This is a genomic window from Streptomyces siamensis (assembly GCF_039543605.1).
GTDB lineage: Bacteria > Actinomycetota > Actinomycetes > Streptomycetales > Streptomycetaceae > Streptomyces > Streptomyces siamensis.
Genome location: NZ_BAABKB010000042.1, coordinates 1 through 57671, shown reverse-complemented (window position 1 = coordinate 57671; position 57671 = coordinate 1). Strand labels below are relative to the sequence as shown.

Sequence of the window (57671 nt, the reverse complement as noted above, 5' to 3'; positions counted from 1 at the left end):
CTCCTCGAAGCAGACCGCGGGCGACCGCTGGTTCCTGCTCTCGCACGCCGCCGGATTCCTCGACCCGCTCTTCTCACGCGGTCTGTCCAACACGACCGAGGCCCTGAACGTGCTGGCCTGGCGACTGCTGCGGGCCGTCCGGGACGACGACCTCTCCGGCGAGCGGTTCGCCGCGGTCGACCGGCTCCAGCAGTCGCTGTTCGACTACAACGACTCGCTCGTGAACTCGGCCTTCATCTCCTGGTGCGACTACGACCTGTGGAGCGCGGTCTTCAGGATCTGGGCGTGGGGCGCCAACGCGGGCGTGTACCGGATGCAGAGCGCGCTCACCAAGTTCCGCAAGGACGGCCGGGACCGGCACTTCGTGGACCTGGAGGACGTCCCGTACCCCGGGCTGTACTGGCCCGACCACGACGGCTTCGCCGAGTTGTACGAGACGATGGTGAAGCAGTGCGAGGCCGTGGAGGCCGGCTCCGTGACCGCCGAGGACGCCGCCGACCTCCTGTACGAGCGACTGCTGGCCGCCGACTTCGTGCCCAAGCACTTCGGGTACGCCGAGCGCGAGGTGCGCTTCCTGAACCCGCGGCCCAAGACCCTGCTGAAGATGCTGCGCTGGGCGGCCACCGACGCCGACCCCGTCGTCCGCCGGCTGGTCATGGAGAACGGTCGCGAGGCCGTCAAGGCGAGGCTGAAGGGGAGCAAGCTGTTCTGACGCCGCACAGGTGCCGACGAGCCGTCAGGGTCCGTTGTGGCGCGAGGGTTTGCCGTCGAAGTCAACGTGTGTAGAATTCAATGCGTACGGAATTGGCGTGCCCCACAGGGAACCCGTTCCGGAACCCATCGTTGGCAATGGCGCTGAACGAGAGGTGCGCGGTGATGTCGGAGATCCTGACGTGGCGTGGACGGCACGGGACGGTGCGACCGTGACGGGCCGGATCCTCCCGCCGCGCGGCCCCGCCCGCACCCTCACCGCAATCACCCTGGTGCACACCATGGGCCAGGGTCTGTGGATGGCGCTCAACGCCGTCTACGCGACAGCCGTACTCGGGCTGTCCCCGGGCCGGTTCGGGCTCGGCGCCGGGGCCGCCGCCGCGGTGGCCCTGGCGCTGAGCACCCCCACCGGACATCTCGCCGACCGGGTCGGACCGCGCACCGTGCAGATCTGGTCCTTCCTGGCCCTCGGGCCGCTGACCGCCGCCCTCCTGTTCGTCGACGGGTTCGGCGCCTACGTGACCGTGCTGTCCGTGCAGGCGGTGGCCTACAGCGCCAGCCGGAGCGCCCGCATGGCCATGATGGCCGGGCTGGTGCCGGCCGCGGAACGGGTCACCCTCCGCGCGCAATTACGCGCCGCCGCCAACATCAGCGTCTCCGTCGGTGCGGGAATCGCGGGCGCCCTGCTCGCCGTCGGCACCCCGACGGCGTACCGCGGAGCGGTCGTCCTCAACGCCCTCACCTACTTCGGTACCGGCCTGCTCACCCTGCTCCTGCCGACCGTGCCGCCGCAGCCCGCGCGGCCGGGACCGGCACTCGTCGTCCTGCGCGATGGCCCCTACCTGGCGTTCGTCGTCCTCGACGGCCTGCTCTCCATGCACAACCTCCTCCTGGACGTCGTCCTCCCGCTCTGGGTCCTGCACCACACCCACGCGCCGCGCTGGATGATCGCGGTCGTCCTGCTCACCAACACGATCTCCGTGGTGCTGCTCCAGGTCAGAGCCGCCCGCGGCACCGACGACCCGGCGGGCGCCGCACGTGCCTCGCGCGCCGGGTCCTGGTGCCTGGGAGCCGCCTGTCTGGTCTTCGCGCTGACCGAGGGCGCCCCCGCACTCCTCGCCTCGGCCCTGCTGGTCCTCGGCGCGCTCGTCCACGTCCTCGGCGAGGTCAGGCAGTCGGCGGGCAGCTGGGGCATCTCCTTCGGGCTCGCCCCGGACGACGCCCAGGGCCAGTACCAGGGCACCTACGCGATGGGCGCCGACATCGGCAAGATGGCCGCGCCCGCCCTGCTGACCTGGCTCGCCGTCGAGCACGGCACCGTGGGCTGGGTGGCGATGGCGGCCGGCTTCGCCGCGCTCGGCTCCGTCATGCCGGCAGTGGTGGCGCTGGCCCGGCGGCGCAGCAAGGAGCGCCCCGCCCCGGCCATGGCGTGAACGCCCCCCGTCGTACGCCCCGCCGGGCGCCCGGAGCCCCGGGCCGTGCGCCACGCCACGCCCGGCTCCCCTCCACTGAAGTCTTTCCCCCCCGGACGATCGTTCGAGCCGGTCGCCGCCCGTTCCGTGCCGGTACGTGCCCCGGTGCCGAGTGCGCGCCGCGCCCTGCACCGGAGGCGGTACGCGCGAGCGCAGGGGGCGGTGCGACACGCGGCCCGGCGCCCCGCGGCGCGCGTGCCGGCCGCTCCCGGAAGCCGTCCCCACCCCACAAGTCCCGCAAGAAGACGAGGAGTTCAGCCCGTGGATGACATGACCGTCGCAACCGGGCGCCCGGCTCGGCGGCCGGAGTCCGCCGCCGACGCCGCACCGCCCGCCCTCCGGCTGCCCGTCGCCCGCGGCGACCGGGGCACCGGCGCCCCCCGAGCCGCGCACTCCTGGTCCTCGGCCGCCCGTACGCCCTCGGACGCCGGCACGGGCGCCGCCGCACTGCCCCTGGCCGCGTTCGCGGCCCTGCTGCACCGCTACAGCGGGCAGGGCGACCTCGCACTCGGCCTGGCGGGGGCACCCGGCCGTGTCGTGACACTGCGGTCGAGGGCCGGGGCGGACACCGGCCTCGCGGACCTGGCGGCGTCGCTCGCGCAGCAGTGCCACGCGGCGCCCCCGACGGCCCGGCCGGCGCACGGCACCTCCGGACGCGGAGACGAGGGTCCGCGCACGGCCGCCGCGGGGCGACCGGCTCCCCACCGCGTCGACAGCCTCGGCGGCGGGCTGCGCGCCGGCATCCTCGACGGCACGGCGGACGACACGGGTGACAGTCGACAACACCGTCTGCCCGAGGCCGAGTTCGACCTGCTGCTCGAACTCGGCACGGACGGCAGCCGCACCCTGCACTACGACACCGCACTCTTCACGCCCGCGGTCGTGGCGCGCGTCGCCGCCAACCACGAGGCACTGCTGCTCGACGGCGTCCGCCGCCCCCGTACCCCGGTCCACGCACTGCGCCTGTCCGAGCGGGAGACCCGCTTCCTGCTGGACGAGGTCAACGCCACCGCCCGCCCCTACCCCGACGACAGCCCCCTGCACACCCACGTCGAGGCGCAGGCGGCCCGCACCCCCGACGCGCCCGCCGTCGAGTGGCGCGGCACCGTCCTCACGTACCGCGAACTCGACACCACGGCCAACCGGATCGCCCGCGCCCTGCTCGCCCACGGCCTCGCCCCCGGCGCGCGCGTCGGCGTCTCGACCGCCCGCTCCCACCGCACCGTGTGTCTGCTGCTGGCCCTGCACAAGGCCGGCTGCGCGTACGTGCCGCTCGACCCCGCGTATCCCGCGGACCGGCTCGCCGCCATCGCCGGCACCGCCGGGATGGCCGCCGTGATCCACGACGACCCCGCGGCAGGGGAGCGGATCGGCGCGGTCGTCGCCACCGTCCTGCCGTGGGACGAGCTGTGGGAGAAGTCCCGGGGCGAGCGCCCCGACCCCCCGGACGTCGCCGTGGTCGCCGCTGCCGCGACCCATCTGATCCACACCTCCGGATCGACCGGCCGGCCCAAGGGCGTGGTCATCAGCCACCGCAACGTGATGGCCCTGCTGGCCTGGGCGTGGGACACGTACACACGGCAGGACGTCGACCGCGTGCTCTTCGCGACCTCGCTCAACTTCGACCTGTCGGTGTTCGAACTGTGGTGCCCGCTCACCATGGGCGGCTGTGTGGTGGTCGCCGACAACGTGCTCGCGCTGACCGAGGACGACACCCTGCGGCCCACCCTCGTCAACACCGTGCCCAGCGCCCTCAACGTGCTCCTCCAGCGGGCCGCCGTCCCGCCGTGCACCACCGTCCTCAACGTCGCGGGCGAACCACTCTCCAGGGAACTCGTCGACGCCGCCTTCGAGCACACCTCCGTGCGACGGCTGCTCAACCTGTACGGGCCCTCCGAGGACACCACGTACTCGACATGGAAGTCCTTCACCGGCCCGGTCCGCGAACAGCCCACCATCGGTGTGCCGCTGCCCAACACCGTCGCGTACGTGCTCGACCCGGAGGGCGGCCTCGTGCCCCGCGGCGCCATCGGCGAACTCCACCTGGGCGGCGCCGGGTTGTCCTCCGGATACCTCGACGACCCGGAACGCACCGCGGCGGCCTTCGTGCCCACCCCCGCCCACCTGGCCGGAGCACCCGTCCGCACCCTGTACCGCACCGGCGACCTGGTCCGCTGGACCGAGGCCGGCGAACTGCGCTTCATGGGCCGCGCGGACACCCAGGTCAAGGTGCGCGGCTTCCGCATCGAACTCGGCGAGATCGAAGCCGTACTGCGCCAGGCCGTCGGCCTGCGCGACGTGGCCGCCCTCGCGGTCCGGCGCGGCGACGACACCCTCCTCGTCTGCTACGCCGGCGTTGAGGGCGATCCCGTCACCGTCGACGACATGTCCGCCCTGCTGCGCCGGAAGCTGCCGCACTACATGCAGCCCGCGAAGATCGTGGTCGAGGACCGGCTGCCCCGGCTGCCCAACGGCAAGGTCGACCGCAAGGCCCTCGCCGCCCGCACCGTCGACTGGGGCCCCGCGCGCGACACCGCGCACACGGGCGACGGCGACACGGCCCGCGACCCCGAGGAGGCCGCCGTCGCCCGGGTGTGGGGCGACCTGCTCGGCCTCTCCACGCTCGCCCCGGACCTCGACTTCTTCACCGTCGGCGGGCACTCCCTGCTCGCCACGCTCCTCGCCGCCCGCCTGAGCGACGAGAGCACGGCCGTGATCCGTGTCGCCGACATCCACGAGAACCGCACCCTCGGGGCCCAGGCCGAACTGCTGCGCCGGGCCCGGGTACGCACCCCCGAGGCGCCTACCGCCACCGGCACCGCCGAGCGCCTGCGCGCCGTCGCCCACACCCTGCACGAATCCGCCCGGGGCCACGGCATCCCCGCCGCCGCGGCGGCCGTCTACGCCGACGGGGCACTTCAGTTCACCTACCACGGCACGGACGACACCGAGAGCGGACCCGCCCGCACGGCCGCCTCCCGCCAGCGCGTCACCTGCGTCACCAAGGCACTCCTCGCCTTCGTCGCACTCCGCCTCGTCGACCGGGGACTCGTCGGCCTCGACGAACCGCTCGACGGACGGCTGCCCCGCGCCTGCGCCCGCCGCGACGGCCGCACCGTGCCACTGACACTCCGTCATCTGCTGTCCCACACCAGCGGGATCGACGACTCCTACGAGGTCTGGCACGACACCCGGCTGCCGGACCTCGACACCTACCTGGCCGGCTTCCGCGCCTACGGGCAGCTCTTCGAACCCGGCAGCGTCTTCGCGTACTCCGCCTGCGGCACCTCCATCGTCGCCGGTCTCATCGAGAACCTCCTCGGCATCCCCTGGCGACGCGCCCTCAACGACCTCCTGCTCACCCCCCTCGGCATCACACCGGTCCCGGAGAGCGGGACGGCCGAGTCCCACTACGGCACCGTGGCCACCGGATACCTGTGGAACGAGACGGACCGGCGCTACGTACGACACGAACCGGGGCCGCAGACCATCGCCGACGACGCCGCCGGATCCTTCTCGGTCTGCCTCACCCTCCCCGAACTCGCACGCATCGCCCTGCTCGCGCTGCGCGACGGCGTCACCGAGAGCGGCGAGCGCCTGCTGTCCGCCGAACTCGCCACCCAGATGCGCACCCCGCAGGTCGACGTGCCCGGCCACCACTTCATGCACGCCTGGGGCCTCGGCTGGCTGATGTTCGGGCCCAGCGCCTTCGGCTTCAACTCCAACGGCAGCGGCCACCACAACTTCATCCAGATCTTCCCCGAGAACCAGTCCTTCCTCCTGCTCCTCACCAACGCCTACCCCGCCTTCGGACTGTACGAGGACCTCCTGCGCGCCTTCACCGGCGAGGGACTCGTCCGCACCGGACGCACCTTCGCAACACCCCTCGACGACTGCGTCGGCGTCTACTCCTCCGACGGCTACCGGCTCGACGTCCTGCCCGGCCCCGAACGCCTCCGTTACGCCTACTCCGAGCGCCGGCGCGACGGCGACTGGCAACTCCTCGACGAGGGCGACCTCGTCTCCTCCGGCGCCGGCGGCTTCACCTCCATGTCCGAGCGGAACATCCTCGCCGGCTCCATCTCCTTCGTCCCCACGCCCGGAACGGACACCCCGGGCTACGTACGCATAGGCCAGCGATTCACAAGGAAGGTCCGATGACAGACCCAGCCAGTGGGCACCCGGCCGTCGCGCACCCCACCGGTGCGCGCACCGCGCGCGGAGCCCGACACGTGGTGTTCGTGACGTGGAAGACCGGCAACGCCCCCGCCTTCCGGGCGGCCGCGCGGCTCGGCCACGAGGTGACGCTCGTCCGGTCGCTGCGCATGGAACGCGCCCAGCACATCGACTTCACCACCTCGACCTACCGGCGGGACGTCGACACGGTGCACGTCCTCGACGACGCGACCGACGAGGCGTCCCTGCGGGCCTGCCTCCACGCCATCCACCGGCAGCGGCCGATCGACGCCTTCGTGGCCACCGTCGACGCCCTCGTCGTGCCGGTCGCCCGCATCGCCGAGGAGCTCGGCGTCCCGTTCACCAGCGCGGACGGCGCCGCCACGGCCAAGCTCAAGCACCGCTGCCGCGAGGTCCTCGCCGCGGCCGGCGTCGACGACACCCGGCACGCCGTCGTCACCGACCACGCCACGGCCGCCGCGTTCGCCGCCGGGACCGGCTATCCCGTCGTCCTCAAACCGGCGAGGGGCTCGGCCAGCGAAGGAGCGCACATCGTCCCCGACGCGGACCGCATGCGGGAACTGTGGCGGACCATACGGCCGGGCCGAGCGCCCTACCAGGACGGCGTGCTCGTCGAGCAGTACCTGACCGGACGGTTCCTGTCCGCCGAACTGGGCCTGTCCCACGGACGTTTCCTGCGGCTCGCCGTCAGCGAGCGCAAGACCTGGCACCGGCACGAGGCGCTGGAGGTCGGCACCACGATCCCCGCCGCCATCGACGCCGACACGTACGAGCGGGTCATGGCCTTCGCGGAGTCCGTGGTCTCGGCCGTGGGGCTGCGCCTCGGCATCTTCCACGTGGAGATCATGCTGGCGGACGACGGACGGCCCCGGCTCATCGAACTCAACCCCCGCCTGATGGGCTCCTGTCTGCCGAACCTGTTCCAGCTGGCGGGCGGCGGCGACCCGTTCGAGCTCCTGGTGCGCGTCCACCTCGACGAGGAGGTGGAGACCGGCGACATCTCCTTCGACCGCTACGCGACGGTCCGCTGGTTCGGCGCCGCCGACCCCGTGCCCAGGCCCGCCGACCCGCCGACCCTCGACTGGGCCGCCGAGTACGGCGACGCCCTGCACGCGCTGACCGTGAACCTCCCGGACGCCGAGGTCCTCGCACCCTGCCGGGGCAACCTCGGCAACTTCGGCGAGGTGCAGGTCGTGCATCCCGACCACGCGACCTCCATCGGGGTCGCCGAGGAGATCGTCGCCAGGGCGGCGGCCCAGCTCGGCATCGAGGTGACGCGATGAACGCCACGAACGTCCTGTTCGCCCAGACCCGCGCCCAGCTCGACCGGCTGGGCCTGCCCGACCGCGACACCACGCCCGCCGAGGAGTCGGCCCGCACCTTCGAGGACGGGTGCCACTTCCGGATCGAGGTCCCCACCGTCAACTCCGTGCAGGCGGCCGAGACCCTCCTCGCGGAGAGCCGCCGACGGGGCCTGACCGTCAACCGCGTCACCGAGACCCGCGGCATGTACCGGCACACCGCCGGCGAACTGCGCGCCTACGCACAACTGGGGGAGGAGTACGGCGCCCAGATCCTGATGTCGGTCGGCCCCCGGGCCCCGTACGACATCGGAGCGGGCGTCCAGACGCCCGAGGGCGCCCGCATCGGCTACCGGCTGCGCGGCCAGGAGCAGGTCGTGCGCGCCGTCGAGGACGTGAAACGGGGCATCGAGGCCGGGATCCGCGGCTTCGTCGTCTACGACGAGGGCCTGCTGTGGGTGCTGCACCGGCTGCGCACCGCGGGCGAACTGCCGGCCGGGATCCATCTGAAGGTCTCCGCGCACTGCGGACACGGCAACCCCGGTTCCGCGCAGATGCTGGAGATGCTCGGCGCCAACAGCTTCAACCCGGTGCGCGACCTTCCGCTGCCGATGATCGCCGCGATCCGCGCGGCCGTGTCGATCCCGCTGGACTGCCACGTCGACAATCCGCGCCTGTCCGGCGGCTTCGTCCGCACCTACGAGGCACCCGAGTTCGTGCGCGTCGCCGCGCCCGTCCACCTCAAGACCGGCAACAGCGCGCTGGAGGGACACGGCGTCACCCCCACGCCCTGCCAGCTGGAGGACATCCTGCGGCAGATCGAGATCGTCACCGAGTTCCTGGACCGTCATCTGCCGACGGCCCGCCAGACACCGGCCGGGCGCCGTCACGCACCCGTCGCCGGCTGACCCGGGGGAACCTCACATGTGCCGCATCCACGGCTGCTTCGGCGGCGAGCCCGTCGCCCGCGAGATCCTGCACGCGGTCGCCCGCGCCCAGCGCCACGGCGGCCCCGACGCGACCACCCTGCACTCCGGCGACGGCTGGGCGCTCGGCAACAACCGTCTCGCCGTCCAGGGTGTCGCCGACGGCCGACAGCCCTACGAACTCGGCGACCTCACCTGCGTCTTCAACGGCGAGATCTACAACCACCGGGAACTGCGCACCGAACTCGCCGCCCTGGGCTACGCGTTCCGCGGAGACTGCGACGGCGACGTACTCCTGCCGCTGTACGAACGGCACGGCGACGCCTTCGTACGGCGGCTGGAGGGCATGTTCGCCGTGGCCGTCGTGGACCGCCGGGCCGAACCCTGCCTCAAGCTCTTCACCGACCACGCCGGGATGAAGTCCCTCTACTACCACCTGTCCGCCGACGGCCGCCGGCTCAGCTTCGCCTCCGAACTCGGGGCCCTGTCCCGTTTCCCCGACTTCCCCGGCACGGTCGACCCGCTGACCGTCGACCGCTACTTCGGCGGCAGGGCCGTCTGGGGCCCGGACACCGTGTACACAGGCGTCCGCACCCTGCCGCCGGGCGGCGTCCTGCGCTTCGACGGCACCCGGCCGGAGGTGACACAGTGGCAGCCGGAGCCGCCGGAACCCGCCGAGTGCGACGGTTCGGCCGCCGAGCTCCTCGACGCGACCCTGCGCCACGAACTCGGCCGGATGGTCCGGGCCGACGTGCCCGTCTGCGTCATCACCAGCGGCGGACTCGACTCCAGCTATCTCACCGCGCTGGCCGCCGACGCCGTACCCGAGACGCACTCCTTCACCATCGCCTACCGAGGTGACTGGCCCGGCGACGAACGGCACTTCGCCCGCGAGGTCGCCGCGCACTGCGGCACCCGCCACCACGAGGTCGAACTCGACCCGGCGGACTTCCCCGACCTGGTCGACCGGTTCGTCCGCCACCTCGACCAGCCCAACAACGCCCCGCACGGCCTGAGCACCTTCGCCCTGTTCGAGGCGGTGCACGACGCGGGATTCAAGGTCGCCCTCACCGGCGACGGAGCCGACGAACTGTTCTGCGGCTACGCCCGCTTCGTGAAGGCGGCCCGCGACGACGGTGCCAACTGGCAGCGCACGTACCAGGACACGATGGCCGCGGCCGGCACCGCCACCCTCGCCCGCCTCTTCACCCCCGACTACCTGCGCCGAATCCGTGCCGGGGGCGGCCACTTCGCGGACCGCAACGGCGACGCCCTCGACCGCCGGGTGCGCACCGGCCCGCACGGCAAACTGGAGACGCTGCTCCGCCACGACCAGGAGCGGCGCTTCCCCTCCTACATCCTGCGGCGCGTCGACCATCTCAGCATGGCCCACGCCGTCGAGGCGCGGATCCCGTTCCTCCAGCCGTCCGTGACACGGCTCGCGCACGCCCTGCCGGCCGCGCACAAGGTCGTCGGCGAGACCGTCAAGGCGCCGGTCGCCGAGGCCGCCCGCCGCTGGATCCCCCGCAGCGTCGTCGACCGGCCCAAACAGCCCTTCACCCTGCCCGTCACGGCGATGATCAAGCCCGGCGAGGCGCTGTACGACCTCGTGGGCGACACCCTGCTCGGCCCCCGCACCCGCTGTGCGGCCTACGTCCGCCGCGACACCGTGCGCGAACTGTTCCGGATGCAGACCGAGCGGCCCGACGCGCACACGGCCGGGGTCCTGTGGTCGCTGCTCGTCCTCGAAACCTGGTTCGCCACCAGAAACCTCCACCCCTGACCCGAAGGAGCACCTCAGATGCCGCACACCCCGACGACCACCCTCGCCGTCGAGTCACTCCTCGGCAGGGCGACGAAGGCCGACATCCGCCGCGACCCGTTCCCGCACGTCGTCCTGCGCGACCCGCTGAGCCCCGCCCTCTACGAGGCCCTCGCCACGACCATGCCGACCGCCGAGTACATCGGCACCCGCATCGGCAAGCCGATCACCTCGAACGAGCGCTACAACTACATGTCCGAGCACATCCTGCGCGACGACGACATGCCGCAGGTGTGGAAGGACTTCGTGACGTACCACGCCTCGCCCGCGTTCTACCGGGAGTTCCTCGACCTGTTCCGCGACGACCTGATCGCCGCACTGCCCGACACCGAGAACCGGTGCGGCCCGCTGCGCTCGCTGCGCGTCGGCCGCCGCAACCACGACACGTTCGACACCCACGACATCCTCATGGACTGCACCGCCGTCATCAACTCGGCGGTCACCGGACGCCCCTCCTCCTACCGCGGCCCGCACGTCGACAAGCCGTACAAGCTCTTCGGCGGCCTCTTCTACATGAAGCGGCCCGACGACGACGCCACCGGCGGTCACCTGGAGCTCTACAAGTACCGTGACGGCGCGCACCGGTTCACCACGAGCCCGTCCGAGTACGGCGACAACCGCTTCGACATCGACCCGAAGTACGTCGAAGAGGTCGGCACCATCACCTACGACAGCAATGTCCTGGTGATGTACCCGATCAACCCGCTCGCCCTGCACGGGGTCTCGGTGCGCAGCGTCACCCCGCACGAGCGCCGCTTCGTCGCCCTCGTAGGCGACCTCCAGCACCCGCTCTTCGACCTGGCGCTCTGAGGAGACCCGTTGATTCCCTTCGACCGGCGCACCGGCGAGATCTGGCTCGACGGCAGGCACGTCCCCTGGGCGCAGGCCCGCCTGCACGTGCTCAGCCACGGACTCCACTACGCCAGCAGCGTGTTCGAGGGAGTGCGCGTGTACGGCGGCGCCCCGTTCCTGCTGCGCGAGCACGTCGCGCGGCTGCGCGCCTCGGCACGGCTGCTCGACTTCGACCTGGAGCACGACGACGACGCCCTGCACGCGGCGACCCTCGACGTCGTCGCCCGTGCGGGCATCCGCGACGGATACGTCAGGATGAACGCCTGGCGCGGCTCGGAGGTCATCCAGACCGCGGCACTGCACACCTCCGTGCACACATCGGTCGCCGCGTGGGAGATCCCGGCCGGCTACTACGCGGCGGCCGACGCCCTGGACCAGGGCATCGCCCTGCGGACCGCCGAGTACCGCAGGCCCTCCCCGCAGTTCGCGCCGGTCAAGAGCAAGGCCGCCGGGAACTACATGATCGGCACGGTCAGCAAGAACCAGGCGCTGCGCGCCGGCTACGACGACGCGCTGCTGCTGGACGACGCCGGACTGATCGCCGAGGCCACCGGCGCGCACCTCTTCTTCACCCGCGCGGGCGTCCTGCACACCCCGACCACCCGGTGCACGATCGACGGCATCACCCGCGCCCAGATCCTGGAGCTGGCGCGCCGCGCCAACATCCCCTGCACCGTGGAGGACCTGAGCCCCGACTTCGTACGGGAGGCGGACGGCGCCTTCGTCTGCGGCACGGCCTGCGAGGTGCTGCCCGTGTCACGGATCGACGACCACACCTACGAACCGCGGCGCAACGACCTGGTCCGACGGATGGTCACCGGCTACCGCGCCCTCACCACCTCGGGGGAGGCCGCCCGCGCATGGGGTCGCTGACGGCGCTGGAGAAACTCGTGCCGGTGGTGCTGGCCTTCGGCTGCGGAGCGCTGCTCGCGCGCCGCAAGGCCGTGTCCGCGGACAGCTCGCGGGCCTTCGCCGACTACGCGTTCCTCTTCGCGGTCCCCTGCTACCTCTTCGGCAACATCTACGGCAGCGATCTGGGTGCCCTGTTCGACTGGCGGGCCATCCTCGCCTACGCGACCACGGCCGCTCTCGCGGTCCTCGCCGTCGCAGCCCTCGCGGGTCTGCGCGGTGTCCGCGACCCGCGGGGCGTGGCGCTGCGGATCATGGCCGGGGTGCAGGTGAACACCGCCTACTTCGCCGTACCGGTGTTCATCACGCTCTTCGGCGACGCGGCGCCCGTCTTCCCGGTCCTGCTGTTCCAGGTGTGCGTGCTGACCCTCGTCGTCGTCTCCGTCATGGAGCTCGGCGGGCCGGCGGGCGGCCGGGCCGCGGCGCCGGGAGGGCGGACGCTGCTGCGGGCCGTCGGGGCCTCCCTCGCCACACCCGTCGTCCTCGCCTGCAACGCCGGGATCCTGCTCAACCTGCTCTCGGTGCACGTCCCGAAGGCGGCGCTGGACGCCTTCTCGTTCGTCGGCGACAGCGCCTCCCCGGTGGCGCTGTTCGCCCTCGGACTGCACCTGGGCGGCAGCGGCCTCAGCATCCGGGGCACCACCCGGGAGGAGATCGCGCTGGTCGGCTTCAAGTGCGTCGTCTTCCCCCTGATGGCATGGGCGGTCTGCGGCGCCGTCTTCGGGGTCGGCGGCGACTGGCTGCGCTACCTGGTGCTGATCGCCGCGATGCCCGCCCCGCAGAACCTGTTCCTCTTCGCCCAGCGCTACGACATCGGCGTCGACATGTCGGCCGCCCTCGTGATCAAGAGCTCGGTCGCGGCCCTGTTCCTGCTCCCGCTGTGGATGCAGTGGGCGGTCCACGTCGGCTGAGCGGTCCTCCATCCCTCGTACGGAAGGCAGCATCATGACCGTGTCCACGACAGCGGGCGCGCCCGCCACCCGCATCGACGTGCGCCGGGCCGCCGGCCACATCGGCGCCGAGATCTCGGGGATCGATCTGCGCGACGACCTGGACGAGGCGACGGTCGCCGAGATCCGGCGGGCCGTGCTCACCCACCGCGTCGTCTTCTTCCGCGGCCCCGACATCGGGCACGCCCGGCACGTCGCCTTCGGACGGCTCTTCGGCGAACTGACGCGACGGCCCGGGAAGAAGCACGGCGTCGCTCCCGAAGGCTTCCCGGAGATCCTCACCGTGGACCCGAAGGCGGACACCGAGCGCTACGGCAGCGACTTCGAGGAGCACTACCGCCGCAAGTGGGTCTCCCCGCTGGCCGGCTGGCACAGCGACCTCACCCAGGCCGTCAATCCGCCCGCAGCCTCCATCCTGCGCGCCGAGCGGACACCCCGGTTCGGCGGTGACACCCAGTGGACCAACACGGTGGCGGCATACGAGGGTCTGTCCCGGCCGCTGCGGGACCTCGTCGACTCGCTCCAGGCGGAACACGCCTTCTTCACCGGCGTGCACCTGCGCCACTCCGACGCGCGCGACCGCGAGATCCTCAAGCTGTACTGCGACGACCCGCAGGTCGCCGTCCATCCCGTCGTCCGCGTCCACCCCGAGACGGGGGAGCGGGCGCTGTTCGTGAGCCCCGGTTCCACCACGCGCGTCGTCGGCTTCTCCGAACTGGAGAGCCGCCGCCTGCTCGACCTGCTCTTCGAGCACCTGACCAGCGCCGAGTACACGGTCCGCTTCCGCTGGGAGCCCGGCAGCATCGCCTTCTGGGACAACCGCACCACCTGCCACCTCGCGCCCACCGACTTCGCGCAGCTGGACGCGGACCGTGTGATGCACCGCGTCACGCTGCTCGGCGAACCCGCGGTGGGCCCGGACGGCTTCACCTCCCGGTCGGTGGCGGGCGAACCCCTGCGGGCCTGGTAGCCCGCAGGGGTTCCGACGGCGCCGCGGCGCGCGGGCAGGACGTTCACCAAGGCCCGGCGGCGTGCGGAGGGTCCACGCGGAGCCCGACGGGCGTGGAGGGCGTACGCGGAGCGCCGGTCAGGCTCCCCGCGCGTAGGAGGCGTTGCGCGCCGTGTCGACCACCTTCCGGCCGTCGCCCGCGGAGAGCAGCCCCGCCGACACCCACGCGTCCACCCTCTCCCGAACCCGCCGCACCAGCGCGCCCTTTGTGCCGAAGGGCGCCGCCGCCCAGATCTCGTCGAGCAGGCTGGTGCCGTCCTCCCCGGCCGGGTTGGCGACGCCGGAGTCGGTGCCGCCGAACACCACCGAGGGTTCGACGCGCCTGAAGTAGACGTGCGTCGGGTCCTCGGTCCCCTCGGAGAACGGGGCGAACTCCGTGCCGTCCAGCGTGTAGTGCAGCGGTCTCCCGGTGACGGGGGTGAGCGTGGGCAGCAGGTCGCCGGAGAGGGCCGCGTCGCGGTAGAGCCCGAACGGCAGCAGGCCGGTGGCGGTGTTGCGGGCGACCAGGTTGACGGGGCCGTGGAAGAGGGCCTGGAGGGACGGGTCGTCCAAGGCCTTCTCCACCCGCAACCGGAACGGGACGACGACACGGACGGTGTCGCCCGGCCGCCAGGTCCGGGACACGCCGAAGTAGCTGCCGGGCACGGGAGTCCCGTCGACCGCACGGCCGTTGACGGTCACCCGGAACCCGTCGCCCGCCCAGACCGGCACCCGCAGCCGCATCTCGAACGCCGCGCGGCCGCCGCCGACGACGAGCGTGGAGCCCCGCTCTCTCGGATAGCCGGTGGTCTGGGTGACGGTGACGCCCTTCTCGGCCCAGGTCAGCGTGGTCGGACTGTACAGATTCACGTAGAGCGCGCTGCCGTCCGCCTCCGTGAAGTACACCGAGTCCTGGTACTTGGTGGCGCTCTCCATGCCGGTGCCCTCGCAGCAGGTGGTGCCCTGCTTGGGGGTGTAGTCCCGCACGTGGCCCGGCTCCAGACCGATGAAGTAGGTGACCAGCGGCCGTTCCGCGTCCCCCTCGTCCTGCTTCGAACCGAGCACCTGGTTGTACAGGGCCCGTTCGTAGTGATCCATGTACTTCGCGTCCCGCGTGTGGAAGAAGAGCATCCGACTGAGCTTGAGCATGTTGTACGCGCAGCAGGTCTCGGCGGTCGTGGCGCCGAGCGTGCCCGCGATCACCCCGTGGGCCTTCCAGAACTCGCCGGTGCTCGTGCCGCCGATCGCGTACGTCCGGCCCGGGACGACCATGTCCCAGAAGTTCGTCGCGGCGTCCAGGTAGCGCCGCTCGCCCGTCGCGTCGTACAGCCGCAGCAGCCCGGTGAAGATCGGGATGTGCTGGTTGGCGTGCAGTCCGTCGAGGACGTCGTCGCCGGCCGCGCACGCGTCGATGAGCCTGTCGAGGTCGAACAGCCGGGCCAGCGCGAGGTGTTCGGCTTTGCCGGTGAGGGCATGCAGGTCGCAGACCGCCTCGACGATGCCGCCGAACTCGCCGCTGGAGAAGATGCCCCACATCCGCTGGAGGGTGGCGCGGGGCAGCCGCGACAGCCGGGAGTACATCCAGTCGCACATCCCGGAGGCGAGGTCGAGGGCCCGTTCGTCGCCGGTGTGCAGATGGGCGTCGAGCAGTCCGCGCAGAATCTTGTGGGCGGTGTAGTACGGCGCCCACACCTTGGTGTAGTCGCCGCTCGTCATCGACTCCAGCAGGATGAACTGCGTCTCGGGGTACGCCGCGAGGAACCCGGGATGGCTCGGCCCGCCCCAGGTGCGGCGCAGGGTGGCGTCCAGCCCGCGGCCGGAGTCGTCCGCGAAGGTGGAACCGGCGGTCTCGTCGAAGGCGTACGCGGCCAGGTCGCCGCGGCCCGCGGAGGTGTCAGCGGCCCGGCTGCCCCGCAGCGCCGCGATCTCGTCGGCACCCAGTGCCCGCGACCATATGTTGAACTCGTCGAAGGCGCCGGCGAACACCGGGTCGGAGGAGAAGTTCGAGCGGCCCAGCCAGTTGTTCCGCAGAGTGCCGAGGGCGGCCGGCGTGAGGGTCATCGCCGGGTTGCGGGCGACGGCGGTGCCGTCGACGTAGAGGGTGCCGGTGCCGTCCGCGATCGTGACCGCGAGATGGCTCCACTCGTCCAGGGGCAGCGCGGCCGTCCCGTCGAGGCCCTGTTCCCCGCCGGGGCCCGCGGTGGTGACGGCGAACCGGGGGACGCCGTCCGCGTTGCGGGCGGTGAGGTAGAGGTAGCGGGTGGTGTCGTCACCGAAGTCGAAGACGCGGCCCCAGGTGGCGTCGTGGGCCGGCCTCACCCAGGCCGACAGGGTGATCGCGTAGGCCCCGCCGAGCACTCCGGCCGGCAGGTCGACGTACTGGTGGGAGCCCCGGACGTGTTCGGCGGCGGTGCCGAACCTGCCCGCGACGCCGAGGACGCGCGGCTCGTGCCGCAGGGCCTCGCGCACCTCGGTGAGCGCGGTGACCATGGAGCCGATCTTCTCGGCGTGGGCGCGGTCGCCGGTCCCGGCGTACGCCTGGGCGAGCATGGTCAGGAAGTGCCCGGTGTAGTGGCCGCGGAGGTTGCCGTTCGCCTCGCCGTCCAGGCCCTCCCAGCCACCGGGCGCGACCGCCCCGCGAGTGGAGAGCCCGGCGTTCGCGCGGAACACCTGGAGCAGTCGGTCGACGTCGTAGCCGCGGGCGTGATCGAGCATGAGGGCGCGTTTGGCGGCGAACACGCCCTCTCCGAGCGCGACTTCGCTCAGCGCGAAGGGCCGGACGGCCCAGGAGGGCGGGGTGGGGAGCACGGCGGAGGCCGCCGGACCGGAGCCGGCGTACGCGACTGAGGGGGCCGCGGTGGCGAGCAGCGCGGACCGCAGCAGTGAGCGTCGGGACAGGGGCGGTGTCATGGCGGGCGTTCCTCGTCTCGATGGGGCCGGCTGCCGGGTGCAGGACGGTCGACGGTTTTGTTCGAAATACCGTGCATCGTGCGAAGAGTCGACCAGAAGATAGATTTCCGGCAAGGACACGTCAACGCTTTCGACGGGTTTCGACACTGGCCGCCACGATCCGCGCCGACGTCGGGGCGCGGACCCCTGAGCGCCATGAGGCGAGAGGGCGGAGGGCGGTGAGGCACCGGCCCCGGAAAGCCGCGAGGTGCGGACGCGGGATGCGGTGGGGCGCGGGCCCGGGTGCGTCGCGGAGCCGTGGGTACCCGGTGCCGTGAGGCGTGGACTCCACTACGCCGTGCGACGAGCGGGGCAAGGCACCGGGAGGCAAACGTGGCGGGCCGTCGGGCCGGGGCGCGGGCCGCCGGGAGGCGCGGGACCTGCGGGGCTCACCCCGACCCCGGGGGACACGGCGGGGCTGCCCACCGGTCCGGGGGCTGCGGGCCCGCCCCGTGCCGGGGCACCGGCCCCGCGGCGCGGTCCCGCCTCCGTGACCGGGCGCGACCGGCGGAGGGCTCCTAGATTAGGAGAAGGCGGGTCACTAGGACCGGTGGGAATCACGTGACGTCACCTGAGATCGACTACGCGGCGCTTTTCGCGGCCACGCCGAGTCCCTATCTCGTACTGGGACCCGACTTGGTGATCGTCGACGTGAACGGGGCCTACCTGGAGGCGACCGACCGCACCCGGGAGAACCTGCTCGGCCAATACATCTTCGACGCCTTCCCCGACAACCCGTCCGACCCGGACGCGGACGGTGTGCGCAATCTGGGCGCCTCCCTGCACCGGGTCCTGGAATCCGGCAAGCCGGACACCATGGCGCTGCAGAAGTACGACATCCCGGTCATCCTCCGGCCCGGCCAGTTCGAGGAACGCTGGTGGTCCCCGATCAACACCCCGGTCCTGAGTCCGGACGGCAAGGTGGCCTGGATCATCCACCGGGTGGAGGACGTCACCGCCTTCGTCCAGGAACGCCGCTCACACGACCGGCAACGGGGCGGGGACGCGGACAGACGCGGAGAGGAGGGCGTGGGCACGCCCGGCGAGGAGATCGAGGCGGAGCTGTACGCCCGCGCCCGGGAGCTCCAGCACCTCAACGAGGAACTGCGCCAGGCCCACGCCCGCGAACGCCAGGTGGCCGTCACCCTCCAGGAGGCCATGCTGCACTCGCCGGACCTCGACCGGCACACCGACATCGCCGTGCGCTACCTGCCCGCCGTGGGCTCCCTGAACGTGTGCGGCGACTGGTACGACGTGGTGGACCTGCCCGGCGGACGCTTCTCCGTCTCGGTCGGCGACGTGGTCGGCCACGGCCTGGAGGCGGCGACCGTCATGGGCATGCTCCGCAGCGCCCTGAGCGCCGCCACCCGTACCGTGGACGGTCCCGCGAAGGCCCTGGAGGTGCTGGGCCTGTACGCGCGCTCGGTCGAGGGCGCGCTGGTCACCACCTCGGTGTCGGTGCTCATCGACACCCGCAGGCGGCGGATCCTGTACAGCAGCGCCGGTCACCCGCCGCCCGTCCTGCTGCACACCGACGGCACCTTCCAATTGCTGGACCGCGCCACCGACCCACCGCTGGGGGCCCGCCCCGCACACGTGGCCCGCCCCCAGGTCGGCCTCCTGTACGACCCGGGCGACACCCTGGTCCTGTACACCGACGGGCTCATCGAGCGCCGCGGCGAGGACATCGACGTGGGCCTCGCCCGGCTGACCGACTCCCTCGCGGCCTGCAGCCGACTGGGCCCCGAGCGTCTCGCCGACGCGCTGCTCAGCCGCCTCGGCGTCATCGGCGGCGCCCGCGACGACATCGCGCTGGTCGTCGTACGGCTCTGACACCGCGGCCCGGTCCCGCGCGGCCGGGGCGGCCCGGCCGGGAACGGCACCCGGGCCCACCGACGGCCTCTGTTAGGCTCCCCTGGCCTCCCGCGGGGGAAGTCCGGTGAGAATCCGGCGCTGACCCGCAACGGTGTGCGCGCGGACCGGACGGTCCGCCGCGCGAGCCCGATCGCCCGAGGGTGGCGCGACCCGTTGACTGCTCGCCGTGGACTGCGAGAGGGGACCGCGCGGCGGCGTGTGCCGTCCGGGCCGACTCCTGCTCGGTGCCCGGCGGCCCGAGGCGAAGGACCGCCGACCGTGCGCCGACACCGCGGACGAACATCCGTCCCGCCGACGGTCGGTGTCCTGGGACTCCTGCTGCTCGTGTCGCTCGTGGGCGGGGTGGGACTCGGAGCCGCCGGCATCGGCTGGGCCGAGGTCTTCCGGTTCCTCTGGGCCGGCGCCACCGGCGGAACCGTGCGCGCCGAGGACGCCGCCCCCTACACCATCGTCTGGGAGATCCGGCTGCCGCGCGTCCTGCTCGGCGCCGTCGTCGGGGCGGGACTCGCCACCGTGGGCGTGGCCGTGCAGGCCATGGTCCGCAACGCGCTCGCCGACCCGTTCGTGCTGGGCATCTCCTCGGGCGCGGCGGTGGGCGCCAACGCCGTCATCCTGCTCGGCGCCTTCGCCGGACTGGGCGTCTGGGCGCCGTCCGCGTCCGCCCTCGGCTCGGCGCTCGCCGCCATGGCACTCGTGTACGCCGTGGCACGCTCCCCGCACGGCCTCACCCCGCTGCGGCTCGTCCTCACCGGGACGGCACTGGCGTACGGCTTCGAGGCCGTCACCACCGTCATGGTGTTCGGCGCCGCCCGGGGCGAAGCGGCACGGTCCGCCATGATGTGGCTGCTGGGCAGTCTCGGTGGCGCGACCTGGGCCCGGATACCGCTCGCCGCCGTCACCGTCACGGCCGGTTGGGCCTGGCTGCGGCTGCGCGCCGAGGCGCTCGACGCGCTCGCTATGGGCGACGAGACCTGCGCCGCGCTCGGCGTGCAGCCCGGGCGGCTGCGGAGGGAGCTGTTCCTCGTCACGGCGGCCGTCACGGGCACCGTGGTCGCCGTCAACACCGCAGGATCTTCGTCCTCGACCACGCCGACCTCGTCGAGAGCCCGCGCAACCCGTCGGCCGTGGAGCGCCTCGGGGCCCGTCTGCGGTCCGTGGCCGGGCAGGACGCGGAGAATCGGGCAGACGGAGAAGGGAACTGAAGCACCGTGCACGTACTGATTCTCGGTGGGACGACCGAGGCCCGCCGCCTGGCCGAGATCCTGGAGGACCGGGCTCCGCGGTTGCGGGTGACCACCTCCCTGGCCGGGCGGGTGACCGCGCCCCGGCTGCCACCGGGCGAGGTGCGCGTGGGCGGTTTCGGCGGGGCCGGGGGACTGGCCGCGTGGCTGCGCGCGCACCGGGTGGACGCGCTCGTCGACGCCACCCACCCCTTCGCCCGGACGATCAGCGCCCATGCGGCCGAGGCCGCGGCCGGCACCGGCGTTCCGTTGCTCGCGGTGCGCCGGCCCGGCTGGGTCCCCGAAGCGGGCGACGACTGGCACGAGGCGGGATCGCTCGCCGAGGCGGCGGGGCTGCTGCCCGCGCTGGGGCGGCGGGTGTTCCTCACCACGGGCCGGACGGGGCTGGCCGCCTTCGCCCACCTCGACACGATCCGGTTCCTGGTCCGCTCGGTGGACGCGCCGGAGGCCCCGCATCCCCGGCACATGGAAGTCGTCCTGGACCGCGGCCCGTTCACGCTCGACGGGGAGCGCGCGCTGCTGCGCCGGCACCGGATCGACGTCCTGGTCACCAAGGACAGCGGTGGCGCGGCCACGGCCGCGAAGCTGCGCGCGGCACGCGAGGCGGGCCTGCCGGTGGTCGTCGTACGGCGCCCGCCGCTGCCGGAGGGCGTCCGCTGCGCCGCGGACCCGGACGAGGCCGCCCACTGGCTCCTCACGCACGGACGCTGACCGGGCCGGACTCCTCACGCACGGACGCTGGCCGGCCCGGGCTCCTCGCGCGCGGGTGCCGACTCGGGCCGAGGGGCTTCTTGTGCCAGGGCCCCGACCTGCGCCCAGGGAGCTCCTCGCGCGCGTGCGCCGACCGAAGGGGTACGGCGCCGGGTGAAGCCGATCGGCCCGCCGTGTCGGCTGCGGCGCGGCGGGCCCCGCGGCCCGCTACTCCTCCTCGCTCGCGATCGCGTTGAGGGCGGCGGCCGCGATGGCGCTGCCGCCGCGACGTCCCCGGACGACCAGGTGCTCCAGGGCGGAGGGGTGCGCGGCGAGCGCGTCCTTCGACTCGGCGGCGCCGACGAAGCCCACCGGCACGCCGATGACGGCGGCCGGACGGGGCGCACCCTCCTCGATCATCTCCAGCAGCCGGAACAGCGCGGTGGGCGCGTTGCCGACCGCGACGACGGCACCCTCCAGCCGGTCCCGCCACAGCTCCAGCGCCGCGGCGCTGCGCGTGGTGCCCAGTTTCGCGGCCAGGTCCGGCACAGCAGGGTCGGACAGGGTGCAGATCACGTCATTGCCGGCGGGCAGCCGCTTACGGGTCACACCGCTGGCGACCATGGACACGTCGCAGAGAACGGGCGCGCCCGAGCGCAGGGCCTCACGGGCGCGCGCCACCACACCGGCCGAGTACGCGATGTCACCGACGAGGTCGACCATCCCGCAGGCGTGGATCATCCGCACCGCGACCTGGGAGACGTCGGCGGGCAGTCCCGCGAGGTCCGCCTCGGCGCGGATGGTGGCAAAGGACTCGCGGTAGATCGCCGCGCCGTCCTTCTCGTACTCGAACACCGTGCTCCTCCTGGTCGTGCGGACACGGCGGCGAGCATACGCACCCGGCTCCGGGCACCGGACGGACGCCCCGGCTCTCCCGCCGGGGCCGGTCACAGGCCCTAGAGCCAGTCGCGCCGCTTGAAGATGACGTACAGGCTCACGCACACCACGCCCATCAGGCCGATCGCGAACGGGTACCCGAAACCCCAGTGCAGTTCCGGCATGCTCTGGAAGTTCATGCCGTAGATCGTGCCCACGAGGGTCGGCGCGAAGAGGATGGCCGCCCAGGCCGAGATCTTCTTGATCTCCTCGTTCTGCTCGAAACCCGCCTCCGCCAGCGCGCGCATCTCGGCGTTCTGCTGCTGTGTCACCAGGGTGGCGTTGACGGTGAGGATGTCGGTGAGGGCCTGGCGGAAGCCGTCGACCCGCTCGCTGGTGTGGGTGACGTGGTCGGCGACGTCACGGAGGTAGCGCTGGAGCTCCTCGTCGGTGCCGTACTTGGCGAAGCCCGCCATCAGGCCGTGCAGCATGCCGACCAGCGGGCGGGTGGCGCGCTGGAACTCCACCATTTCCCTGGAGAGTTCGTAGATGCGGCGGGAGACCTCCGGGTCGCCGCGGAAGACCTCGGTCTCGATCTCGTCGATGTCGTTCTGGACGCCGGCGACGACCGGCACGTACCCGTCGACGACGGAGTCGAGGATCGCGTACAGCACGGCCTCCGGGCCGAGTTTCAGCAGCTCCGGGGTGTCCTCCATGCGGCGCCGCACCGCGGAGAGGTCCGGCGCCGCCTCGTGCCGGACCGTGATCACGAAGTCGGGCCCCACGAACACGTGCAGCTCGCCGAAGTCGACCTCCTCGGGCGCGTCCAGATACCGAGCCGCGCGCAGCACGACGAAGAGGGTCTCGCCGTAACGCTCCAGCTTCGGACGCTGATGGGCCTCCATCGCGTCCTCGACGGCCAGCGGATGCAGGTCGAACTCCGCCGCCAGTGAAAGGAGTTCCGACTCGGTGGGACGGGCCAGGCCGATCCACGCCATCCCGGCCGGCTGCTCGCGCAGCTCACGGAAGGTGTCGGCCAGCGACGCGGGCGTCGAGACGCGGACGCCGTCGCGGTACAGCGCCGCCTGCACGACGCTGCCCATGTCGGCGGGCTCCGGCGTCGGCGGTTCGGACCGGGGCGCGGAGGACGACGGAGGCGGAGCGGTGGGCGGGGTCAGGGCGCGCCGCCAGGCGGACATCCGGGTGTCCTTGCCGCCCCGGGCGTCCGCGGCCTCGCCCGCGTCGCGGCCGTTCTTCGAGGTCGGGCGGGCGCGTCGGTCGGACATCGCGGCTGCCTCCTCCGTCGAACGCGCGTCTGTGTGATCACGGAGCAGGATATACGGGGCAAACGGCCTGGGGTGCCCGCTCTCTCGGGGATCCGGTGAGAATCGAGGACAGAGGCTGTCCGCAAGTGGGACTAGCGTGCGGAGCATGACGAAGACGACCACGACGGCCCCCGTGCTCGGCACCCGCGCGCTCAACCGCGCGACCCTCGACCGCCAGCTGCTGCTGCGCCGGTCCCCGCTGTCCGCGAAGGCCGCCGTCGAGCACCTGCTCGGTCTCCAGGCGCAGAACGTGAGGCCGCCGTACTACGCGCTCGCCGCCCGCCTCGACGGATTCGCACCGCAGGCGCTGTCCCGGCTCATGGCCGACCGGGAGGTCGTCCGCATCGTCACCCTGCGCTCCACCATCCACACGCACACCGCCGACGACGCCCTCACCCTGCGCCCCCTCGTGCAGGCCGCCCGCGACCGCGAGCTCGTCACCTTCCGCAAGGGGCTGACCGGCGTCGACCTGGACCGGCTCGCCGCGGTCGCCCGTGAACTGGTGGAGGCGGAGCCGCGCACCATGAAGCAGCTGCGCGAGGCACTGCTGACCGACTGGCCGGACGCCGATCCCTTCGCGCTGTCGGTCGCCGCCCGCTGCCGGCTGCCGCTCGTGCAGGTCACCCCGCGCGGCCTGTGGGGGCAGAGCGGGCAGGTCGCGCTCACCACCGCCGAACACTGGCTGGGCCGCCCCGCCCAACCGGCACCGGCTCCCGACGAGACCGTCCTGCGCTATCTCCGCGCCTTCGGCCCCGCCTCCGTCAAGGACATGCAGACCTGGGCCGGCCTGACCCGCCTGCGCGAGGTCTTCGAACGGCTCCGGCCCCGGCTGCTCGCCTTCCGCGACGAACACGGCGTCGAACTCTTCGACCTCCCCGACGCGCCCCGCCCCGACGCCGACACCCCCGCCCCGCCGCGGTTCCTGCCCGAGTTCGACAATCTGCTGCTGTCCCACGCCGACCGCACCCGGGTGGTGCCCGCCGACCTCAAGGGGCGCTCCTGGCAGGGCAACCAGGCGTACTGCACCCTGCTCGTCGACGGCTTCCTGGCAGGGGTGTGGAAGCTGACGGAGGACGCCCTCGTCATCGAGCCGTTCGGCACCCTGACGAAGGCGCAGCGCGCCGAGGTGACCGAGGAGGGGCAGCGGATGCTCGGCGTCCTGCACGAGGGGGAGCCGGCGAAGACGTACGACATCCGGTTCGGGACCGTCGTACGAGCCTGAGGTCCCCCGGCCCGCCCGGGAGTCAGTCCGCCCGGCCCGTCACCGCCACCGTCACGCCGAGCCCGATCATCGTGAAGCCGCCCGCGCCGCCGATGAGGGAGAGACGGCGGTCGGAACGGGCGAACCAGGCGCGGGCCGCCGACGCGGTCAGGCCCCACAGCGTGTCCGTGACCAGACCGATCGAGATGGGGACCAGGCCGAGCAGCAGCATCTGCAACGGCACGTGCCCCGCCGTGTGGTCGACGAACTGGGGGAGCACCGCGGCGAAGAAGACGATGCCCTTGGGGTTGGTGACCCCCACGAGCGCGCCGTCCAGCAGGGTGCGGAGGTCGCCTCGGGGCGGAGCCACGGCGTCCGTCCGGATCGTGGAGGCCTTCATCTCCTTGCGGTGCCGGAACGCCTGCACGCCCAGGAACACGAGATAGGCCGCGCCGGCCAGCTTCACGGCGAGGTACACCGTCACCGAACGCTCCACCAGCGAGCCGATGCCGAAGGCGACGGCCACGACCAGCAGGTACGAGCCGACCACGTTGCCGAGCGCCGTCGCCACCGCGGTGCGCCGGCCGTGCGCGAGCGCCCGCCCGATGACGAACAGCACGCTGGGCCCGGGAATCACGATCACCAGCAGCGACATCGCGGCGAAGGCCAGGAAACGGTCCGTGGACACCATGCCCATCACCCCCAACGGGCCCCATTCAAACAGTCGGCGCTCGGCGAGGCCTACAGTCCGGGGCATGGAACTGCGGCAGCTCAGCTATTTCGTGACGGTCGCCGAAGAACTGCACTTCGGGCGGGCGGCGGAGCGGCTGCACATCGTGCAGTCCGCCGTGAGTCAGCAGATCCGGCGCCTGGAGCGGGAGCTCGGCGCCGAACTCTTCGACCGCTCGCCGCGGCACGTGCGGCTCACCGGCGCGGGGGAGCGGCTGCTTCCGGAGGCCCGTGCGGTGCTCGCCGCGGCCGACCGGGCCCGCGCGGCCGTCGCCCCGCGCCACGGCCTGCGGATCGGGACGAGCACCGGCCTCGGTGAGCATCTGGACCGGGTACTGGCCGCGTTCGCGCGGCTCGCCCCCGGAGCGCCGGTCGAACTGGTCTCCGTGCCGGCGCCGGAGCGGCTCGCGCAGGTCACGGACGGGCGTCTGGACGCGGCGTTCGTCCGGTCCCCGGAGCCCGCGCCCGGCCTGCGCATCGTGCCCCTGTGGCCCGACCCGCTGGTCGCCGCCGTCCCGGCCACGCATCCGCTCGCCGCGCGGGACACGCTGGACCTCGGCGAACTGGCCGCGCTGCCGCTCAGCATCACCGAGCGCCGCCACAACCCCGCGCTCGTCGACCTGGTGATCGGCGCCTGTCACGAAGCGGGATTCGAACCGCCGGCGGGGCCGGTGAGCGGCTCGCTGCAGGACACCCTCGCCACGATCGGCAGCCGTCCGCTGTGGACCGTCGTGTACGCCTCGCACGCACGCGTCCTTCAGGCGCCGCGGGTCGCCTTCGTGCCGTTCCGGGCGCCGGGCCTCGTGCTGACCACGGGGCTCGCGGTGCGTGCCGCGGCACCCCCGCCGCACTGGGACGCGCTGCTCGCGGCCTGCGGCGATCACGGGAACTGATCGCTGCGCTCGCGGTCTGCTCCTTGGTCGGCCGCGCCCCGCGCGATGGACTGTTCCCGTCCGCACGAAGCGGCACGAGCCGCCGTACGCAAGGGAGTTCAGCCATGCCCATCGTCACCGTCCAGCAGGGTCCGCGCGATGCCGAGCTCAAGCGGGACCTCGTCAAGCGTGTCACCGACGCCTTCGTCGATGCGTACAGGATCCCGGCCGAGTCGGTGCAGGTGTGGATCCACGAGGTGCCGGCGGACAGTTGGGGTACCGCGGGGAAGCTGACCGCCGACAAGTAGAGGGGTTGGACAGGGGGCGCTGCGGACCGCTCGTGGAGGCTCGCAGCGCCCCCTGGCTCTCACCTGAGGAGTACCTCAGGAATTCATGGCCGGCCCGATGGCCGGGGCGGGCGCCGGCTGGGAGTTGACCTGTGCGGTCACCAGGCCGGAGAACGTCGTCAGACGGGTGTAGACGCCCGGGTAGCCGGCCTCCGCGCATCCCTCGCCCCACGAGGTGATGCCCGCCAGGACGCCGCCGATGAGCAGCGGGCCGCCGCTGTCGCCCTGGCAGGTGTCGACACCGCCCGAGGTGTACCCGGCGCAGACCATGTCGGACGCCACGAAGTCCGAGCCGTACGAGCTCGCGCAGCCGGAGTCGGACACGATCGGGACGGTCGCCGTGCGCAGCTGGTTGGAGGAGGTGCCGTTCTCGGAGGTGGTGCCCCAGCCGACGACGCGGGCGGTGGCGCCGGTCGCGTACACGCCGGTGTCAGAGGAGGAGACGTACTTCGCGGTGGCGTACGGCATCGACGTGGACAGGGTCAGTACGGCCACGTCGTCGCCGTTGGAGGCGTCCGTGTAGTCGGGGTTGATCCAGATCTTGCTGACCTTGCTGACGGTGCCGTTCGTGCCGTTCAGATAGGTTCTGCCGCCGACGACGCGGACACTGCCCGTGGTCTCGCCGACCATGCAGTGGGCGGCCGTGACGACCTTGTCGGCGGCGACCAGGGTGCCCCCGCAGAACTGGTTCTGGGAGGCGTCCGTGATCTGCATCATGAACGGGTACGCGGTCGTCGTGGTCGTCGTGCCGCCGACGATCGGCTGCGGGAGGGCCACGGCGGAGGGGGCGCCGAGCAGGGCGGTCGTGGCGGCGGCAGCGGTCGCCGCACAGACGGCGGCTGTCTTCTTGGCGCGGTTGAACCCGAACATGGGTCTCCTCGGAGGTTTGCCGGTGGGGGGACGCGCGGGTGGGGGGTGGTGCACGACGCCCCTGGCTGGGGAGCCGTGTGCCCGAGCGAGCGGCACGTGGATCACGCTAGAAGCGGTTGCCGCCGCTGCCCAATGAGGGAACCCCCTAGGGGGATTGGGGGAGGGAAAACCCTTGGGTGGGCGGGGTGGGGTTTGGTGTGCTGTGCCGCCCGTTTGGTCCCGTGACGGGGCCCGGCCGCCGTTCGGCCGTTCGGCCGAACGCTCCGCCGGCCCGCGCCGTTGCGCCGAACGGGGCGTCCGCGCTGCTCCGTTCGGATGCAAGGGGCGCTCCCGGTACGCCCGTTCGGCCGAACGGACCGGCTCCTCGCGCCCGCTCGGCCGAACGGGTCGTGCGCGCGGGCCGGATCCGTTCCCCGGTGTCCCGCGAGCGGGGTGTTCGCCGTGCCGGCGCCCGGCGAGCGAGATGCTCGTCGAGCGGGGGCCGCCCAGAGGGGGTTGTCCGTCGTGCCGGGTGTGCGTGGAGCGGGGTTGTCCGTCGTGCCGGGTGTGCGTGGAGCGGGGTTGTCCGTCGTGCCGGGTGTGCGTGGAGCGGGCTGTCCGCCGTGCCGGGCCCTCGCTCGGCCGGGTTCCCGGGGGCGCCGCGGTTCCGGTCGGCCGGTGTTCTCCGGCCGGGTGCGCCGGCCGGGCGTCCGGGTCCCGTTCGGCCGGGCGGCGCCTCAGCCCGGTCTGCGCTCCGCCGCCAGACGCACGATGTCCACCCGGGAACGGATCCCCAGCTTGCGGTACACCCGGGTGAGGGTCGCCTCGACCGTCTTGACGCTGATGAAGAGCCGCGCGGCGATCTCGCGGTTGGTGGCGCCCTCCATGACGAGCGCGGCGACCTGCCGCTCGGTCGCCGCGAGGGTGTCCAGGGCCGCGGGCGCGAGTGGCGGAGCGGGAGCGTCCGCGGCGGACGCCGCCTCGACCTGACGGAGCCAGGGGAGGGCCCGGCAACGACGGAAGAGCCGGGCCGCCTCGTCGTACGAGGTGGGGCCGGGGACAGCGGTTGCTCCTGCCCGTGCGAAGCCGAGGGCGTGGGGGAAGGCGCGCAGGGCGGCGAGTGCGTACGCGGCGCGGGCCTCCTCCAGGCCGTAGCCCAGTTTGGCGAGACGGTCCTGCGCGGAGGCCAACTGTCGTTCGGCGGGCCCTTGTTCGCCACGAGCGGCGCGGACGAGGGCCTCGGCGCGGTCCAGGACCGCCAGCACGCTCTCGCGTTCCAGCCGCAGCGCCCGCTCGCGGGTCACGTCGATGACGTCCTGCGCCTCCACGACCTCCCCGACGCGCACGAGCGCCTCGGCGAGGTCGCCGTGCCAGCGTCCGCGCGCGGGATCGACGACGCCGAGATTGCCCTCCAACTCCCTTACCCGGCGCAGGGACTGCACGGCCCCGGCCGCGTCACCGGCGACCAGCCTGGCGTGCCCGAGGGCACCGAGGGCGCGCGAGAGGTAGACCAGGTCGCCGTCCTCCTCGGCGCGGTCCACGGCCTCCCGGGCGAGCGCGAGCGCCCGGTCCACGTCGCCGCCGGCCGCCTCGGCGAGCGAGGTGAACATGGCGGTGGCCGCCTCCCCGATCCCGGTGTCACGGGCGAGCCGCAGACTTTCCCTGGCCAGGTCCAGCGCCCGGCCGCAGTGCCCGGCGCGCAGTTCGGTCTCCGCGAGCCCGCGCAGGAAGTGCACCTCGCTCTCGACCATCCCGCGGCGCTGCGCCTCGCGCAGCAGCGCGGTGATCGTCGTACGGGCCTCGGCAAGCCGGTCGCCCATGATCAGCCAGCGGAAACGGGCGGCACCCGCGCCGTTGTGGTCGCAGGCCACGCGCGGGTCCTGCGGCTCGCGCATCGCCCGCTGGATGGTTCCAGGGGCGCCGGGGTGGCCCATCAGGGTCTCCATCTGCGCCTGGAAACCCAGGGCCAGGAGCTCGGTGCGCCGGTCACCGGCGCGCGCCGCGAGCCGTGCCGCAATCGCCGCCTCCTCGCGCCCTTTGGCCATCTCGCCCTCCACGAGCAGGGCCCGCCAGGCCAGTTGGTAGCGGACCAGGGCGAGCAGCCCGGGGTCCTCGCCCGCGTCCGCGAGCGCCTGCGGGAAGACCGCGTCGACCTCCGCCATGGCCTGCCCGGCCGCGTCGATGACGACGATCCAGGCCCGTACCCGGTCCGTGGGCCCGGTGGCGTGGGACAGCACCTGACGCGCGATGTCCCGCGCGAGGTCCGTCTCACCGGCGGTCAGCGCGTCCTCCGCGGCCTGGAGGCGGCGCTGGTCGGGGCCGGGCACGGCGTCGGGCGGGGTGTGCCGGGCGGCCAGCAGTCCGAGGCCCGCGGCGACGGAGGGCGCGCCCCGGTCCCGGGCGGCGGCCGCGGCGTCACCGAGCCGGGCGGCGACGCCCGGGTCCGTCCCGGTGGTCGCCAGGGCGAGGTGCCGGGCGCGTTCGATGGGGTCGGAGGCTGCCGTGGACAGGGCGGCGTGCGCGGCCCGCCGCTCCTGGGCGCTCGCCTCCGCGTACAGGGCGGCGGACACCAGGGGGTGCGCGAACCGGATGCCCGGTGTCTCGCGTTCCGTGGCGAGCAGTCCGAGCTCCGCCGCCGACGCGGTGTCGGCCTCGGCGTTCACGCGTCCCGCCGCGTGCAGCAGCGCCAGGGTCGGCCGGGCGCCCGCGCTCGCCACGAGCAGGGTGCGACGGGCCTCCGCGGACAGCATGTCCAGCCGGCTGAGGACGAGCGCCCGCAGGGACGTCGGCACGGGCAGCGGCTCGCCCGGACTCGGCGGGGTGCGGGACTCGGCGAGGGCGCGGCCCAGTTCGAGCGCGAAGAGGGGATTGCCGCCGCTGGTGCGGTGGATGTCCCGCACGGTCGAGCGGGACAGACCGGTGTGGCCGCGCCGGTCGAGGAGCCGGGCCACGTGGGCGCGGGTGAGCGGGTTGATCCGCAGGGCGAGGGTGTCCGGGGGAGACGCGCGTAGATAGCGGTCCGTCTGCAGTGCCTGCGACTCGGTCTCGGTGCGTACGGCGCACAGCATCCGTACGGGCACACCGCCGAGGCGGCGGGCGGCGAAGCCGAGCAGTTCGGCACTGGCCGGATCGAGCCACTGGAGGTCGTCGGCGACGATCAGTACGGGGCCCCGGGCGGCCAGGGCGCGGAGCACGGACAGCACGGCGAGCCGCAGCGCCAGACCGTCGCGCTGGAGGGTGGACTCGCCGCGGCCGGTGAGGGCGGACTCCAGGGCCGTGCGCTGCGGGGCGGGGAGCCCGTCCGAGACCTCGTCGACGACCAGACCGAAGAGGTCGGCGAGCGCGAGGAACGGGAGATGGGATTCGGACTCGGTGGCGGAGCACCTCAACACGGTCCGTGCCGTTTCGGCGCATTCCGCGGCCAATGACCGCAGGACGGTCGACTTTCCTATTCCCGCGGGGCCGTGCACCAGCACACTGCCGCCGCCGGAGAGTTGCGCACGCGCCTCAGTGAAGAGCTCCTCCCGGCCGATGACCAGGTCGGGGCGGGGTCTGGCAGGTTCGTTGAAGTCCCCTCGCACGGTCACCGCTCCCCTCGTGTGTCGTGTCCGGGCCAATATTAGGCAACGACTCTTTGAATTTCGGACTGTCGACATGGTGAGGGAAATAACAAGCCTGCCGCATAAGTGATTTCAGTGCGACCCGGATTGAATGGACAACCCCAGAAGGGGAGCGCTCCCGCGCGCCGTCCGGGGCCTTCTCCGCCGCGCGGCCCCCCTTTTTGTCCGGTGCCGCCGAAGGCTCTCCCGGGCTCGGACGGCCCCCATTTGCGCCACGGGAGCGGTCCCACGCCGCAGGGTGGTCGCACCTGTCGCCCACGGGCGGACGCCTGCCCGCGCGCGGGCGGAAGAAACCCCGCCACGCGGCGAAGAGGCCCCCGCCCGCCTCGTACGGGAGACCCCGCAGGCGACCCCGCGCCACGGGAGTACCCCGTGGCCACCCCCGCGCTAAGGGAGCAACCCCGCCCGCCGCGCCGCGACCACGGCCTCCAGGCGGGTGTGCGCGCCCAGCTTCCGCATTGCCGCGCGCAGATACCCCTTCACCGTCTCCGGACGCAGCCCGAGGCGCTGGGCGGCGACCGCGTTGGTGGCCCCCGTCGCGACACAGGCGAGCACGTCCAGCTCGCGGGGCGCGAGACCCACCTCCCGCGCCGCGAGGCCCGCCTCCCGCTCCGCCGAGGACGGCGCCGCCGCGTCGGCCAGCCGCCCGCAGACGGCGAGGAGTTCGTCCCGCAGCGCCGGGTCGGCGATCCGCGGGGCCATCGCGCGCAGCGCCCCGTGGGCCTCCCGCACCTCTTCCCACGCACCGTCCGTCACCGACGGCTCCTGCTTGCGCGCGACGGCGAGCAGATCCCGCGCCTCGTCCCGTACGACCAGCGCCTGCTCCACGTCCCGGGCCGCCGCGACCGCCGCGCCGAGCGTGCGGTCGCCCAGGGGCTGCGCCGTCCGCAGGGCGCCGTACAGCACACCGCGGACCCGACGGCGTACGACGACGGGCACCGCGAGGACGGAGCACAGCCCCTCGGTGGCGACCGCCACGTCGTACTCGTGGCTGATCTGCCGCGAGGTCGAGTAGTCGGTCACCGCGCAGGGCCGGGCCAGGGCCACCGCCTTGCCGCCCAGACCGTTCCCCGAGGAGACGGCGAGCGCGCTGAGCGCGGCCGTCGCGGTGCCGCTGAGTTCGCTGATGCGCACGTGCCGGCGCCCGGGATCGACCAGGCCGCCGAAGGCGACCGGCAGCCCCGTCGCGCGGCGCAGCCGCACCAGCGCACCACGCATCTCCACTGCCTCGGCTGCGTCTGCTGCCACCTGTTCGCCCCCTCTTCGCGGCGCACCCCCCGTTCGGGGGTGGTGAGACCTGCATCACGGAATACACGATGTTAGGCGGCGGTCCGGCAACGAGGAGGACACATGACGGCGACGACGGGCGCGACGGACGAGTTCCGCGCCGCGCGGGACTTCCTGCTGGAGCACCGCGAGGACTACCTCACGGCCTACGAGGGTTTCCGCTGGCCCCGCCCCGAGCACTTCAACTGGGCGCTCGACTGGTTCGACGTCGTCGCACGCGGCAACGACCGGACCGCCCTGCACATCGTGGAGGAGGACGGCGACCGCACCGAGGTCTCCTTCGCCGCGATGTCCGAGCGCTCGAACCGGGTCGCCAACTGGCTGCGCGCGCAGGGCGTGGGCGCCGAGGACCGTGTGCTCGTCATGCTCGGCAACCAGGTCGAACTGTGGGAGACGGCGCTCGCCGCGATGAAGCTGCGGGCCGTGGTCATCCCGGCCACCCCGCTGCTCGGCGCCGCCGACCTGCGCGACCGGGTCGAGCGGGGCCGGGTGCGGCACGTCGTCGTCCGCTCCGACGACGCGGCGAAGTTCGACGACGTGCCGGGTCACTACACCCGGATCGCGGTCGGCGGCGCCCGCCCCGGCTGGCTCGCGTACGAGGAGGCGCACACGGCGGACGCGGCCTTCGAACCCGACGGCCCCACCCTCGCGGACGACCCGCTGATGCTCTACTTCACCTCGGGTACCACCGCCCGCCCCAAGCTGGTCGAGCACACCCACGTGTCCTACCCGGTCGGACACCTCGCGACCATGTACTGGATCGGGCTCGAGCCCGGCGACGTGCACCTCAACATCTCCTCGCCCGGCTGGGCCAAGCACGCCTGGTCGAACCTCTTCGCGCCGTGGAACGCGGAGGCGACCGTCTTCATCCACAACTACACGCGCTTCGACGCGGGCCGGCTGATGGCCGAGATGGACCGGGCGGGCGTCACCACCTTCTGTGCCCCGCCCACGGTGTGGCGCATGCTCATCCAGGCCGACCTGACCCAGCTGCGGACGCCGCCCCGCGAGGCCGTCGCCGCGGGAGAACCGTTGAACCCCGAGGTCATCGAGCAGGTCCGGCGCTCCTGGGGTGTCACCATCCGGGACGGCTTCGGGCAGACCGAGACGGCCGTCCAGGTCTCCAACAGCCCCGGGCAGAAGCTCAAGACGGGCTCCATGGGACGGCCCTGCCCCGGCTTCCGCGTCGAACTGCTCGACCCGGTGACCGGCGCGCCGGGAGCAGCGGAGGGCGAGATCTCGCTCGATCTGTCGGACCGACCGGTGGGCCTGATGACCGGCTACCACGGGGACGGCGACCGCACGGCCGAGGCGATGGCCGGCGGCTACTACCGCACCGGGGACATCGGCTCCCGGGACGAGGACGGCTACATCACGTACGTGGGCCGCGCCGACGACGTGTTCAAGGCCAGCGACTACAAGATCTCGCCGTTCGAGCTGGAGAGCGCCCTGCTGGAGCACGAGGCGGTCGCGGAGGCCGCCGTGGTCCCCGCCCCCGACGAGCTGCGGCTGGCCGTCCCGAAGGCGTACATCGTCCTCGCGGCGGGGTACGAGCCCGGTCCCGACACGGCCAAGGTGCTCTTCGAGCACTCCCGTACCGTCCTCGCCCCGTACAAGCGCATCCGCCGCCTGGAGTTCGGCGAGCTCCCCAAGACCGTCTCCGGCAAGATCCGCCGGATCGAACTGCGTGAGGCCACGGCCGCGGGATCCGCCGCCGAGTACCGCGAGGAGGACTTCCGGTGACAGAACTGTCCTACGCCCACGGCACGAGCACCACACCCCTGCTGGGCGACACGATCGGCGCCAACCTGGACCGGGCGATCGCCGCGCACCCGGAGCGCGAAGCCCTCGTGGACGTGCCCTCCGGACGCCGCTGGACGTACGCCGAGTTCGGCGCCGCGGTCGACGAGGTGGCGCGCGGACTGCTCGCCAAGGGCGTGCTCAAGGGCGACCGTGTCGGCATCTGGGCGATCAACTGCCCCGAGTGGGTGCTCGTCCAGTACGCGACCGCCCGGATCGGCGCGATCATGGTGAACATCAACCCCGCCTACCGCGCACACGAGTTGGAGTACGTGCTCAAGCAGGCGGGGATCTCGGTGCTCGTCGCCTCGCAGGAGCACAAGAGCAGCGACTACCGCGCGCTGGTCAACCAGGTCCGCGAGAAGTGCCCGGAGCTGCGGGAGACGGTGTACATCGGCGACCCGTCGTGGGACACGCTGACGGCTGGTGCCGCCGCCGTACCCGTGGAGCGACTGGCCGCCGCCGCAGCCGAGTTGAGCTGCGACGACCCGGTCAACATCCAGTACACCTCGGGCACCACCGGATTCCCCAAGGGCGCGACGCTCTCCCACCACAACATCCTCAACAACGGTTACTGGGTGGGCCGCACCGTCGGCTACACCGAGCAGGACCGGGTCTGTCTGCCCGTGCCCTTCTACCACTGCTTCGGCATGGTCATGGGGAACCTGGGGGCCACCTCGCACGGCGCGTGCATCGTCATCCCGGCCCCGTCGTTCGACCCGGCGGCCACGCTGGAGGCCGTGCAGCAGGAGCGGTGCACGTCCCTGTACGGCGTCCCCACCATGTTCATCGCGGAGCTGAACCTGCCCGGCTTCGCGACGTACGACCTGTCCTCCCTGCGCACCGGCATCATGGCGGGCTCGCCCTGCCCGGTCGAAGTGATGAAGCGGGTCGTCGCCGAGATGCACATGCGGGAGGTGTCCATCGGCTACGGCATGACCGAGACCTCCCCGGTGTCCCTGCAGACCCGGATGGACGACGACCTAGAACACCGCACCGGCACCGTCGGCCGGGTCCTGCCGCACATCGAGGTGAAGGTGGTCGACCCGGTCGGCGGCGTCACGCTGCCGCGTGGCGAACCGGGCGAACTGTGCACCCGCGGTTACAGCGTGATGCTCGGCTACTGGGACGAGCCCGAGAAGACCGCCGAAGCCGTCGACCCCGGCCGCTGGATGCACACCGGCGACCTCGCGGTGATGCGCGAGGACGGCTATGTGGAGATCGTCGGCCGCATCAAGGACATGATCATCCGCGGCGGGGAGAACATCTACCCCCGCGAGATCGAGGAATTCCTGTACGCCCACCCGAAGATCGCCGACGTCCAGGTGGTCGGGGTACCCCACGAACGCTACGGCGAGGAAGTGCTCGCCTGCGTCATCCCCCGCGACCCGGACGACCCCCTGACCCTGGAGGAACTGCGCGGTTTCTGCGAGGGACAGCTCGCGCACTACAAGATCCCCAGCCGGCTGCGCATCCTGGACGCCTTCCCGATGACGGTCTCCGGAAAGGTCCGCAAGATCGAACTGCGGGAGGAGGCCGCGCGGGAGCGGTGACGGGGCGCGGGCGTGTGCCGTGCCGGCCGCCGACCGCCGGGGGTGGACCGGCCGGTGCGGCAGATCTGTGTCACGCGCCGGAGACGGCGAGTTCGTCCGCGAGGGTGTTCACGGGTTGAGGGGTGCCCGTGAGGTCGAGGACGAAGAGGGGGACTCCGAGGCTGTCCGCGCGGGCGCGGGCCTCGTCGGCGTAGCCCGCCAGGGAGAAGTAGACGCAGGCCGCCGACTCGGTCATGGCCGTCAGCCACAGGCACTCGACGTCGCGCAGTGAGGCCGGGCGCACGGTGGGGTCCACCTGGGCCAGGATGCCTCGGGCGGCCAGCCCGATCCCGGCGGGCGGACGCTGGTCCGCCCGCCGGACGTCGCGGTAGCCGAGCCAGCGCAGGTACAGCGCCGCGGCCGTGACCGCGTCCCGCGCGGTGCGGATGGTGACCGGCTGGAACGCCGGCCGGGGCGCGCCCGTGGAGGTGACCGGCCGGCATCCCGCCCCCTTCGCGACCCGCGCCGGGCCGCGTCCCTGTTCACCCCCGGAGCCCGGGCGACCCACCGCCCCGGACCCCGGGCCCCCTGCCGGGTCGGAGCCCGCGCCCTCGATCGCGCCGATGTCCGGGCCCTCGACCGCGCCCGTACCCGCGCCCCCGGTCGCGCCGGACCCCGGGCCCTCTGTCGTGTCGGCGTCCGGGCCGCCCACCGCGCGTACGCCCGGGGCGCGCGCCGTGTCCGTGTCCGCCCCGCCGCGGCCCCTCACACCCTTGCCGTCGCCGGACTCGATGTCGTCCCGGGGTGCCGCGTCTTCTCGTGTCCCGTCCTCCGGCGTCGTGTCCGCCGGGCCCGGCCGGGCCGGCGGGACCACCGGGATGCGCAGTGTCGTGCCGCAGGGGCAGCCCAGCTCGGGGTGCGGCCACTGGGCGACGTGGTCGCAGGCGCGGCACCGGACCGTGGCCCACTCCTCGTCCCAGATGCGGTGCGTGACGGGTGACGGGTCCGCGAGGCGGTCCAGCTCGGGGGTGACGGGCGCGCCGCACACGCAGGGATAGGGCGGTGCCGCGTAGAGGTGCTCGCGTCGGCAGACCGGACACCTCACCGGCACGCTCTCGGCCATGGCCCACTCCAGGTCGTCACGTCGGGACAGCGTTCCCATCGTCCTCCTGCCGGAGGTTCGAAGGCGGCGAAACGGTTCGACGTCCACCGTCGGGGTCCCCGCCCGGGCCCGGTCTTGACGCCTCTCATCACGCCGCCTACATTGCTTCCAGATAGTAGAAGTTACTTTCCGCAATGCGGAATCCAAGGGCTGAGGGGTCCGAGGGTCCGTGGCGGAACCGCAAAGGAATCAACAGCTCTCCGCGGGGCGCGACGGGAGCGCGAATCCGACAGCCGAAGCAGGAGTACTCCATGGCTCGTATGACCGCTGCCCGCGCGGCAGTCGAGATCCTCAAGCGCGAGGGCGTCAGCAACGCTTTCGGCGTGCCGGGTGCGGCGATCAACCCCTTCTACGCGGCTCTCAAGGCCTCCGGCGGGATCAACCACACCCTCGCCCGGCACGTCGAGGGCGCCTCGCACATGGCCGAGGGCTACACCCGGACCCACCCGGGCAACATCGGCGTCTGCATCGGCACCTCCGGCCCCGCCGGAACCGACATGATCACCGGTCTCTACTCCGCCATCGGCGACTCCATCCCGATCCTGTGCATCACCGGCCAGGCCCCGACCGCCGTGATCCACAAGGAGGACTTCCAGGCCGTCGACATCGCCTCCATCGCCAAACCGGTGACGAAGATGGCGGTCACCGTCCTGGAGGCGGCGCAGGTCCCCGGCGTCTTCCAGCAGGCCTTCCACCTGATGCGGTCCGGTCGCCCCGGCCCCGTCCTGATCGACCTGCCCATCGACGTCCAGCTGACCGAGATCGAGTTCGACCCGGAGACGTACGAGCCGCTCCAGGCGTACAAGCCGGCCGCGAGCCGCGCCCAGATCGAGAAGGCGATCGGGCTGCTGAACGCGTCCGAGCGGCCGCTGATCGTCGCGGGTGGCGGTGTCATCAACGCCGACGCCTGCGAACTCCTCGTCGAGTTCGCCGAACTGACGGGCACTCCGGTCGTCCCGACCCTGATGGGCTGGGGCATCCTCCCCGACGACCATGAGCTCAACGCCGGCATGGTGGGCCTGCAGACCTCGCACCGCTACGGCAACGCGACCTTCCTGGAGTCCGACTTCGTCCTCGGCATCGGCAACCGCTGGGCCAACCGCCACACCGGCAAGCTGGACGTCTACACGGCCGGCCGCACCTTCGTGCACGTCGACATCGAGCCCACCCAGATCGGCAAGATCTTCGCCCCGGACTACGGCATCGCCTCCGACGCCAAGGCCGCGCTGGAGCTGTTCGTCGAGGTGGCACGTGAGTTGAAGGCGGCGGGCAGGCTGCCCGACCGTTCCGCGTGGGCCGCGTCCGCGCAGGAGAAGAAGGCCACGCTCCAGCGCCGTACGCACTTCGACGACATCCCGATCAAGCCACAGCGCGTCTACGAGGAGATGAACAAGGCCTTCGGACCGGAGACGCGTTACGTCTCCACCATCGGCCTCTCGCAGATCGCCGGCGCCCAGATGCTGCACGTCTACCGGCCGCGGCACTGGATCAACTGCGGCCAGGCGGGTCCGCTCGGCTGGACGATCCCGGCCGCGCTCGGCGTGGCCAAGGCCGACCCCGACGCGCAGGTCGTGGCGCTCTCCGGCGACTACGACTTCCAGTTCATGATCGAGGAACTCGCCGTCGGCGCACAGCACCGGATCCCGTACGTCCACGTGCTGGTGAACAACTCCTACCTCGGCCTGATCCGCCAGGCGCAGCGGGCGTTCGACATCGACTTCCAGGTCAAGCTGGAGTTCGAGAACATCAACTCGCCCGAACTGGGCGTCTACGGCGTCGACCACGTCAAGGTCGCCGAGGGCCTGGGCTGCAAGGCGATCCGCGTGACCGACCCGGCCGAGCTGGGCGCCGCCCTCGAGCAGGCCAAGAAGCTCGCCGCCGAACACCAGGTCCCCGTGGTCGTCGAGGCGATCCTGGAGCGGGTCACCAACATCGCGATGTCCACGACGAACGACATCGGCAACGTCGTCGAGTTCGAGGAGCTCGCCACCGAGCCGAGCCACGCGCCCACCTCGATCAAGACCCTGAAGGTCTGACACGGCGCCGACACGGGCAGCGCCGCAGGGGCGATACCGCCGATTCCCTGAGGGGGCGGCTCACCGGAAGGTGGGCCGCCCCTTTCGCGCGCGGCAGGCCGCGCACCGCGCCCGTGGGCGCACGGTGGGCCGGGCCGCTTCCCTCGCCTGCGGTCGTCCGGGCCGGACCGCTTGGCATGCCTGTGGTCGAACGGTGGGCCGGGCCGCTTCCCGTGCCCGCGGCCACGGGACGGCGGACCGAGTACTTCCCGTGCCCGCGACCGCCCGGCGGCGGCGCCCTGTTCACACCGTGCCCCGACCCGGCATCCTCGCCCCATGCGGATGACCGTCCCCACGCCCCTCGGCGACCTCGCCGTGCGCTGCCACGGCACACCCGGCGCCCCCGCCCTGCTGCTCCTGCACGCCAACCCCGGGGACGGCCGCGACTACGACGCCGTCCTGCCCGCCCTCGCCGACCGTCGTCGCACGTTCGTCGTCGACTGGCCGGGCTACGGCGACTCCACCGCGCCCCACCCGCACCTGGTCACCCCCGAAGGACTGGTGGAGGCCGCGGAGCGGGTCCTCGACGCGCTCGCCGACGAGCACGGGGTGCGCGAGATCGCCGTACTCGGCAACAGCGTCGGCGGCTACGTGGCCTGCCGTCTCGCCGAGGGCCGCCACAGCCCTAAGGTCACCGCGCTCGTCCTCGTCGATCCGGCGGGCTTCACCCGGCACACCGCCCTCACCCGCTGGTTCTGCCGTGAGGTGATGGGCCGGCCGGAGCGGGCCCGTCGGCTGGTCGTCCCGCTGGCCCGCGCGTACCTCGGCCGGCTCGGCACGCCGAGCGCCCGGGCGACCTTCGCGCGCGTCCGGCGCCTGCCCGACGACGAGGTGCGGCTCGCCGTGCACTGCGCGCTCTGGCGCGGTCTCACCGACCCCGGCTTCGGGATGGCGGACCCGGCCGTCCTGGACGTGCCGATCCTGCTCCTGTGGGGCCGGCGCGACCCGGTGGTCCCGGCCCTGCTGGACGGCCGCAGGGCCCGCGGCGCGCTTCCCGTGCGGACGTCGAGCGTGGTGCTGCCCACCGCCCACGAGCCGTACAACGAGCGCCCGGACCTCTTCCTGAGCCACGTCCTGCCGTTCCTGAGGGAACCGAGGGCGGTCGGCGCCGGCCGGTCCCGTGGCTGAACGTCACGCAGCGGCGCGGCGGTCCGGGGCTCGCCCCTCGACCGCCGCGCCGCTGTTCTCGGTGCCTCCCCCGTACCCCGTACTTCCGTACCCCCGTTCGGAGCCCGCCGCCCCCGTGCCGGCGGGCCCCGTGTGCCGAGAATGTGCCTCATCCAGCGGGAGTTGAAGCCCCCGGGACGGTGTTCAGAGGTTGATTTGAGGGTTCCGTAGGGCGGGTACGCCCGGTTGCGTACGCCGGGGGTCGTTCCGCGCCCTCAGTGGGACGGCTGCGCGGGGTGCCCGGGGTGTTCCGAGAGCCCGGGCCAGTCGTCCGGCCCGCCGCCCTGCCAGTCGATGATGTCGGTCGCCTCGACCTCGACCTCGTCGAGGTCGACGTCGGCGTGCCGCAGGATCTCGACGACGTCGTCGAGGTGGTAGGCGATACCGAGCGTCTCGTCCCCGGCGGTGACCCGCCGCGACCCGTCCAGTGCCGGAGCGTGCACAACGATGCTGGGAAAGTCCATGTCCTCAGGCTGCTGCGCGGCGGCCGTCTCCGCACCCGGAGAACAGGGCGAGGCGCCGGGTACGGGACCGTCCGTACCCGGCGCCTCGGGCCGGTGAGCCGTGTGGTTGTTGCCGTCCGACGGCGCGAGGCTGGGCGCGACAGGACATTCGCGCCGCCGGACGGAGCATCAGGGTCCGCACGCGAGTGCGGGGCGGAGCCGCACGGGAGTGCGGGGAGAACCCACCGGAAGTGCCCAGAGAGCCGCACCAGGGGTACGGAGAGGACCGCGGCGGATGCGATGGAACCCGGTTCCCCTTCCCTCAGGTCGAGAAGGGGGCCGGTGAACCGTCACCACCGCACTGGCTCGCACGCCGCCGCGGTCCCGGTCCTGCCCGGACGGCGCTGGACCACCCCTCATCCGGGTCCAACGCCGCCACGGGCGGCTCGTGTCGAGGCTCAGTCCTCGCGCAGGGCGCGGACGGCCTCCTCCACACGCCGGCCGTACTCCGGGTCGGCGGCGTGGAAGTGGGCGAGGTTCTTCTCGATCACGTCGTCGCGGGAGACCTGGGAGAGGCCGCCGGCGATGTTCGCGATCAGCCGGGACCGCTCCTCGGCCGACATCAGGCGGTACAGCTCACCCGCCTGGAAGAAGTGGTCGTCCTTGGTGTGCAGCGGGGCCTCGTGGGTGCCCGTGTGGCCCGACACCGCGAGCGGCGCGGACAACGGGCGGCCGGTCTCGGCCGGACCGTCGTACGAGTTGGGCTCGTAGTTCTTGGCGTGGCGGCCCTGGCCGTTGGTGGCCATCAGACCGTCGCGGCCGTAGTTGGCGACGGCCGCGGCCTTCGGGGCGTTGACCGCGAGCTGGGTGTGGTTGACGCCCAGGCGGTAGCGGTGCGCGTCCGCGTAGGCGAACAGACGGCCCTGGAGCATCTTGTCGGGGGAGGGGCCGATGCCCGGAACGAAGTTGTTCGGGGAGAAGGCGGCCTGCTCGACCTCGGCGAAGACGTTGTCCGGGTTGCGGTCCAGGACCAGGCGACCCACGCGCTGGAGCGGGTGGTCGCGGTGCGGCCACACCTTGGTGAGGTCGAACGGGTTGAAACGGTAGTCCGCCGCCTCGGCCGCCGGCATGATCTGGACGTACAGCGTCCAGGACGGGTTCACGCCGCGCTCGATGGCCTGGAGCAGGTCCGTCTGGTGCGAGTTCGGGTCCTTGCCCGCGACCTCCTGGGCCTGCTCGGCGGACAGCGAGCGGACGCCCTGGTTCGTCTTGAAGTGGTACTTGACGAAGAAGGCCTCGCCCTCGGCGTTCGTCCACTGGTACGTGTGCGAGCCGTAGCCGTTCATGTGGCGGTACGAGGCCGGGATGCCTCGGTCGCCCATCAGCCAGGTGATCTGGTGCGTCGCCTCGGGGGCGTGTGCCCAGAAGTCCCAGACGTTGTCCGGCTCCTGCTTGCCCGTGAACGGGTCGCGCTTCTGGGAGTGGATGAAGTCGGGGAACTTGATGGGGTCCTTGATGAAGAACACCGGGGTGTTGTTGCCGACGAGGTCGTAGTTGCCCTCTTCGGTGTAGAACTTGAGCGCGAAGCCGCGCGGGTCGCGGACCGCGTCCGCGCCGCCGAGGCTGTCGGCCACGGTGGAGAAACGCAGGAAGACCTCGGTGCGCTTGCCGACGGTGTCCAGGAAGTCGGCGTGGGTGAAGCCCGTGACGTCGTCGGTGACCTCGAAGTAGCCGTAGGCGCCGGAACCGCGGGCGTGCACCACACGCTCCGGGATGCGCTCGCGGTTGAACCGGGCGAGCTTCTCCAGGAGGTGCTGGTCCTGGAGCAGGAGCGGGCCACCGACGCCGGCGGTGGCGGAGTTCTGGTTGTCGGCGACCGGGGCGCCGGACTCGGTCGTAAGCACGCGCTTCGACATCGTGACCTTCCGTACGAGGGGGCAGCGGGGTCAGCGGAAAACTGATTCCGCTTTATGGACCTTCCGCTTGGTGGAGCCTAGGTTCGGGGCGAACTGGGCGTCAACAGTTTGTTGAAGAGGGATCCGGGCCGCGGCGGCGCCTGGGCGCGACAGGACAGGTGTCGGCGCCGCCGCGGCCCGGACGTTCGGGAGGGCTCAGACCTGGGCGCCGGAGAGGCGCTCGACCGAGCGCAGCAGCGCGGAGTGGTCCAGGCCGCCGTCGCCCTGCGCGCGCAGGCTGGCGACGAGCTGCGCGACCACGCCGCCGACCGGCAGCGCGGCGCCGACGTTGCGGGCGGCGTCCGTGACGATGCCCATGTCCTTGTGGTGCAGGTCGATGCGGAAGCCCGGCTTGAAGTCGCGGTTCAGGAAGTTGTCCTTCTTGCGCGTCAGTACGGTGGAGCCGGCGAGGCCGCCGTTGAGGACGTCGAGCGCGGCCCTCAGGTCCACGCCGGACTTCTCCAGGAAGACCACGGCCTCGGCGCACGCCTGGATGTTCACGGCGACGATCAGCTGGTTGGCGGCCTTCACGGTCTGGCCCGAGCCGTGCGGACCGCACAGCACGATGGTCCTGCCCAGCGCCTCGAAGATCGGCTCGGCCTCGTCGAAGTCGGCCTGCTCGCCTCCGACCATGATGGAGAGCACGGCCTCGATCGCGCCGGCCTCGCCGCCGGACACCGGGGCGTCCAGTACGCGGATGCCCTTGTCCTTCGCCGCCTTGGCGAGGTCCATGGAGGTCTGCGGGGTGATCGACGACATGTCGATCAGCAGGGCGCCGGCCTTGGCGTTCTCCAGGATGCCGTCGGGGCCGTAGGCGATGGCCTCGACCTGCGGGGAGGCGGGCACCATCGTGATCACGACGTCGGCCTCGCGCACGGCCTCGGCGATCGAGCCGGCCGTGGTGCCGCCGGCGGCGGCCAGGCGCTCCAGCTTGTCCTGCTCCAGCGTGTAGCCGGTGACCTCGTAGCCGGCCTTGATCAGGTTCTCCGACATGGGCGAGCCCATGATGCCGAGGCCGATCCAGGCCACCGACGGGCGGGCGGAGTCTGCGGGGTTGTTGCTCATGCGGGTGCCTCTCTGGCGTCTCTGCTGCGTCTGGGGGTGCCGCAGGGCGGGCGCGGCCGTCCCGGTCGCGGGTGCCGCGCGGCTGCCGCCGCGGGGTCCGCGCGGCGGACGGCTGTGTCCGTGTGCGCCGTGCGGTGGGGGCGGGGTCTGTCAGCGGGCGGCGCGTACCTCGGCGGGCAGCCAGCCGAAGGCCTCCGCGCTCGGGCGGTCGCCGGGCTTGTACTCCAGGCCGACCCAGCCCTCGTAACCGGCCTTCCGCAGCTGGTCGAGGAGGTCCTCCAGTGGGAGGGCGCCGGTGCCCGGGGCGCCGCGGCCGGGGTTGTCGGCGATCTGCACGTGCCCGGTCCGGCCGGTGTACTCGGCGATCACCTGCGGCAGGTCCTCGCCGTTCATGGACAGGTGGTACAGGTCCATGAGGAACTTGGCGTTGCCTAGGCCCGTCGCCTCGTTGACCTTGTCGACCACGCCGATGCCGGCCGGTGCGCTGACGAGCGGGTAGTCCGGGGACTCCGGCTGGTTGAGCGTCTCGACGAGGAGGATCGCGCCGATCCGGTCGGCGGCCCGCGCCGCGAGGACCAGGTTCTCCAGCGCGAGGGCGTCCTGCTCGGCGGGGTCCACGCCCTCGACGCGGTTGCCGTACAGCGCGTTGAGCGCCCTGCAGCCGAGCGACCGGGCGAACTCCGCGGCCACGTCGATGTTGGCGCGGAACCTCTCCGACTCGGCCCCGGGGATCGACAGTGCGCCCCGGTCGGGGCCCGGCAGCTGCCCGGCGTAGAAGTTCAGGCCCGTCAGCTGGACGCCCGCGTCCTCGATCGCCTTCCTCAGGGCGTCGAGCTCGGCCCGCTCGGGGGTGGGGGAGTCGACCCAGGGCCACCACAGCTCGACCGCGGTGAAGCCCGCCGCGGCGGCGGCCGCGGGGCGCTCCAGGAGCGGGAGTTCCGTGAAGAGGATCGACAGGTTGACGTTGAAGCGCTGGTCTGCGAATCCCATGGGGGTCGGCGCTCCCTTCCGTTGTCAAGATTCCGTATTACGGAAGTTCGTTTCTGCTTAATGGAAGATTGCCGTCGGGCGTCGTGGCTTGTCAAGGGGGTGCCGCAGGAAAGGGGCCCGTACGGACGGCCCGGCGCGGAGGGGGCTGCCGGGGACACCGTGGCGCGCAGTAGGTTGAGCCCGTGCGATTGAGAGTGGAGTTCACGACCGAGCCCTTCGACCTCGACGAGGCGCCCCCGCACGCGCTGGTCGCCCGCGAGGTCATCGAGGCGGCCGAGCTGGACGCCGTGGACGTCGGCCCGTTCGGCAACACCGCGGAGGGTGGTGCGGACGCGGTGCTCACCGCGGTCGACGCACTGCTGCGCAAGGCCCTGGGTGCGGGCGCCACCCGGGTCTCGCTCCAGGTGAACGTGGTCGGGGAGGGCGATAAGTGACCGGTATCGGGGACGACCCCTTCGTCACGGCGGTCAAGCCGCTGGTCGACGCCATGGGGGGCGAGATGCTGCCGCCCGGCGAGGCCGGTGCCGACGACGTCGTGCTGTCCTGGGAGGGCGCGGACGTCGTCGCCGTGCGCCTGCCCCAGCTCGCCGACTCGCTGGACCACATCCTGGCCGCCCTGGAGCGCAAGCAGGGCCGGCCGCTGGCCGATCTCGACCGCAAGGCGAAGCAGGAGGTCGTGCGCATACTGGAAGCGCGCGGAGCATTCTCCGTACGGCACGGCGTGGAGACCGTGGCGAGCGCGCTCGGCGTGAGCCGGTTCACCGTCTACAACTATCTGAACCGCGAAAAAGGGGTCTGACCAGGCACGACGCGGCGAGGGTCGGCTCGCGCGCGAGGCACCGCCGTCCGGATTGCCGGGCGGCGGTTTTTGTTACCCGAAGTTTTCAACAAAGTGTTGACGTGGTGTTTCCGAGGGCGTTAGCTATCCGCAGCCCGTCCAGCACAAGGCCACGGAGGCTTCCCGTGACTTCGAGTACGACACCTGGCGGCCTCGCCCGGTTCAACGCCCTGGAGGAGCACGCGGCCCTCGCCGCCCTCCACGAGGTGTGCGCGTCCACTGCGTGGGCCCGCATCCTGCTCGCCCGGCGCCCGTACGCCACCACCGACGATCTGCACCTGGCGAGCGACGCCGCCATGGCCGAGCTGACCGCAGCGGACCTGGCGGAGGCGATGGCGGGACACCCGCCGATCGGGCGCCCGAAGCCGGGGGATCCCACCTCCTCCCGCGAGCAGCGCGGCATGGCCGGCGCCTCCGCGGAACTCAAGGAGGAGATGCTCGAACTGAACCTGGCCTACCAGGAGAAGTTCGGCCACGTCTTCCTGATCTGCGCCACGGGCCGGACCGGGGAGCAGATGCGCGACGCGGTCAAGGAACGGATCGGCAACTCGCCCGAGCAGGAGCGGGAGATCGTCCGCTCCGAACTGGGCAAGATCAATCGCATCCGTCTGGCCGGTCTCGTAGAGGGAGATGAGGCATGAGCACCGACACCACCGCCTCCGTGTCCACGCACATCCTGGACACCAGCGCGGGACGCCCCGCCGAGGGCGTCGCCGTCCGACTCGCCGCCCGCGCCGGCGGCGAGGCGGACTGGGAGGCGCTCGGCGGCTCCGCGACCGACGCGGACGGCCGGTGCAAGGACCTTCCGGCACTGCCGGAGGGGACGACCCACGTACGGCTCGACTTCGCCGTCGAGCAGTACTTCGAAAAGAAGCAAGCCGATGCGCAGCAGGACGCCCCCGCGAATCGGGACAGCGGCGCGCCCGGAGTGTTCTTCCCGGAGGTGGCGATCACCTTCGCCGTCCGGCCGGGCGAGCACTACCACGTACCGCTGCTGCTCAACCCGTTCGGCTACTCCGTTTACCGAGGGAGCTAGCAGACATGCCCACGATTCTGGGACAGAACCAGTACGGCAAGGCCGAGAACCGAGTCGTCAGGATCACCCGCGACGGCGCCACGCACCACATCAAGGACCTGAACGTGTCGGTCGCGCTGAGCGGCGACATGGAGGAGGTCCACTACTCGGGCTCCAACGCGAACGTCCTGCCGACGGACACCACCAAGAACACGGTGTACGCCTTCGCCAAGGAGTACGGCATCGAGTCCGCGGAGCAGTTCGGCATCCACCTCGCCCGGCACTTCGTCACCAGCCAGGAGCCGATCAAGCAGGCGCGCATCCGCATCGAGGAGTACGCCTGGGAGCGCATCGAGGCCTCGGACGCGAACTCCAAGTTCATCGGCGCGGACGCGGTCAAGCACTCCTTCGTCCGCAAGGGCCAGGAGACCCGCGTCACCCAGATCACCTTCGACGGTGAGAACTGGGAGGTCATCTCCGGTCTGAAGGACCTCGTCGTGATGAACTCCACGAACTCCGAGTTCTGGGGCTACGTCAAGGACAAGTACACGACGCTCAAGGAGGCCTACGACCGCATCCTGGCCACCCAGGTGTCCGGCCGCTGGCGCTTCAACTGGAGCGGCGACGAGCAGAAGATGCCCAACTGGGAGAAGTCCTACGACCAGGTGAAGAAGCACATGCTCCAGGCCTTCGCCGAGACGTACTCCCTCTCGCTGCAGCAGACCCTGTACCAGATGGGCGCGCGCATCATCAACAACCGCAGTGAGATCGACGAGGTGCGCTTCTCCCTCCCGAACAAGCACCACTTCCTCGTCGACCTGGAGCCGTTCGGGCTGGAGAACGACAACGAGGTCTACTTCGCGGCCGATCGCCCGTACGGCCTCATCGAGGCGACCATCCTGCGTGACGGCTGCGAGCCGCGCATCCCGGTGGACCTCACCAACCTGTAGGACTGCTCCGCGGGACTACGTGCCCGATTCCCCGACGCGTGCGCCGGCGTCGAGTCCCAGGGGAGAGCGGGGGCATCTGCGCAACAACAGCACCACGGATCCGGTCGTCACCCCGCTCGACCCCCGGATCCGTCCACCAATGGGAAGAACGAGGAACCGCCGTGGCAGTCGAGCGCATCGTCATCGAGAACTGCGCCATCGCGACCGTGGACGGAGGCGACACCGAGTACGCCTCGGGCCACGTCGTCGTCGCCGGCAACAGGATCGAGTCGGTCGGCCCGGGCAGGGCCCCCGACGACCTGGAGAACGTGGTACGCCGTATCGACGGCACCGGGCACCTGGCCACGCCCGGCCTGGTCAACACCCACCACCACTTCTACCAGTGGATCACCCGCGGCCTCGCCACGGACCACAACCTCTTCAACTGGCTCGTCGCGCTGTACCCGACCTGGGCGCGCATCGACGAGAAGATGGCGTACTCCGCCGCGCAGGGCTCCCTCGCCATGATGGCCCGCGGCGGTGTGACCACCGCCATGGACCACCACTACGTGTACCCGAGGGGCTCCGGCGACCTGTCCGGCGCCATCATCCGGGCCGCCCGCGAGACGGGCGTCCGCTTCACCCTCGCCCGCGGCTCCATGGACCGCGGAAAGTCGGACGGCGGCCTTCCCCCGGACTTCGCCGTGGAGACCCTCGACGGCGCGCTGGCCGCGACCGAGGCGACCATCGACGAGCACCACGACGCCTCCTTCGACGCGATGACGCAGATCGCGGTCGCGCCCTGCTCGCCGTTCTCCGTCTCCACCGACCTCCTCAGGCAGGGCGCCGAACTCGCCCGGCGCAAGGGCGTACGGCTGCACACGCACGGATCGGAGACCGTCGAGGAGGAGCAGTTCTGCAAGGAACTGTTCGGCATGGGCCCGACCGACTACTTCGAGTCCACCGGCTGGCTCGGCGAGGACGTGTGGATGGCGCACTGCGTCCACATGAACGACTCCGACATCGCCGCCTTCGCCCGTACGAGGACGGGCGTCGCCCACTGCCCGTCCTCCAACGCCCGCCTGGCGGCCGGTATCGCCCGCGTCCCCGACATGCTCGCGGCCGGCGTCCCGGTCGGCCTCGGTGTCGACGGCACCGCCTCCAACGAGTCCGGCGAACTGCACACCGAACTGCGCAACGCCCTGCTCATCAACCGGCTCGGCGCCCACCGCGAGGCCGCCCTGAACGCCCGTCAGGCGCTGCGTCTGGGCACCTACGGCGGCGCCCAGGTCCTCGGCCGCGCCGCCCAGATCGGCTCCCTGGAACCGGGCAAGCTCGCCGACCTGGTCCTGTGGAAGCTGGACACCCTGGCCCACGCCTCGATCGCCGACCCGGTGACCGCGCTGGTCTTCGGCGCCGCCGCACCGGTCACGCTCTCGCTCGTGAACGGCAGGCCGGTCGTCGAGGACGGCCGTCTGCTGCACGTCGACGAGGACGCCATCGCCCGCTCCACGCGGGAAGAGGCGCAGCGCCTGGCGGGCATCGCCGGGCGGGACTGACGCGCCGGCCCGTGCGCCGTCCGGCGCGCGGGCCCGGCAACCGGAGATCTCCGGCAGAGGGGGACGGCCCTCTGCCGGTAGCCGTGGACCCGAGCGGGGTCCATGGCGGCCGTGGCCGGGGCGGGCGTGGACGTGCACGCCCCGGAACGGTCCCCGTCCCCGACAAACGGGTGCCGTTCGCCCCGAACGGATCCGTCCCGGTCCCGCACGACCGCGCATCACCTCCCTGAAACCCGCGTCAATGCCGACGCGTACCCGACCGGAGGAGCCGCTGTGGCCGCTCAGCCCGCGCCCCGCACCGATGCACGACCGACTGGCCAGCCCAAGCACCCAGTCGACGAGAAACTGCCCGCCCTCAAGATGGCGACCAGCGGCCTGCAGCACGTGGCCGCGATGTACGCGGGAGTCGTCGCCCCACCCCTGATCGTCGGCGCCGCCGTCGGTCTGTCCGCCACCGAACTGACCTTCCTCACCGGCGCCTGCCTGTTCACCGCGGGCCTCGCCACCTTCCTGCAGACCCTCGGCTTCTGGAAGATCGGCGCCAGGCTGCCGTTCGTGAACGGCGTCACCTTCGCCGGCGTCGCCCCCATGACCGCCGTCGTCGCGTCCGCCAAGGACAAGAGCGACGCGCTGCCGATCATCTTCGGCGCGGTCATCGTCGCGGGCGTCCTCGGGTTCGTCGCCGCCCCCTTCTTCAGCAAGGCCGTCCGCTTCTTCCCGCCCGTCGTGACCGGCAGCGTGATCACCCTGATAGGTGTCTCGCTCCTGCCGGTCGCGTTCGGCTGGGCGCAGGGTCCCGACCCCGCGGCCCACGACTACGGCTCGACGACCTACCTCGGCCTCGCCGCCGCCACGCTCGTCGTCGTCCTGCTGCTGCGCCGCTTCACCCGCGGCTTCGTGAAGCAGATCGCGGTGCTGCTCGGCCTGGTGATCGGCACGCTCGTCGCGATCCCCTTCGGTGTCACGGACTTCGGCCCCGTGGCCGACGCGGACGTGGTCGGCTTCCCGACGCCCTTCCACTTCGGCGCCCCGCAGTTCCAGCTCGCCGCGATCCTCTCGCTGTGCGTGGTGATGGTGGTGTCCATGACCGAGTCGACCGCGGACATGCTGGCGCTGGGCGAGATCGTCGAGCGGCCCGCCGACGAGAAGACCATCGCGGCCGGTCTGCGCGCCGACACCCTCGGCTCGGCGCTGAGCCCTCTCTTCAACGGGTTCATGTGCAGCGCCTTCGCGCAGAACATCGGTCTGGTCGCGATGACGAGGATCCGCAGCCGGTACGTCGTCGCCACCGGCGGCGGTTTCCTGGTGCTGATGGGCCTGTGCCCGATGGCCGCGTCGCTCATCGCCGTCGTGCCCCGTCCGGTGCTCGGCGGAGCGGGCGTCGTCCTGTTCGGCTCGGTCGCCGCGAGCGGCATCCAGACCCTGGTCCGGGCCGGCCTGGAGAAGGACAACAACGTGCTGATCGTCGCCGTCTCGCTGGCCGTCGGCATCATCCCGATCACCGCGCCGGAGTTCTACCACGCGTTCCCCGAGACCGCGCGGATCGTGCTGGACTCGGGGATCTCGACCGGCTGTGTCACGGCCGTGGTCCTCAACCTGGTCTTCAACCACCTCGGCAAGGGTGAATGCCACGACGCGGGCGAGGTGACGCACCCGATGGAGGCGGGTGAGGATCTCAAGGCGGTCCCGGCGCACTGACCGGGGCGCACCCGCCCGGCGGGCCCGCCGAGGGCGCGGCACGAGAACCGTGCCGCGCCCTCGGCCTTCCCGGACCCGTCAGCCGATGTGGTAACTGTCGCCGTAGACCTGCCAGTCCAGCGGCGGATCGAGGTTCAGGTTCCGCTTGCGCACGAAGACCCGCTGCTCGGTGTCGACCCGGCTGGTGTCGGAGTGGGCCTCCTCCTGTTTCATGGCCCACACGCGCGCGTCGAGGAAGGCGTTGAGCCAGGTCACCTCGTCGCCGCCCTGGGACGGCGGCTTCGCCTTGGCCAGCGCGCGCCGCCTGATGCTGCTGAAGCTGGTGCTGTCACCGCCGTCGCCGTGCATCACGATGGCGTCGTAGTAGGTGAACTGGCCGAGTGCGCCGATGCCGTCCGCCTTGCCCTGCCGGACGGCCGGGTCGAAGTACACCCGGTCGCGCTCGTCGTTCTGCGCCTGCTGGAAGGCCGTGTCCTGTGCCGCCCTGCGCCAGTCGCCCGGGAAACCGGGGTCGAGGCCGTCGTGCGAGTCGCTGCCGTTCACCTCGCGCAGCGCCGGCAGGTACTTGGCCAGTACGTTGCCGGGCTTGCGCCGGGTGTAGAGCTCCACCAGGTCGAGCATGTCGCCGGTGCCCGAGCAGAAGCCGATGATCCCGGCGGTGTAGCCGCGCCCGTCGCCGATGTCCTCGATGTACTTGTACTGGGCCTTCCAGTCCAGCGAGGAGTTCTCCGCGCTGGAGACCAGCTTCATTGCGATCTCCTTCTTCGCGGGGTCGTCCAGACCGGCCGGCGCGGCGGTCGCGGACTGTGTGGCGACGAGGGGACCTGCCACCAGCGATGCTCCGATCAGGGCGAGCAGAGTGCGGCGCGACGTCCGTATGTGGGGGGTGTGCACGGTACCTCCGGAGTGGGGTGTGTGGTTCCGCGTACTGTTAGGAAAGTTTCCTACCAGAGATTCCGGAGGCCGTACACCCGTACGGACAAAGCGAGTTGGTGCGAGACGGACGCCGGTCGCTCCGTTACCGTCGGAGCGCGCGGTCGGGACGGCGCACAGGGGTCGGGGTCACGAGGGGGAATGCGCGTCATGAACGAGTCGGGCCGTGTGGAGGCCTTCAGCGACGGTGTCTTCGCCATCGCCATCACACTGCTGATCCTGGAGATCAAGGTCCCCGAGGCGGGGGAGCACGGCGGCCTGTGGCACGCGCTGGGCGCGCAATGGCCCTCGTACGCCGCCTATGTGGTCAGTTTCCTGGTCATCGGCATCATGTGGATCAACCACCATCAGCTCTTCGGCTACGTCATCAGGGTCGACCGCACGCTGATGTTCCTGAACCTGCTCGTGCTGATGGTGGTGGCCGCCGTGCCCTGGCCGACCGCGATGCTCGCGGAGTACCTCCGCGAGGACGAGGCCTCCCATGTCGCGGCCGCGGTCTACAGCATGGTCATGGTCGCGATGGCCCTCGCCTTCCAGGCCCTGTGGTGGCACCTGACCCGCACCGGCCATCTCTTCGACGGCCGGGTCGACGTGGCCGCCGCCCGCCGTACCCGCGTCCGCTTCGCCCTCGGCTCGCTCGCGTACCCGGCCACGGTCGGCCTCGCCTACGTCTCCGCCCCACTGACCCTGGCCGCGCACGGCCTGCTCGCGGTCTACTACGGCTTCAACCAGGTACCCGTACCGACCCGAGAGCCCGACAAGGCCGTGCCGCAGGCGGACGCCCGGTGACGTAGCACGTCGGCGGGACGCCCATCAGCGTGCGGAAGCCGGCGGCCATGTGCGACCGGTCGCGGGAGCCGGCCTCGGTGAACCGGGCGCGCTCCGCGCCCGGTTCACCGAGGCCGGCCTGTCCGAGGACTACACCGAAGGGGCCCTGGCCGGCACCGGTGCCTCCTCCGGCACGGGTGCCTCCTCCGGCGCGGGGGAGGGGGTACTCCTCGGACGCAGGAGCACCGCCGCCAGCACCAGGGCCAGCGCCGCGATCCCCGTGGCCGCCGTGAAGGCGAGCCGATAGCCGTCCGCCGTCGCCGCCACGACCTGTTCGCCCCGCGCGGTCAGGCGCTCCGTGCGGGCCGCCGCCAGCGTCGTCAGGGCCGCGAGACCCAGTGAACCGCCCACCACCTGCGTGGTGTTGAAGAGGCCGGAGGCGAGGCCCGCGTCCTCCTCGCGGGCGCCCGCCATCGCGAGTCCCGTCACCGCGGGCATCGCGGCCGCGAAACCGGCGGCGAGCAGGAGCATCGCGGGCAGCACGTCGACGACGTACCCGCCGTCCGCCGGGACCCGGCTCAGCAGCGCCATGCCCGCCGTGATGAGGACGAGCCCGGCGCACAGGACGCGATGGGCGCCGAAGCGGGCGACGGTGCGCGCCGACAGGCCCAGCATCAGCGCCCCGATCAGCACCGGCGCGGGCAGGAAGGCCGTGCCGGTGAGCAACTCGTCGTATCCGAGGACCCGTTGGAGATACAGCGCCCCGATGTACTGGAAGCCGTACATGCCGGCGATCATCAGGATCTGCACGCCGTTGGCGCTCACCAGGACCCGGGAGCGGAAGAGCCGCAGCCGCAGCAGCGGGCGGGCGGCACGCGCCTGCCGCACGGCGAAGGCGGCGAGGAGAGCCGGCGAGAGCGCGGCGAGGGCCAGGGTGGTGCCGGGCCCGTGGTCCCCGGCGCTCACGATCGTGTACACGGTCAGCATCAGCGCACCGGTGACCAGGGCCGCCCCGGGGTAGTCGGCCCCCTTGCCCAGCCCCAGCCCGTCGTCCGGGGCGAGGATCCGCAGCGCGGCGACCCACGCCGCCACTCCGATCGGCAGGTTGATCAGGAAGATCCAGTGCCAGCCGAGGCCCTGGGTGAGGGCCCCTCCGAGGAACGTGCCGAGCGCGCCACCCGCCGCGCCGACCGCGCTGAACACGGCGATGGCACGGGCCCGTTCGCGGGGTTCCGGGAACAGCGCGACCAGCATGCCGAGCACGACGGCCGAGGTCATCGCCCCGCCGACGCCCTGGAGCGCGCGGGCCGCGACCAGCATGCCGCGGTCCGTCGCGATTCCGCACAGCGCGGACGCGACGGTGAACACCACGAGCCCGGCGGCGAACATCCGCCTGCGGCCCACCAGGTCCCCGAGCCGCCCCGCGAGGAGCAGCAGTCCGCCGAAGGGGATCAGATACGCGTTCACGACCCAGGCCAGCCCCGGGCCGGAGAAGCCCAGATCGCTCTGGATCGCGGGCATCGCGACCGTGACGATGTTCCCGTCCAGGATCGTCATCAGCGTCCCCGCGCACAGCACGACGAGCGCGGCCCAGCGGGAGTACGTTCGTGGTGTCGGTGACCCACTCGTCGACGACATGGCGATGACCTCGGCCTTCTCCAAAGGTGCACGACTTGTAACGGGGTACATCGTGGAAGACCATGGAGACCGGCATAAGGAGGCACTTCGATGTCCCAGGGGAACACCGGTGTTACCTCGCAGGCAGTGCTCGCGCAGGCGTGCCCGGTCCGCGAAGTTCTTGACAGGGTCGCCGGGAAATGGAGCGTGCTGATCATCGTGGCGGCGGCCCACGGCCCGATCCGCTTCACCGAACTGGAGCGCAGCGTGGAGGGGATCAGCCGCCGCATGCTGACCCTCACCCTGCGCAATCTGGAGCGAGACGGACTCGTCACCCGCACGGTCCACCCGACGGTCCCGCCCAAGGTCGAGTACGAACTCACACCGGTGGCACGGGAGTTGCACGCGACCTTGCTGTCCCTGACCGACTGGGCGGAGCGGCACCGTGTGACCATCGCCGAGTCGCGCGCGGCCTATGACGCCGAGCACAGCCCGGAGTTGCCGGCCGCGTAGTCCCGCCCGTGCGAGCCCGCACGCTTGCCCCGGACGAAGGCGCAGGACACCTCGGCCTGTTCGGCCGCGCGCGGCCGGATGGCGTGTTCCCTTGCCCCGTACGGCACTTCCGGTGACCTGTAGGTCGCTTCCGGATTCCGGGCGACCGCGGTCCGGTGCGACCCGCCGGGGCGGACGCTCACACGCGTCGCGGCGAGGCCAGCACGTACCGGGCGCCCGTGCGGGGTTCGCTGTGCTCGCCGACCTGCCAGCCCGCCTTCTCCAGAGTCGCCGCACAGGCACGCAGCGCCTCGGGGTCCGGCTCGCGCACCGCGACGGCCTCCGGCTGCGGCGTCGCCCGCACCCGGTAGCCACCGCCCTCCGGGCCCGCGGGGCGGTGTCCTGCCGCCTCCAGCGCGAGCGCGGCGGCCTGCACCAGATGTGTGCGCTCCCACCCGCACGGCCGGTCCGTGTCGCCGCCCGGATTGGTCATGCGGCGCAGCTCCAGGAGTCCCTGCCAGGCGCTGTGCACCTCACGCCCGCGCGCGGGCCCGCCGTCGGACGGCCCCTCCCCTCCGGCCCGCGCGGTGAACACTCCGGCGTCCGCCGGGGAGGACGGCTGCGGCGGCGTTGCCCCGGCGGGCTCCGGGGCCTCACGTATGCGATGTCCGGCGGGGGTCAGGAAGTGGTCGTGCGGCGGCCGGGGATGCCGGAAGGCGAGCCCGCGCTGCACCAGCGCGGCGAGCTGCGCCGGTGTGCCCCTCAGCCGGCCGGTCACCGGATCGGCGGCGTCGATCACGCGCCGCTGCGCGGCGGTGGGGGGTCGGGTCACGGCGCGCTCCCTCCGGCGTCGTCGGCGGCGCTCCGCCGCCGGTCAGTGCTCCTCGGGCCCCTGTCCGGCAGGGGAGAGCGGCCCATGGGAACAGTACGCGTCGGGTCTGACATTCCAGCCGGCCACCACATGGCGGCGGTGCTCCGTGCTGAGCCGGCTCATCGTGCCGGTGCCGAGCTGGAACAGCGCCCCCGCCTGGGCGGGCAGCCCCAGCCGCCGCGCCGTCAGCACCCGCAGGAAGTGCCCGTGCGAGAACACGACCACGCTGCCCTCCGACTCCGCGAGCGCCGCGTCGATCCTCGCGAGCACGCGCTCGGCGCGCGCCCCGACCTCGTCCGGGCTCTCCCCCGGGTGCTCGGGCGGGCCGGCCGCGACGCCGTCCGTGAACAGGAACCAGTCGGGCCTGCTGCGGTGGATCTCGACGGTGGTGATCCCCTCGTAGCCGCCGTAGTCCCACTCGGAGAGGTCGGCGTCCAACACGGCGCCGTCCACCCCGGCCAGCGAGGCCGTCTCGCGGGCCCGCTGCATCGGGCTGACGAAGGCCGCGGCGATGTGGTGCCGGGCGACCAGCGGGGCCAGCTTGCGCGCCTGCTCCCGGCCCCGGTCGGTCAGCGGGATGTCGGTCGAGCCGGTGTGCCGCCCGGACAAGGACCACTCGGTCTCACCGTGCCGCACGAGAAGGAGGTCACCCATCGCCGAACCCTTTCTGTCCCGCCGTCCCTCCGTACGGTGTCACCGGCCGGCGGCGGGCGCAGCACCGGCTGCGCCGGTCGGCCCTACTGGCGGTACCCGCTCAGGAAGCGTCCGATCCGGCTGATCGCCGCGTCCAGGTCGTCGGCGTGCGGCAGGGTCAGGATGCGGAAGTGGTCGGGGCGCGGCCAATTGAATCCGGTGCCCTGCACGACCTGGATCTTCTCGCGCAGCAGCAGGTCGAGGACGAACTTCTCGTCGTCGTGGATCCTGTGCACCTCGGGGTCGATCCGCGGGAACGCGTAGAGCGCGCCCTTCGGCTTGACGCAGGAGACGCCGGGGATCTCGTTGAGCTTCTCCCAGGCCCGGTCACGCTGTTCGCGCAGCCGTCCGCCCGGTGCCGTGAGCTCGTGGATGGACTGTCGGCCGCCGAGCGCGGCCTGGATGGCGTACTGGGCGGGGGCGTTCGCGCACAGTCGCATGGAGGCCAGCATGGTGAGGCCCTCCAGATAGTTGCGGGCGTGCTGCCTGGGGCCGGTGACGACGAGCCAGCCGGAACGGAAGCCGGCGACCCGGTAGGTCTTGGACAGCCCGCAGAAGGTGAGGACCACGAGGTCGGGGGCGAGCGCGGCGGCCGAGTGGTGCACGGCGTCGTCGTACAGGATCTGGTCGTAGATCTCGTCGGCGAACACCATCAGCCCGTGACGGCGGGCCAGGTCGAGGATGCCCTCGACGATCTCCTTCGGGTACACCGCGCCGGTGGGGTTGTTGGGGTTGATGATCACGACGGCCCGGGTCCGGTCGGTGATCTTCGCCTCCATGTCCGCCAGGTCGGGGTACCAGTCGGACTGCTCGTCGCAGAGGTAGTGCACCGCCTTGCCGCCCGCGAGCGTGGTGACAGCCGTCCAGAGCGGGAAGTCCGGTGCGGGGATGAGGACTTCGTCGCCGTCCTCGACGAGCGCCTGCACGGCCATGGAGACCAGCTCGGAGACGCCGTTGCCGAGGAAGACGTCGTCCACGCCGACGTCGAGACCGCGGTCCTGGTAGCGCTGGGCGACGGCGCGGCGCGCGGAGAGGACGCCGCGCGAGTCGGTGTAGCCGTGTGCCCGGGGCAGCATCCGGATCATGTCCTGGAGGATCTCCTCCGGTGCCTCGAAGCCGAAGAGCGCGGGGTTGCCGGTGTTCAGGCGCAGCACGCTGTGGCCCGCCGCCTCCAGTGCGTCGGCGTGCTCGATCACCGGGCCGCGGATCTCGTAACAGACCTCGCTGAGCTTGCTCGACTGCCGGAACTCCATGCGTGCGCCCTCCGGTTCGTGGTGTTGCTTGGTTTTACCAAGTGTGAGCTTGGAAAGTCCAACAAGATGGCTAGACTGCGCCGCATGTCACCTCGCCGAAGCTACGACCAGTACTGTTCCGCCGCCCGTGCGCTCGACGCCGTCGGTGACCGGTGGACCCTCCTGATCGTCCGTGAGCTGCTCGGCGGACCGCGCCGCTACACCGACCTGCACGCCGATCTGCCCGGCGTGAGCACGGACGTCCTCGCCTCCCGGCTCAAGGACATGGAGCGCGACGGGCTGACCACACGGCGGCGCCTGCCCCCGCCGGGCGCGGCGTACGTCTACGAACTCACCCGCCGGGGCCGTGACCTGCTCCCCGTGCTCCAGGCGCTCGGGGAGTGGGGCGCGCCCGTGCTGGAGGATCGGCGACCCACCGACGCGGTGCGGGCGCACTGGTTCGCGCTGCCGCTGCTGCGCGCTCTGGAAGGGGACGGCCTGGTCGAAGTACGGCTGGACGAAGGCGTGTTCCACATGTGGCTGGGCACCGCCGAAGGGCCGGTCTACGGGGAGGGTCCCGCCCACGGCGAGCCGGACGCCCGCCTGACGCTCGACAGCGGGACCTGCGAGGCCGTGAGCCGCGGCGCGCTGGGCCTGCGGGAAGCCGTCCGGCAGGGGCGCATCGAGGTGACGGGAGACGGCGCACCGGCCAAGGCACTCCGCGAGGACTGACCGGCCGCCCGCGCGGCTCCGCTGCCGCACCACCGCCGTCGGAGACCGGCCCGCCCGGGTACCGGCCCGCACCGCGGGCCGGTACCCGGGCGGGCCGGGAGATGAGGGGAGGCCGG

The 57671-nt window shown here is 72.3% G+C and carries 46 protein-coding genes and 1 pseudogene (1 of these 47 running past the window's edge); 30 read left to right on the top strand and 17 right to left on the bottom strand.

The genetic code is table 11. The features are described from left to right. From ABEB03_RS38785 to ABEB03_RS38740, 10 genes are all read left to right on the top strand, one after another. Window positions 1-712 carry the 3' end of an NAD(P)/FAD-dependent oxidoreductase gene (locus ABEB03_RS38785; protein ID WP_345657650.1) on the top strand. The gene continues 965 nt to the left of window position 1, outside the view, so only the last 712 of its 1677 coding nucleotides appear in the window; its start codon lies off the left edge, out of view; it ends in the stop codon at window positions 710-712. A gap of 211 nt (window positions 713-923) precedes the next feature. Further along, window positions 924-2144, top strand: a complete 1221-nt coding sequence (locus ABEB03_RS38780) for an MFS transporter (protein WP_345657649.1) — start codon at window positions 924-926, stop codon at window positions 2142-2144. Window positions 2145-2453: 309 nt separating this feature from the next. Then, on the top strand, window positions 2454-6344 hold the full coding sequence (locus tag ABEB03_RS38775) for a non-ribosomal peptide synthetase (protein ID WP_345657736.1): 3891 nt from the start codon (window positions 2454-2456) through the stop codon (window positions 6342-6344). Next, the gene (locus ABEB03_RS38770; protein ID WP_345657648.1) at window positions 6341-7663 is read left to right on the top strand and encodes an ATP-grasp domain-containing protein; all 1323 of its coding nucleotides are present in this window, start codon (window positions 6341-6343) and stop codon (window positions 7661-7663) included. The genes ABEB03_RS38775 and ABEB03_RS38770 overlap by 4 nt, the downstream gene beginning before the upstream one ends. Further along, entirely contained in the window at window positions 7660-8589 is a 930-nt protein-coding gene (locus ABEB03_RS38765; protein WP_345657647.1) for a peptidase, read from the top strand. Before ABEB03_RS38770 ends, ABEB03_RS38765 begins: the two co-directional genes overlap by 4 nt. Before the next feature lie 16 nt (window positions 8590-8605). Continuing rightward, window positions 8606-10390: an asparagine synthase (glutamine-hydrolyzing) gene (gene asnB, locus ABEB03_RS38760; RefSeq protein WP_345657646.1), complete on the top strand. Its 1785-nt coding sequence runs from the start codon at window positions 8606-8608 to the stop codon at window positions 10388-10390. A gap of 18 nt (window positions 10391-10408) precedes the next feature. Further along, window positions 10409-11239: a hypothetical protein gene (locus ABEB03_RS38755; protein WP_345657644.1), complete on the top strand. Its 831-nt coding sequence runs from the start codon at window positions 10409-10411 to the stop codon at window positions 11237-11239. Between the two features lie 9 nt (window positions 11240-11248). Then, entirely contained in the window at window positions 11249-12154 is a 906-nt protein-coding gene (locus tag ABEB03_RS38750; protein ID WP_345657643.1) for an aminotransferase class IV, read from the top strand. Continuing rightward, a complete protein-coding gene (locus ABEB03_RS38745) occupies window positions 12142-13101 on the top strand; it encodes an AEC family transporter (RefSeq protein WP_345657642.1) in 960 nt (319 codons plus the stop codon). The genes ABEB03_RS38750 and ABEB03_RS38745 overlap by 13 nt, the downstream gene beginning before the upstream one ends. A gap of 40 nt (window positions 13102-13141) precedes the next feature. Next, the gene (locus ABEB03_RS38740; protein ID WP_345657641.1) at window positions 13142-14110 is read left to right on the top strand and encodes a TauD/TfdA dioxygenase family protein; all 969 of its coding nucleotides are present in this window, start codon (window positions 13142-13144) and stop codon (window positions 14108-14110) included. Between the two features lie 117 nt (window positions 14111-14227). On the opposite strand, the gene ABEB03_RS38735 is transcribed toward ABEB03_RS38740, so the two are convergent. Further along, complete coding sequence (locus ABEB03_RS38735; protein ID WP_345657640.1) at window positions 14228-17038, bottom strand: beta-L-arabinofuranosidase domain-containing protein; 2811 nt, start codon at window positions 17036-17038, stop codon at window positions 14228-14230. 600 nt (window positions 17039-17638) lie between these two features. Between ABEB03_RS38735 and ABEB03_RS38730 the strand changes: the two genes are divergently transcribed. The 3 genes and pseudogenes from ABEB03_RS38730 to ABEB03_RS38720 all read left to right on the top strand — a co-directional run bounded on the left by ABEB03_RS38730 (window position 17639) and on the right by ABEB03_RS38720 (window position 20904). Next, window positions 17639-18910, top strand: a complete 1272-nt coding sequence (locus ABEB03_RS38730) for a PP2C family protein-serine/threonine phosphatase (RefSeq protein ID WP_345657639.1) — start codon at window positions 17639-17641, stop codon at window positions 18908-18910. Window positions 18911-19210: 300 nt separating this feature from the next. Continuing rightward, window positions 19211-20020: pseudogene (locus tag ABEB03_RS38725) on the top strand (FecCD family ABC transporter permease); the annotation flags it as partial. A gap of 140 nt (window positions 20021-20160) precedes the next feature. After that, window positions 20161-20904: a cobalt-precorrin-6A reductase gene (locus tag ABEB03_RS38720; RefSeq protein ID WP_345657638.1), complete on the top strand. Its 744-nt coding sequence runs from the start codon at window positions 20161-20163 to the stop codon at window positions 20902-20904. Between the two features lie 207 nt (window positions 20905-21111). Here the strand turns inward: ABEB03_RS38720 and ABEB03_RS38715 are convergent, their stop codons facing one another. Together ABEB03_RS38715 and ABEB03_RS38710 are read right to left on the bottom strand one after the other, a co-directional pair. Next, a complete protein-coding gene (locus ABEB03_RS38715; protein ID WP_345657637.1) occupies window positions 21112-21738 on the bottom strand; it encodes a precorrin-8X methylmutase in 627 nt (208 codons plus the stop codon). A 101-nt stretch (window positions 21739-21839) separates the two neighbouring features. Then, window positions 21840-23045 carry a magnesium and cobalt transport protein CorA gene (locus ABEB03_RS38710; RefSeq protein WP_345657636.1) on the bottom strand — a complete coding sequence of 402 codons (1206 nt, stop codon included), beginning with the start codon at window positions 23043-23045 and terminating at the stop codon, window positions 21840-21842. Between the two features lie 145 nt (window positions 23046-23190). Here ABEB03_RS38710 and ABEB03_RS38705 point away from each other — a divergent pair, with 145 nt between their 5' ends. Beyond that, the gene (locus ABEB03_RS38705; protein WP_345657635.1) at window positions 23191-24306 is read left to right on the top strand and encodes a winged helix DNA-binding domain-containing protein; all 1116 of its coding nucleotides are present in this window, start codon (window positions 23191-23193) and stop codon (window positions 24304-24306) included. Window positions 24307-24328: 22 nt separating this feature from the next. On the opposite strand, the gene ABEB03_RS38700 is transcribed toward ABEB03_RS38705, so the two are convergent. Then, entirely contained in the window at window positions 24329-24976 is a 648-nt protein-coding gene (locus ABEB03_RS38700; RefSeq protein ID WP_345657634.1) for a LysE family translocator, read from the bottom strand. Between the two features lie 64 nt (window positions 24977-25040). Between ABEB03_RS38700 and ABEB03_RS38695 the strand changes: the two genes are divergently transcribed. Further along, complete coding sequence (locus ABEB03_RS38695) at window positions 25041-25907, top strand: LysR family transcriptional regulator (protein WP_345657633.1); 867 nt, start codon at window positions 25041-25043, stop codon at window positions 25905-25907. Between the two features lie 104 nt (window positions 25908-26011). Next, complete coding sequence (gene dmpI, locus ABEB03_RS38690) at window positions 26012-26194, top strand: 4-oxalocrotonate tautomerase DmpI (protein ID WP_095937376.1); 183 nt, start codon at window positions 26012-26014, stop codon at window positions 26192-26194. Window positions 26195-26269: 75 nt separating this feature from the next. Here dmpI and ABEB03_RS38685 read toward each other — a convergent pair whose 3' ends face one another. The 3 genes from ABEB03_RS38685 to ABEB03_RS38675 form a co-directional block, all read right to left on the bottom strand. Beyond that, on the bottom strand, window positions 26270-27103 hold the full coding sequence (locus tag ABEB03_RS38685; protein ID WP_345657632.1) for a S1 family peptidase: 834 nt from the start codon (window positions 27101-27103) through the stop codon (window positions 26270-26272). Between the two features lie 716 nt (window positions 27104-27819). Further along, entirely contained in the window at window positions 27820-30669 is a 2850-nt protein-coding gene (locus ABEB03_RS38680; RefSeq protein ID WP_425589360.1) for an AAA family ATPase, read from the bottom strand. 420 nt (window positions 30670-31089) lie between these two features. Then, window positions 31090-31950, bottom strand: coding sequence for a helix-turn-helix transcriptional regulator (locus tag ABEB03_RS38675; protein WP_345657631.1), 861 nt, complete (start codon window positions 31948-31950; stop codon window positions 31090-31092). Window positions 31951-32052: 102 nt separating this feature from the next. On the opposite strand from ABEB03_RS38675, the gene ABEB03_RS38670 reads away from it, so the two are divergent. Both ABEB03_RS38670 and ABEB03_RS38665 read left to right on the top strand, forming a co-directional pair. Continuing rightward, window positions 32053-33732, top strand: coding sequence for an AMP-binding protein (locus tag ABEB03_RS38670; RefSeq protein WP_345657630.1), 1680 nt, complete (start codon window positions 32053-32055; stop codon window positions 33730-33732). Then, window positions 33696-35342: an AMP-binding protein gene (locus tag ABEB03_RS38665; protein ID WP_425589363.1), complete on the top strand. Its 1647-nt coding sequence runs from the start codon at window positions 33696-33698 to the stop codon at window positions 35340-35342. The genes ABEB03_RS38670 and ABEB03_RS38665 overlap by 37 nt, the downstream gene beginning before the upstream one ends. A 70-nt stretch (window positions 35343-35412) precedes the next feature. Here the strand turns inward: ABEB03_RS38665 and ABEB03_RS45505 are convergent, their stop codons facing one another. After that, a complete protein-coding gene (locus tag ABEB03_RS45505) occupies window positions 35413-36303 on the bottom strand; it encodes a hypothetical protein (RefSeq protein WP_425589362.1) in 891 nt (296 codons plus the stop codon). 431 nt (window positions 36304-36734) lie between these two features. On the opposite strand from ABEB03_RS45505, the gene gcl reads away from it, so the two are divergent. Then, window positions 36735-38519 carry a glyoxylate carboligase gene (gcl, locus tag ABEB03_RS38655; RefSeq protein ID WP_345657628.1) on the top strand — a complete coding sequence of 595 codons (1785 nt, stop codon included), beginning with the start codon at window positions 36735-36737 and terminating at the stop codon, window positions 38517-38519. A gap of 315 nt (window positions 38520-38834) precedes the next feature. After that, on the top strand, window positions 38835-39686 hold the full coding sequence (locus ABEB03_RS38650; RefSeq protein ID WP_345657627.1) for an alpha/beta fold hydrolase: 852 nt from the start codon (window positions 38835-38837) through the stop codon (window positions 39684-39686). A gap of 254 nt (window positions 39687-39940) precedes the next feature. Here the strand turns inward: ABEB03_RS38650 and ABEB03_RS38645 are convergent, their stop codons facing one another. The 4 genes from ABEB03_RS38645 to ABEB03_RS38630 form a co-directional block, all read right to left on the bottom strand. Then, complete coding sequence (locus ABEB03_RS38645; RefSeq protein WP_095937383.1) at window positions 39941-40189, bottom strand: hypothetical protein; 249 nt, start codon at window positions 40187-40189, stop codon at window positions 39941-39943. 437 nt (window positions 40190-40626) lie between these two features. Continuing rightward, window positions 40627-42084, bottom strand: coding sequence for a catalase (locus tag ABEB03_RS38640; protein ID WP_345657626.1), 1458 nt, complete (start codon window positions 42082-42084; stop codon window positions 40627-40629). A gap of 195 nt (window positions 42085-42279) precedes the next feature. Further along, the gene (locus ABEB03_RS38635; protein ID WP_425589359.1) at window positions 42280-43188 is read right to left on the bottom strand and encodes a 2-hydroxy-3-oxopropionate reductase; all 909 of its coding nucleotides are present in this window, start codon (window positions 43186-43188) and stop codon (window positions 42280-42282) included. Window positions 43189-43338: 150 nt separating this feature from the next. After that, a complete protein-coding gene (locus ABEB03_RS38630) occupies window positions 43339-44178 on the bottom strand; it encodes a TIM barrel protein (protein WP_345657625.1) in 840 nt (279 codons plus the stop codon). A gap of 182 nt (window positions 44179-44360) precedes the next feature. Between ABEB03_RS38630 and ABEB03_RS38625 the strand changes: the two genes are divergently transcribed. The 7 genes from ABEB03_RS38625 (at window position 44361) to ABEB03_RS38595 (ending at window position 50217) form a co-directional block, all read left to right on the top strand. Beyond that, window positions 44361-44612, top strand: coding sequence for a YkoF family thiamine-binding protein (locus ABEB03_RS38625; RefSeq protein WP_037763576.1), 252 nt, complete (start codon window positions 44361-44363; stop codon window positions 44610-44612). Continuing rightward, window positions 44609-44977 (top strand): helix-turn-helix domain-containing protein, encoded by a 369-nt coding sequence (locus tag ABEB03_RS38620; protein WP_345657624.1) that lies wholly within the window; start codon window positions 44609-44611, stop codon window positions 44975-44977. The genes ABEB03_RS38625 and ABEB03_RS38620 overlap by 4 nt, the downstream gene beginning before the upstream one ends. 164 nt (window positions 44978-45141) lie before the next feature. After that, window positions 45142-45657 (top strand): 2-oxo-4-hydroxy-4-carboxy-5-ureidoimidazoline decarboxylase, encoded by a 516-nt coding sequence (uraD, locus tag ABEB03_RS38615; protein WP_345657623.1) that lies wholly within the window; start codon window positions 45142-45144, stop codon window positions 45655-45657. After that, on the top strand, window positions 45654-46052 hold the full coding sequence (uraH, locus tag ABEB03_RS38610; RefSeq protein ID WP_345657622.1) for a hydroxyisourate hydrolase: 399 nt from the start codon (window positions 45654-45656) through the stop codon (window positions 46050-46052). Before uraD ends, uraH begins: the two co-directional genes overlap by 4 nt. 5 nt (window positions 46053-46057) lie before the next feature. Continuing rightward, window positions 46058-46981, top strand: coding sequence for a factor-independent urate hydroxylase (gene pucL, locus ABEB03_RS38605; protein ID WP_095937390.1), 924 nt, complete (start codon window positions 46058-46060; stop codon window positions 46979-46981). Between the two features lie 161 nt (window positions 46982-47142). After that, the gene (locus tag ABEB03_RS38600) at window positions 47143-48519 is read left to right on the top strand and encodes an 8-oxoguanine deaminase (RefSeq protein WP_345657621.1); all 1377 of its coding nucleotides are present in this window, start codon (window positions 47143-47145) and stop codon (window positions 48517-48519) included. 360 nt (window positions 48520-48879) lie between these two features. Further along, window positions 48880-50217, top strand: coding sequence for a nucleobase:cation symporter-2 family protein (locus ABEB03_RS38595; protein WP_095937392.1), 1338 nt, complete (start codon window positions 48880-48882; stop codon window positions 50215-50217). 78 nt (window positions 50218-50295) lie between these two features. On the opposite strand, the gene ABEB03_RS38590 is transcribed toward ABEB03_RS38595, so the two are convergent. Then, on the bottom strand, window positions 50296-51111 hold the full coding sequence (locus ABEB03_RS38590; RefSeq protein WP_345657620.1) for a chitosanase: 816 nt from the start codon (window positions 51109-51111) through the stop codon (window positions 50296-50298). Between the two features lie 189 nt (window positions 51112-51300). Here ABEB03_RS38590 and ABEB03_RS38585 point away from each other — a divergent pair, with 189 nt between their 5' ends. Continuing rightward, entirely contained in the window at window positions 51301-51939 is a 639-nt protein-coding gene (locus ABEB03_RS38585; RefSeq protein WP_345657618.1) for a TMEM175 family protein, read from the top strand. Window positions 51940-52068: 129 nt separating this feature from the next. On the opposite strand, the gene ABEB03_RS38580 is transcribed toward ABEB03_RS38585, so the two are convergent. Continuing rightward, window positions 52069-53556 carry an MFS transporter gene (locus ABEB03_RS38580; protein WP_345657617.1) on the bottom strand — a complete coding sequence of 496 codons (1488 nt, stop codon included), beginning with the start codon at window positions 53554-53556 and terminating at the stop codon, window positions 52069-52071. Between the two features lie 90 nt (window positions 53557-53646). Between ABEB03_RS38580 and ABEB03_RS38575 the strand changes: the two genes are divergently transcribed. Next, window positions 53647-54048, top strand: a complete 402-nt coding sequence (locus tag ABEB03_RS38575; RefSeq protein ID WP_345657616.1) for a winged helix-turn-helix transcriptional regulator — start codon at window positions 53647-53649, stop codon at window positions 54046-54048. A 178-nt stretch (window positions 54049-54226) separates the two neighbouring features. On the opposite strand, the gene ABEB03_RS38570 is transcribed toward ABEB03_RS38575, so the two are convergent. From ABEB03_RS38570 to ABEB03_RS38560, 3 genes are all read right to left on the bottom strand, one after another. After that, entirely contained in the window at window positions 54227-54859 is a 633-nt protein-coding gene (locus tag ABEB03_RS38570) for a hypothetical protein (RefSeq protein ID WP_345657615.1), read from the bottom strand. Between the two features lie 42 nt (window positions 54860-54901). Beyond that, on the bottom strand, window positions 54902-55552 hold the full coding sequence (locus ABEB03_RS38565) for a histidine phosphatase family protein (RefSeq protein ID WP_345657614.1): 651 nt from the start codon (window positions 55550-55552) through the stop codon (window positions 54902-54904). Window positions 55553-55635: 83 nt separating this feature from the next. Next, window positions 55636-56844 carry a pyridoxal phosphate-dependent aminotransferase gene (locus ABEB03_RS38560; protein ID WP_345657612.1) on the bottom strand — a complete coding sequence of 403 codons (1209 nt, stop codon included), beginning with the start codon at window positions 56842-56844 and terminating at the stop codon, window positions 55636-55638. 84 nt (window positions 56845-56928) lie between these two features. Here ABEB03_RS38560 and ABEB03_RS38555 point away from each other — a divergent pair, with 84 nt between their 5' ends. Then, complete coding sequence (locus ABEB03_RS38555) at window positions 56929-57555, top strand: winged helix-turn-helix transcriptional regulator (RefSeq protein ID WP_345657611.1); 627 nt, start codon at window positions 56929-56931, stop codon at window positions 57553-57555. Window positions 57556-57671: the final 116 nt, after the last annotated feature.

Coding starts and splice junctions, on each gene's coding strand:
- ABEB03_RS38775 (WP_345657736.1), top strand. CDS start 2,454: ATGACCGTCGCAACCGGGCGCCCGGCTCGGCGGCCGGAGTCCGCCGCC.
- ABEB03_RS38770 (WP_345657648.1), top strand. CDS start 6,341: ATGACAGACCCAGCCAGTGGGCACCCGGCCGTCGCGCACCCCACCGGT.
- ABEB03_RS38765 (WP_345657647.1), top strand. CDS start 7,660: ATGAACGCCACGAACGTCCTGTTCGCCCAGACCCGCGCCCAGCTCGAC.
- asnB (WP_345657646.1), top strand. CDS start 8,606: ATGTGCCGCATCCACGGCTGCTTCGGCGGCGAGCCCGTCGCCCGCGAG.
- ABEB03_RS38755 (WP_345657644.1), top strand. CDS start 10,409: ATGCCGCACACCCCGACGACCACCCTCGCCGTCGAGTCACTCCTCGGC.
- ABEB03_RS38745 (WP_345657642.1), top strand. CDS start 12,142: ATGGGGTCGCTGACGGCGCTGGAGAAACTCGTGCCGGTGGTGCTGGCC.
- ABEB03_RS38735 (WP_345657640.1), bottom strand. CDS start 17,038: ATGACACCGCCCCTGTCCCGACGCTCACTGCTGCGGTCCGCGCTGCTC.
- ABEB03_RS38710 (WP_345657636.1), bottom strand. CDS start 23,045: ATGTCCGACCGACGCGCCCGCCCGACCTCGAAGAACGGCCGCGACGCG.
- ABEB03_RS38705 (WP_345657635.1), top strand. CDS start 23,191: ATGACGAAGACGACCACGACGGCCCCCGTGCTCGGCACCCGCGCGCTC.
- ABEB03_RS38700 (WP_345657634.1), bottom strand. CDS start 24,976: ATGGTGTCCACGGACCGTTTCCTGGCCTTCGCCGCGATGTCGCTGCTG.
- ABEB03_RS38695 (WP_345657633.1), top strand. CDS start 25,041: ATGGAACTGCGGCAGCTCAGCTATTTCGTGACGGTCGCCGAAGAACTG.
- dmpI (WP_095937376.1), top strand. CDS start 26,012: ATGCCCATCGTCACCGTCCAGCAGGGTCCGCGCGATGCCGAGCTCAAG.
- ABEB03_RS38685 (WP_345657632.1), bottom strand. CDS start 27,103: ATGTTCGGGTTCAACCGCGCCAAGAAGACAGCCGCCGTCTGTGCGGCG.
- ABEB03_RS38670 (WP_345657630.1), top strand. CDS start 32,053: ATGACGGCGACGACGGGCGCGACGGACGAGTTCCGCGCCGCGCGGGAC.
- gcl (WP_345657628.1), top strand. CDS start 36,735: ATGGCTCGTATGACCGCTGCCCGCGCGGCAGTCGAGATCCTCAAGCGC.
- ABEB03_RS38650 (WP_345657627.1), top strand. CDS start 38,835: ATGCGGATGACCGTCCCCACGCCCCTCGGCGACCTCGCCGTGCGCTGC.
- ABEB03_RS38645 (WP_095937383.1), bottom strand. CDS start 40,189: ATGGACTTTCCCAGCATCGTTGTGCACGCTCCGGCACTGGACGGGTCG.
- ABEB03_RS38640 (WP_345657626.1), bottom strand. CDS start 42,084: ATGTCGAAGCGCGTGCTTACGACCGAGTCCGGCGCCCCGGTCGCCGAC.
- ABEB03_RS38635 (WP_425589359.1), bottom strand. CDS start 43,188: ATGAGCAACAACCCCGCAGACTCCGCCCGCCCGTCGGTGGCCTGGATC.
- ABEB03_RS38630 (WP_345657625.1), bottom strand. CDS start 44,178: ATGGGATTCGCAGACCAGCGCTTCAACGTCAACCTGTCGATCCTCTTC.
- uraH (WP_345657622.1), top strand. CDS start 45,654: ATGAGCACCGACACCACCGCCTCCGTGTCCACGCACATCCTGGACACC.
- pucL (WP_095937390.1), top strand. CDS start 46,058: ATGCCCACGATTCTGGGACAGAACCAGTACGGCAAGGCCGAGAACCGA.
- ABEB03_RS38595 (WP_095937392.1), top strand. CDS start 48,880: ATGGCGACCAGCGGCCTGCAGCACGTGGCCGCGATGTACGCGGGAGTC.
- ABEB03_RS38585 (WP_345657618.1), top strand. CDS start 51,301: ATGAACGAGTCGGGCCGTGTGGAGGCCTTCAGCGACGGTGTCTTCGCC.
- ABEB03_RS38580 (WP_345657617.1), bottom strand. CDS start 53,556: ATGTCGTCGACGAGTGGGTCACCGACACCACGAACGTACTCCCGCTGG.
- ABEB03_RS38575 (WP_345657616.1), top strand. CDS start 53,647: ATGTCCCAGGGGAACACCGGTGTTACCTCGCAGGCAGTGCTCGCGCAG.
- ABEB03_RS38565 (WP_345657614.1), bottom strand. CDS start 55,552: ATGGGTGACCTCCTTCTCGTGCGGCACGGTGAGACCGAGTGGTCCTTG.
- ABEB03_RS38560 (WP_345657612.1), bottom strand. CDS start 56,844: ATGGAGTTCCGGCAGTCGAGCAAGCTCAGCGAGGTCTGTTACGAGATC.
- ABEB03_RS38555 (WP_345657611.1), top strand. CDS start 56,929: ATGTCACCTCGCCGAAGCTACGACCAGTACTGTTCCGCCGCCCGTGCG.